Source organism: Sphingomonas sp. BL-S-05 (assembly GCF_055521695.1).
The window spans coordinates 2,547,020-2,603,363 of record NZ_CM145499.1 but is presented as its reverse complement, the minus strand read 5'-3'; the positions used below and the strand labels follow the sequence as shown (position 1 = coordinate 2,603,363).

Genomic DNA, 56,344 nt, shown 5'->3' with positions numbered 1-56,344 from the left:
CCGGCCGAGCGGAATGTCGGCCAGCAGCTTGTCGCCACCGCGACTCGCCACATAATCCTCGGCCATGCCGGTCATGGTGAAGCCGGGACAGATGGCGAAGGCGAGAATGCCCTCCTGGGCATAGGCACGGGCGATGGTCTTGGTCATCGCGACCATGCCGGCCTTGGCCGCGGCATAATGCCAGTGCGCGGGCGAATCGCCCCGGTGCGCGGCGCGGCTGGCGATGTTGACGATGCGGCCGGGAATGCCCTGCTCTTGCCAGTGGCGCACCGCCAGCCGGCTGAGCTCGGCCGCGGCGGTCAGGTTGATGCGCAGCGTCCGCTCCCATGCCGCGACCCAGTCGTCGTCTGACTGGTCGATCGGGTTCGCCTCGAACACGCCGGCATTGTTGATCAGGATGTCGATCCGCCCGTCCAGCCGATCGAGCGCGCGGCCCCAAAGATCGGCGGGCGCGGCGGGATCGGCGAAATCGGCGGGCAGGTCGCCACCGGTCGACTGGACGGCAATGCTATGGGCATCGCGCAGCCGGTCGGCGATCGCCGCACCGATCCCGCGCGATCCGCCGGTCAGGAGAATATGAGCCATGCCCCGCCGTGTAGGCGGCGGCGGAGCAGGGGGCAACGGGGCGACGCGCCCCGGTCCGCCCGCACCGCTATTGTCCCTATGCGGCGACCTTGCCGATGAAATCGACCGTGCTGGTCTTCAGCGACCCCAGTTCGCCGTCGAGCGCGGTGAAGCCGTCGCCGACGCGGTCGATTTCCGACGCGACGGTTTCGGTATCCTCGCGGATCGTGGCGATGGTCGACGACATCGAATCGGCGGCCAATGCGGTTTCGTCTACCGCGGCGGTGATGGCGGTCACGGTCTGTGCCTGCACCTCCATCGCGCCGCGAATGCGGTTGGCGCTTTCCTGCACCTCGCTGACGGTCGCGCGGATCGATGCATTGGTTTCGACGGTCGAACGCGTCGCCGCCTGGATCGCCGCGATCTTGGCGGCGATGTCGTCGGTCGCGCGCGCGGTCTGGCTGGCGAGGCTCTTCACCTCCTGCGCCACCACCGCGAAGCCGCGACCGGCATCGCCCGCACGGGCCGCTTCGATCGTGGCGTTGAGCGCGAGCAGGTTCGTCTGTCCGGCGATGTCGCGGATCAGGCCGAGGATCGATTCGATCGACTTGGCATGATCCGACAGCGTTTCGGACATGCCGACCGCGGTACCCGCCTGAACGGATGCGCGCGTGGCGATCTCGGCAGCGGCCTCCACTTCGGTCCGGGCGTCCTCGATCGCGCGGATCAGCCCGGCGGCGGTGGCGGCCGCCTCGCGCATCGCGACGGCCGATTGTTCGGCGGCGGCGGCGACTTCGGACGCCTTGCCCAGCATCCCGCGCGCACTGGCCGAGGTGCGGGTGGCATGGACGCGCAGCGAATCGCTCTCGCGGCTCGCGCGTTCGACGGTCGCGCCGATATTGTCGCGGAATTCATGCGCCAGCCGGTCGCGCGAGCCCTGCAGGTCATATTGCGCATAGGCATTGTAGAGCGACACGAACACTTCGCATTCCAGCGAGCGCAGCCGGAACAGCAGTTCGGCGGCATCGCGGAAGCCGGTTTCGTCGTCGATCCCGCGACGCAACACCTCCAGCATCGTGCGGGCGCCGGCATCGCCCATCGACAGGATCGCGGTCAGCGGCACGTCGTTCGAAAACGCCCGGGCGATCGTCCGTTCGCACGACTCGACCCAGGCGAGCCCGGCGAGGTTGGTGAAGCGGTTGCGCAGATAATTCACGCCCAGTTCGATCATCCGCGCATAGTCGTTCGACATGCTGTTGCGCCCGCCGACCTTTTGCGACTGGTCGAAATGCGCGGCGGCGATCAGGTTCGCTTCGGGTTCGATGACCTTCCACAGCGCGCGCGCGGCGTCGACATCGGCCGACGAGATGTTGAACAGCCGAAGGCGCTCCTGCAAATCGATCGTCCGGCTGACGCTTTCGGCTGCAGGAAGTGTCTTGGTCGGCACGTTGCGAATCCCCTGTTCCCCTGCGCGACGTGGTCCGCTGGACCGATGCGCAGCGCCGTTGGTACCGGGCAGGCGTTAACAGTCCGTTGACCACCCGTATGCGGAATGCCGTTTCGCGGATGCGCACTTGCATCGGCGGGTGGGGTGCGTAGATAGGCGACAATCGCTGGAAGACCGCATTTGCGCGCGGTCGCACTGCCTGAGGAACGCCCGACTTGGCCATGGTCCGCCCGAAAGCCCGCCCGACATCGCCGCATCTTCAGATTTGGCGCTGGGGTCCCAATATGCTGGTGTCGATCCTGCACCGTGCGACCGGTGTCGCGATGGGCACGGTCGGCCTTGCGCTGTTCGTATGGTGGCTGGCGGCGCTGGCCGGCGGCGAGGACAGCTATGCGCGGTTCCTGTCGTGGTTCACCGGGCCGTTCGCGTTGGTCGGCTATGTCGTCGGCATCGGCCTCAGCTTCGCGCTGTTCCAGCATATCGGCAACGGTGTCCGCCACTTCTTCATGGATATCGGCGCCAATTTCGAACTGAACGGCAACCGCAATTCGGCGGTCGCGACGATCGTCTTCGCCGTCTGCGCCACTGCGGCGCTGTGGGCGTGGCTGCTGGTGGGGAAGCAGTAATGGGTAACGGAACCAGCATCGGCCGCGTCCGCGGCCTCGGATCGGCAAAGGCCGGCGCGCATCATTTCTGGCATCAACGGCTGACGGCGATCTCGAACCTCGTCCTGATGCTGTGGTTCGTCCTCTCGCTCGCGCTGCTGCCGTCCTATGATTACGACACCGTCTATGGCTGGGTGTCGTCGGCCTGGGGCGCGGTGCCGCTGCTGCTGCTCGCCACCTCGGTCTTCTACCATGCCAAGATGGGGTTGCAGACCGTGATCGAGGATTACCAGCATGACGAAACGCGCGTCGTCGCGCTGGTCGTGCTCAACCTCGTCTATGGCGCGGGCTGGCTGCTCGCCGCCTTCTCGATCCTCCGCATCGCTTTCACCGGGACGCCCGAATAATGGCCACCGACGCTTACAAGATCATCGACCACACCTATGACGTCGTCGTCGTGGGTGCAGGTGGTTCGGGCCTGCGCGCCACCATGGGCAGCGCCGAGGCAGGGTTGAAGACCGCCTGCATCACCAAGGTGTTCCCGACCCGCTCGCACACCGTCGCGGCGCAGGGTGGCATCGCCGCATCGCTCGGCAACAACACGCCCGATCACTGGACGTGGCACATGTACGACACGGTCAAGGGGTCGGACTGGCTCGGCGACCAGGACGCGATCGAATATATGGTCCGCGAAGCCCCGGCGGCGGTGATCGAGCTGGAACATGCCGGCGTGCCATTCAGCCGCAACGAGGACGGGACGATCTATCAGCGCCCGTTCGGCGGCCATATGCAGAATATGGGCGAAGGCCCGCCGGTACAGCGCACCTGCGCCGCCGCCGACCGTACCGGCCACGCCATGCTCCACGCGCTGTACCAGCAGTCGCTAAAGTATGACGCCGACTTCTTCATCGAATATTTCGCGCTCGACCTGATCATGGAGGACACGCCCGAGGGCAAGGTCTGCCGTGGCGTGATCGCGCTCTGCATGGAAGACGGGTCGATCCACCGTTTCCGCGCGCATTCGGTGGTGCTGGCGACCGGCGGCTATGGCCGCTGCTATTTCTCGGCGACCTCGGCGCATAGCTGCACCGGCGATGGCGGCGGCATGGTGCTGCGCGCCGGCCTGCCGCTCCAGGACATGGAATTCGTCCAGTTCCACCCGACCGGCATCTACGGCGCGGGCGTGCTCATCACCGAGGGCGCACGCGGCGAGGGCGGCTATCTGACCAACAAGGACGGCGAGCGGTTCATGGAACGCTACGCCCCCTCGGCCAAGGACCTCGCCTCGCGCGACGTCGTCAGTCGGTCGATGGCGATGGAGATGCGCGAAGGGCGTGGCGTCGGCAAGGACGGCGACCATATCTTCCTGCACCTCGACCATATCGATCCGAAGGTGCTGGCCGAACGCCTGCCGGGCATCACCGAAACCGGCAAGATCTTCGCCGGTGTCGACCTGACCCGCCAGCCGCTGCCCGTGACCCCGACGGTCCATTACAACATGGGCGGCATTCCGTGTAACTATCACGGCGAAGTCGTCACCATCCGGGACGGCAACCCCGATGCGGTCGTGCCGGGCCTGTTCGCGGTCGGCGAAGCGGCCTGCGTGTCGGTGCACGGCGCCAACCGCCTCGGCTCCAACTCGCTGATCGATCTGGTCGTGTTCGGCCGCGCGACCGGCCTGCGGCTGAAGGAAACCTTGAAGCCCAACACCCCGCATAAGCCGCTGCCCAAGGATTCGGCCGACCTCGCGCTCGCGCGCCTCGACAAGTTCCGCAACGCCAGCGGCAGCAAGCCTACCGCGCAGATTCGCCTCGCCATGCAGAAGACGATGCAGAAGCATTGCGCCGTGTTCCGCGACGACGCGCTGCTGAACGAAGGCGTGACGATGATGGACGATATCTATCGTTCGTTCGCCGATGTGAACGTCACCGACAAGTCGCTGATCTGGAACACCGATCTGGTCGAGACGCTTGAACTCGACAATCTGCTGGCGCAGGCAATGGTGACGATCCGTTCGGCGCAGAACCGCAAGGAAAGCCGCGGCGCGCATGTGAACGAGGATTTCCCCGATCGCGACGACGCCAACTGGATGAAGCACACCATCGCGTCGTTCGACGGCTGGGGCGGCAATGGCGGCATGACCGCGATCGATTACCGGCCGGTGCACGACTACACGCTGACCGACGAGGTCGAGTATATCAAGCCGAAGAAGCGGGTTTACTGAACTCGGCTTCCTTGGTTCGGAAAGGGCGATCGGCTTGGTGGCCGGTCGCCCTTTTTCGTTTCGGAAGCCGTCGAAGATACAGGTAGAGGTTCGCGCCGAGACGCGGAGACGCAGAGGTGATGCGATCGCGGCGCCTTGCCAGGCGATCCCCCCGACCCGCACGTCACCCGGCGAAGGCGAGACCTCTGCGAAAGTCCGGGCGCTACGCCGCATACTTGCCGTACCCCCGCGCAGGCGGGGGGCCAATGCCAAGCAAAACAACCGCTTGCGCTTGGAACCCTGAGCCCCCGCCTGCGCGGGGGTACGTCAAAGGTTGACGATCGAGGCTTTCGCAAAGGTCTCGCGCAGGCCGGGGTCTCCCGCGGCTCCTGCCCCGACGGATCGGCAATGACCCCAGCCTGCGCTGGGGTGACGTAGTTGGTCGGAAGACCCGTTCTACGATCGACAATGTATTCCTACGTGCCGCGGCACGAACGGGTAGCTCCGGATGACCCCCTCCGCGCCTCCGCACGAATCCCTCTTCGCTTCGCGCCCTTTGCGCCTTTACGTGAATCAATTCCCGAAAACCCGGAACCAACCCCCGCTCCCCCGGTTACCGCCGCCGACCACAACAGGGGGACTCCCGCCATGCCCGACACCAACGTCAACGATTACCCGTTGCTCGCCCGCCCGCACGTCCATCTCGCCGGACCGGTCGACCATGCGATGTACGAGAATTTCCGCAACCAGGTGCAGAATGCGCCGACCGACGGTCCGCTGGTCGTGTCGATCTCGACACTTGGTGGCGATCCCGAAGTCGCCCGCGCGATGGGCGACGATATCCGCCTGCTGCGCGACTATACCGGGCGCGAGGCGCTGTTCCTCGGCAAGGTCGCGGTCTATTCCGCCGGCTCGACCTTCATGTCCGCCTTTCCGGTCGACAAGCGCTTCCTGACCAAGGGCACGCGCCTGATGCTGCACGAGCGGCAGATGACCAGCACCATCGAATTGTCCGGCCCGCTCAAGATGCTGGTCGCGACGCTGAAGGCCAAGCTGCACGAGATCGAGACCTCGGTCGAGATCGAGGAAGAGGGCTTCCGCGCAATCGTTGCCGGATCGCAGGTCCCGTTCGAGGAACTGGTCGAGAAGGCTCCGGCCAACTGGTATATCGGCGCGGAGGAAGCCAAGGCACGCGGACTGGTGCTTGACGTGATCTGATGCTGCGCTCCTTGAACTAACCGTCACCCCAGCGCAGGCTGGGGTCTTCCTCGGCTCCAGCGTTGCGCGACGCCACGGGGAGATCCCAGCCTTCGCTGGAATGACGACCGTGGCGGGGGAGCACATCCACCCACTGGTCACCACGCCGAAATTCCCCCATCATCGGAACATCATGGCCGATAACGACACTATCCTGACCGCTGCCCGCGACTGGGCCGGCGCCCCGCTCGCGCTGGCGACTGTCACCTCCACCTGGGGCTCCGCGCCCCGTCCGCGCGGCAGCCATATGCTCGTGCATCAGGACGGCCGCTTCGAAGGATCGGTGTCGGGCGGCTGCGTCGAAAGCGACATCCTTGCCACCGCTGCCGACGTGATCGCCGGCGCCCCCTTCGTCATCAAGCGTTACGGCGTGGCGGACGCCGCCGCATGGGAAGTCGGCCTGCCCTGTGGCGGGGAGATCGAGGTGATGGTCCAGCGTGTCGACCGGCAAGGCTTCGATCCCGAACTGTTCGACGCAATCGACGCGGCCGGGGCGGAGGGCCGGGCGATCACCCTGTCGACCGACCGCACCACCGGCCGCACCACGGTCGGTACGGTCGATGGTGCCTTCGCCAACCGCTATGATCCGCCGCGCCGGTTGCTGATCGTCGGTGCGGTGCAGATCGCGCAGGGGTTGGCCGGCATGGCGCGAGAACTGGGTATCGCCACGACCGTCATCGACCCGCGCGCGCGCTTCCTGACCGAGGAGCGTTTCCCCGGCGTCACCCTCGACGATCGCTGGCCGGACGAGGCGTTGCAGGCGCTGAAGCCCGATGCCGCTACCGCCGTCGTGACGCTCAGCCACGATATCAAGATCGACGATCCCGCCCTGATCGAGGCGCTGAAGACGCCCGCCGCCTATATCGGCGCGCTGGGATCGCGGCGCAGCCATGCCGCGCGGCTCGAACGCCTGTCCGCCGTTGGCGCGCAGGGGCTGGAGCGGATCGACGGCCCGGTCGGGTTGGACATCGGGGCGATCGGCCCGTCCGAAATCGCGCTGTCGATCGCGGCGGCGATGGTAAGGAGCTTTCATGCGCGCTGAAGATGCCGTCCTGATCCTGCTGGCGGCGGGGCGTTCGCGCCGCTTCGGCGATGCCGACAAGCTGGCGCAACCGTTCCTGCACAAACCGGTCGCCTATCATGTCGCGACCGCCTTGGAGGCGATCCCGTTCCTCGGCCGGGTCGCGGTGATCGACGGGACGACGCTCGACTTCGCCTCGCGCGGGTTCGATGTGATCGTCAACGAAGCCCCGGCGGACGGCATGTCGCGTTCGGTCCAGCTCGGCTTGCGCGCGGCGCGGGCCAAGGGGGCGAAGGGCGTGGTGATCGCCTTGGCTGACATGCCGCGCATCACCGCCGCCCATGTCTATCGCCTGCTCGACACCGCCCGCGACGATGCGGATGCGGTGGTGGCGTCGAGCGACGGGACCAAGCCCTGTCCCCCGGCCGTATTCGGTGCGGGCCGCTTCGACTTCCTCGAATCGCTGGAAGGGGACGCCGGCGCCCGCGACCTCGTCCGCGCCGGCCGCCATGTCGTGACCGCGCCTGCCGAACTGATCGACATCGACACGCCCGAAGACCTCGACCGCCTGCGCGCCATCGCCGAAGCGCCGGACGAGCATGACGCGATCACCTTGCCGCGTCCCGAACCCTGGTGGCATCCCAGGGCGGAATGATTTTCCTACATGGGGTCGGTTGGGTAATTCTGTAGAGATGGGTTCACGCGAAGGCGCGGAGGCACGAAGGCACGAAGGCACGAAGAAGATTGTTTTCGCGCAAAGGTGCAAAGGCGCAAAGGCGCAAAGGCGCAAAGGACACAAAGAGGGCGTGCTCGCCGCGCAGCGGCTCTCCGCCTACAAGGCAGAAAACGGGAGAAGGGCTTCGCCAGACAAGCCGCGGCCGCCTGCTCCACGACCCCTTTGCGCTCTTTGCGCCTTTGCGCGATCAAATCCTTTCTTGAACTCCGCGCCTTCGCGTAAAAACGATCTTTCTACTGTCCGCTCCAAACGTCGCCCCAGCGAAGGCTGGGGCCTCCAGCGGCTCCTGCCCCGCGCTATAACGGGGAGATGCCAGCCTCCGCTGGCATGACGTGCAACTCGAGAGAGGCTGCGCATCGCGACGAACACGCGGCAAGTGTGAACTTTGTGAACTTTGGCCTCACGCCATCGCCGCCGCCGCGCCCTTCAGATCCTCGACGAACCGCGCAAACTCTTCTTCTGCCTGCAGTTTATCCGGCAGTCGCAGCAGGAAGCTCGGATGTACCGTGATCCACGCCGCCCCGCCATCGGCCAGCGTCAGCACCCGCCCGCGCTCGCGCGATATCGTCACCGTCTTGCCGGTCAGCGACCGCGCCGCCGTCGCGCCGAGCGCCACCGTCATCCGCGGTCGCAATATGCCGCGCTCCTGCTCGATCCACCACCGGCACGCGTCGATCTCGCCGACGCCGGGCTTGGCATGGATGCGCCGTTTCCCGCGCGGTTCGAATTTGAAATGCTTGACCGCGTTGGTGACATAGACCCGCGACCGGTCGATGCCGGCCTGCGCCATCGCCCGGTCGAACACCTGTCCGGCCGGCCCCACGAACGGTCGCCCGGCCAGATCCTCCTGATCGCCCGGCTGCTCGCCGACGACCATCATCTCGGCATCGACCGGCCCCTCGCCGAACACCGTCTGCGTCGCTGGCTGCCATAGCGGGCAGCGCTGGCACCCCGCCGCTTCGTCGCGCAGCGCCGTCCATGCCGCTTCGCTGTTGCCGCCCGGTGTAGCTCGTGCCGTCTCGATCATCGCCGCCTCACGTGCCTGTGCCCCCGCGATCAGCGCCGGGACCAGCGCGGTTTCGGGCATGTTCTTCCAGTATTTGCGCGGCATTTCCTTGAGCATCGCGCCCTTCTTCAACCGCGCGGGATTGAAGATCGATGCGTAATAGGTCTTCCAGACTTCCTCGACCGGGTCGCCATCGGGTGCATCGGCCTTGGTCCCGCCCGGCCCTTCGTTCAGCGTCTCGCCATCCCAGTGCAGCGAAACCTCCGGCGTCAGGATCGACCAGCGCATCGCCGCGAACCGGTCGACGAAGAAGCGGGCGTTGTGCCGGACGATGTGATGCTCGGGTTCGAACCACGCGACGAAGCGGGTCGCCCCATCCTCCTCCACCTCACGGAAACGCAGGAACGCCCGCATCTTGTGGATGTCGCGCCGTACCGCCTTCGCCATCTCCTCCAGCCGCCGCATCGCCGGATCGGCCTTGTCGTCGATCAGCCGCGGCTCGGCGATCAGGCGGGTGAGCATTGCATAGAGCAGCGCGAACCGCTCGGGATCGGCATGCATCGCCACTGTCCGCGCCAGATCGATGAACGCCCGCGGCACGCGCGGGGCGGGGGCGTTGCTATCGACGATCGCCTCGTCGCCGAACAGGTCGGTGGGCAGGTCGCCGACCTGCCACACCACCTCCGACGGTGCGACGCGCTGCGCGGCGAGCGACCGGGCGGCATCGCGCCACCCGTCGAAATCGTCCGCCGCCGCCAGCGCCGCGACGCGCATCAGTCGCGATCGTCGCCTGCCTCGGACGACTCCGCGATCTCCAGTTCCTTCGGCTTGCGCTCCTCGAACACCTTGGCGATGCGTGCTTCCTCGGCATCGCTCAGTTCCTCGGCGGCGGCGGGGAACATTTCTTCCTCCTCCTCGTCGATATGATGTTCGTAACGGTGCCGCATCTCGGCGAAGCGCTGGTTCCACTCGTTGCTCGCCGGATCGAGCTTTGCGATTTCGCCCAGATAATCGTCGATTTCCTTATGCTCGGACACCGAATGCCGTGCGTCGTCGCGCAGGTCGGGATTGGCGAGCATGGTCGCGTACAGCGCCTCCTCCTCGGCGGCGGCATGGGCCGACACCTCGACGCGGAATTCCTCGAACAGTTCGGCACGCTCGTTGCCGTTCGCCGCGTCGATGCGCTTCAACAGGTCGCGGTGCCGGTCGTGATCGGCCTTCAGGTCGGCATAGATGCGGGCGTCGGCCATTGGAAATTCCTTTGCTGGTTCGGCCAGACCAACGGCGGCGATGGATGGAGGTTTCTCTTGCGAGCGGTTTTCACCGTCAGCCGAACAGCTCCATCTGGTCCGCCTTCTTCGGCGCCACCACCGGCCGTAATTCGGCGCGGTCGGACAGGACGACCGGCCGCCAGTCATCGGCGACGATGAACGGCCGGAGCTTGGCGATCGATACCGTCAGTCGCGCGACATCGGCCAGCGCCAACCGCCGCCAGCGCCGCGCGGTCAAGATCGCGTTGACCGCCTTCACCCCCAACCCCGGCACGCGCAACAGCATCTCGCGCGGCGCGCGGTTCACATCGACTGGAAAGCGATCGCGAAACTTCAGCGCCCAGGCAAGCTTGGGGTCGATATCGAGCGGCAGCATCCCGGTCGCGTCGTCCGCCGCCGCGCGCACTTCGTCGGGGCGATAGTCATAGAAGCGCATCAGCCAGTCCGACTGGTACAGCCGATGCTCGCGCATCAGCGGCGGGCGTTGCAGCGGCAGTACCGCTGACGCCTCCGGGATCGGGCTGAATGCCGAATAATAGACGCGTCGGAGCGAGAAGCGATCGTACAGCGTCGCCGCCTTGCCGACGATGTCGCTGTCGGTCGCGGCGTCGGCGCCGACGATCATCTGCGTCGACTGTCCCGCCGGCGCGAATTTCGGCGCGGACTTGTATCGTTTGCGCGCGTCGCGTCCGTCCTCGATCGCATGGGCGACGTCTTTCATCGCTCCTTCGATCTGCGTCCCCGACTTCTCCGGCGCCAACCGCTTCAGACCGCCGACAGTCGGCAGTTCGACGTTGATCGACACCCGGTCGGCATAGACGCCTGCGAGATGGACCAGTTCGGGGTCGGCGTCGGGAATGGTCTTAAGATGAATATAGCCGCGAAAGTCATGATCCTCGCGCAGCGACCGTGCGACCTCGACAATCTGCTCCATCGTGTAGTTGGACGATCCAATGATCCCCGACGACAGGAACAATCCCTCGATATAGTTGCGGCGATAGAAGCTGAGCGTCAGCGCCACGACTTCCTGTGCAGTGAATCGGGCGCGGCGGACGTTCGACGATTTGCGGTTGATGCAATAATGACAGTCGAAGATGCAGCTGTTCGTCAACAATATTTTCAGAAGCGAGATACAGCGGCCATCGGGCGCATAGGCGTGGCAGATACCCATGCCTTCGGTCGACCCGATCCCCTTGCCGTCGCGCGAATTGCGCTTGGCAGTGCCCGACGACGCGCACGATGCGTCATATTTGGCAGCATCGGCCAGGATCGCCAGCTTCTCACGAGTGTCGAGTTGCGCCATGCGTTCAATATATGTTCTGGCACCCGAGCGGCCAAGGGGTAATCAGGTCAATGCCTTGGCCAAAGCCGACCGTAGCGCGGTGACTTCGGCATTCAACGCGGCGAGCCGTTCGGGCGCCATGCCGCTGCGCGCGACGATCATCGGCGCGAGGCAGCCACTTTCGGCCCAGCGCGTCCGGCCCGCTTCGGTCAGGCATACCCGCACCTGTCGTTCATCGGCCGGATTACGCACCCTAGTGACCAACCCCGCTGCCTCCATCCGCTTGGCGAGCGGCGTGATCGTGCTCGGCTCCAGCGCCAGCCGATCCGCGATCGCGCCGATCGTCCGGCCCTCCTCGGCATCGCTCAGCGTCATCAGGACGAGGAACTGGGGGTAGGTGATGCCCAGTCGGTCGAGCATCGGCTTGTATGTGCGGTTGATCGCGATCGTCACGGCATAGAGCGAGAAGCAGAGCTGGTCGTCGAGGGGCAGGGGATCGGTCATGGCACCGGCATATCAGGTTTCATTGTCGCGATAAATATTTCTGGACAGAAAGCACGCGCATGCTTAGATAGTTATCGCGATAAATAATGGAGTGAGCAGAATGTCCGTCGACGTGAAGTACAGCACCACCGCGACCGCCACCGGCGGTCGCGAAGGCCATGCCCGCAGCGAGGACGGTCGCTTCGACGTCAAGCTGTCGACCCCGCGCGAACTGGGCGGTGCCGGCGGCGACGGCAGCAATCCGGAGCAGTTGTTCGCAGCCGGCTATGCCGCCTGCTTCATCGGCGCGCTGAAGGTCGCCGGACAGCAATTGGGGACCAAGGTACCCGCCGACGTCGCGGTGACTGCCACGGTCGGCATCGGCCCGCGTGCGGCGGGCGGGTTCGGTATCACCGCCGACCTGCAAGTCGCGCTGCCGGGTGTCGACCCCGCCGATGCGCAGAAACTGGTCGATACGGCGCACAGCATCTGCCCGTACTCGAACGCGACGCGCGGCAATGTCGATGTCGGACTGACCCTCGCCTGATCCCAATATTGGACTGTCCAATATTCGATATTGGCAAGGGGGGTTCGAATATCCTATCCCCGTCCGCGAAAACCGATCTCGGGTCGGTGCGGACGGGGAGGGTGGCCAGTTGCTGATGACACAGACGATGCGGTGGTTCGGCCCGTCCGACCCCGTGACGCTGGGCGCGATCCGGCAGGCGGGAGCGACCGAGGTCGTCACCGCGCTGCACGACATTCCCAACGGTAGCGTGTGGCCGCGCGAGACGATCGCCACGCGCAAGGCGATGATCGCCGAGGCGGGGCTTGGCTGGACGGTGGTCGAAAGCCTGCCCGTCCATGACGACCTGAAGACGCGCGGCCCGGGCTGGGACCGTTATATCGATGCCTATCGCCAAAGCCTGACCAATCTCGCGGCGGAAGGCATCACCGTCGTCACCTACAACTTCATGCCGCTGCTCGACTGGACGCGGACCGACCTTGCATGGTCGCTGCCCGACGGCGCGCGCGCGCTGCGCTTCGAATGGGAAGCGGTCGCCGCCTACGACATCCATATCCTGCAGCGTCCGGGTGCCGAGCGCGACTATCGCCCGGCGCTGGTCGAGGCGGCGGCGCGCCGGTTCGCGGCGATGGACGATGCGGCGCGTACGACGCTGGAGGCGACGATCCTCGCTGGCCTGCCCGGTGCGGAGGAGAGCTTCACCTCCGCGCAGTTCCGCGACGCCATCGCCAACTATGCCGGGATCGACGCCGATCGGTTGCGCGACAATCTGATCGCATTTCTGGATGCGGTCTGCCCGCATGCCGAGGCGCTCGGCATCCGCATGGTCGTGCATCCCGACGATCCCCCCTTTCCGATCTTCGGCCTGCCGCGCGTCGTCAGCACCGAAGCCGATGTCGCCGCGCTGTTCAATGCCGTCCCCAACCCCGCGAACGGGCTGTGCTTCTGCACCGGGTCGTTCGGGGTGCGCGCCGACAACGACCTGCCCGGCATGGTCCGCCGGCTGGGCAGCCGCATCGGCTTCCTCCACCTCCGCTCGGTCGACCGCGAAGGCGGCGACACGGCGTTCCACGAGGCGGAGCATCTGCGCGGCGATGCGAACATGGCGGCGGTGGTCGCGGCGGTTCATGATGTCTCGCGGGGGGAAGGGCGCAGCATCCCCATGCGGCCCGATCACGGGCACCAGATGCTCGACGATCTCGGCCGGCGGACCAACCCGGGCTATTCGTTGCTCGGGCGGATGCGCGGACTGGCCGAGTTGCGCGGGCTGGAACTGGGCATCGCCCATGCGGCGGCGGGTTGAGCGCTGCCCTATTGTAACCGCCGGACGGCTATGGGATCGGTCGGGGCGATGAAGCAGCGCACCGAAAAACTCTACCAGCGGGTCTCGACCGCCATCGCCGCCGCGATCGACGAGGGCCGCTATCCGGTCGGCACGCGGCTGCCGGGCGAACGCGACCTTGCCGAAACCTTCGCGGTCAGCCGCCCCACGGTGCGCGAGGCGATGATCGCGCTCGAAATTCGTGGTCTGGTCGAGGCGCGGCACGGCTCCGGCCTGTATGTCATCGCCACCTCCGCCGATGGGGCGTCGCCCGCCGAGCTGGACGTCGGTGCATTCGAACTGATCGAGGCGCGCATCCTGTTCGAAGGGGAGGCAGCGGCGGTCGCGGCGACAGTGATCGATGCCGAGGCGCTGGCCGATCTCGACGCGTCGCTGGCGGCGATGGCGGCGGTCGACCCGGCCGATCCGGCCGCGATCGAGGCCGATCGTCGCTTCCACCTGCGCATCGCCGAGGCGACCGGCAACACGGTGATCGCGGCGGTGGTGGAGATGTTGTGGAACCTGCGCGACCGTGCCCCGCTGAGTGCGCACATGTTCGCCGAGGCGCGACGCGAGGGCGTCCATCCCCGCGTCGAGGAACACCGGCTGATCGTCGACGCGCTGCGGGCGCAGGACCCGGCCCTGGCGCGGCAGACGATGCGCGACCATCTGCGCCGCGTGGTCGATGACCTGCTGGCCGCGACCGAGGTCGAGGTGCTGCGCCGCGCACGGTCGGAGATCGAGACGCAGCGGGGCATGGTCGCCCGGCGCCTGCGCGTCTGACGCCGGTGACGCGGCCGCTCGCCGGCACCACCATCGCCGATGTCGCCGCCCGCGCGGGCGTGTCGATCCGCACCGTGTCGCGCGTCCTCAACCGGTCGCCGCTGGTCAATGCCGCAACGCGCGAGGCGGTCGAGGCGGTGATCGCCGGGTTGAACTTCCGCCCCAGCGCCCGTGCGCGCGGCCTTGCCACCGGGCGTTCCTATCTGCTCGGGCTGGTCCATAACGATCGTAACGCGCTGGTACTCGACCCCCTGCAACGCGGCATGGTCGGGGCGGCGGCGGCGCGCGGCTATGAACTGGTCGTCCATCCGGTCGCGATGGTGGGCGATCCGGCGGCGGACGTGCGCGATTTCGTGCAGCGTTCGCGCGTCGACGGCGTGGTCGTCGTGCCGCCGGTATCGGGGCTGGCCGGTGTCGCCGACGGACTGGCGGGCGTGCCGGCGGTGGCGCTGTCGTCGGTCGCGCTGTCGGGTTATGACGCGGTGCTGGTGTCGGACGAACGCGGTGCGGCGCGCGCGGTCGCCGACCATCTGGTCGCGCTCGGCCATCGCCGCATCGCGCTGCTGTCCGGCCCCGCCGCCGCCCATTCCGCACGCGAGCGTCGGGCAGGCTTTGTCGAAGGCCTTGCTGCACATGGCTTGACGCTGTCGGCGGAGGCCGAGGGCGATTACGGTTTCGACGCCGGCGTGATCGCGGCGCAAACGCTGCTGACCCGCAATCCCGGCCCGACCGCGATCTTCGCCGCCAACGACGTGATGGCGGCGGCGGTGCTGAAGGTCGCGGCGGGCATGACGCTGTCGGTGCCCGGCGACCTGTCGGTTATCGGCTTCGACGGCAGCATCCTCGCGCAGATGCTAACCCCCGCGCTGACCACCGTCCACCGCCCGATCGCCGAGATGGCGGCGGCGGTGACCGAACGGCTGATCGACCGGATCGAGGGCACCGCCACCGACGCCTTGCTCACCGCCACCCTGTCGCTCAGGATCGGCGGTTCCTGCGGTCCGGTCAGCCGCTGATCAGTTCGAAGAACCGCACCGCCGCGCGATATTCGGCCGCTCGCGCCGCGCGGGTCTCGACGGCCAGCGCATCCTCGCCCCATTGCTCGGCCTGCCAGTCCTCGTCGACATGCGCCGCCGCCCAAGCCGCATCGGCGGTGATCGCCCCCTCGACCAGCGCCAGCCCCAGCAGCAGCGACCCGGTCAGCCCGACGATCGGCGACAACGGCGCCAGCACCCATGGCGACAGCGCCACCACCGCCTCGCGCAACCGCGCCAGCGTGCGCGGTGGCTGTTCGACCGGCATCACTCCGTCGGTGACGGTGAAGGTCACGTCGAACCGCGTACGCGCCCAGTCGAGCACCGGATCCCATGCCGCCGCCTGCCGATCCGCCAGCGGACCTTCACCGCGATAGCAGAGCAGGTCGCTGCCGCCATAGACCGCCAATCCCCCCGCAAATGCCGCCGGATCGGCCGCCACCCGTTCGATCGCGGCATTGGCAAGACCGGTCAGCGGCATCGAGCGCGGGTCGACCGTCTCGCCGACATCGCGCCATTCCTGCGCGATCGCCTCGGCCAATGCCGGATAGGGCACGACCAGCGGCAGCCGCCCGGGCGTGCGCACCGGCCGGGCGTCGAGCGCGATCTCGCCCGCGGGTGAAACCGTGACGTCTTTCCAGAACCGCTTCACCGGCTGCGCCACCTGGCGGTCAGCCCGCGCGGCACCACCGCCATCGCGTACAGCGCCGACAGCACGATCGCCACGCCCAGCACCCGCATGCCCGTGCCGGGCGCGCGCGCCAGCACGATCACGCCGAACACTGCCCCCATCGCGGTGACGATGCGGATCGCGACCAGTATCAGCCAGCGATTGCGCGCCAGATGGTCGGGCGTCATGGCATCTCCAGCAGGACGGGAAGCAGCGCGGCATCGGCGCACAGCCGGTCGGCGCCGGCGGCGGTCAGTTCGTGCGGCGGATGATAGCCCCATTCGACCCCGATCGCCCGCGCCCCCGCCGTCCGCGCCATCGCCATGTCGAAACCGGTGTCGCCGATCATCACGGTCTTGTCCGGCGCGCCGCCAACCTCTGCGATCGCCGCGTGCAGCATCGCCGGATGCGGTTTGGACGGGTGCCGATCGGCGGTCTGTAGCGTGACGAAATGATGCGCGATCCGGTGATGGTCGAGCAGCAGCCGCAATCCGCGATCCGACTTGCCGGTCGCCACGCCCAGCCGCCATCCCCGGTCGAGCAACGCCACCAGCGCATCGCCGATACCGGGAAACAGCGGCTCCTCGCGCAACCGGCCATCGACGCGCATTGCCCGGAAATGCTGCTTATACCCTTCCGCGACCGCCTCATGCAGGTCGGGGGTGCTGTACGGCACCAGTTGCGCCACCGCCTGTGGCAGGCTCAGCCCGACGATCCGGCGCACCTGACGCGCATCGGGCGCAGGCAGGCCGGCATCGGCAAAGGCCAGCGCCATTGCGGTACAGATATTCGCCTGCCCATCGGCCAGCGTCCCGTCGCAATCGAATACGGCCAGCCGGGTCATGCCGCCCGCATCCATGGTGCCAGCGTATGCCCGCCCAACGCCGCCGCGACGCGCGCACGCACCTCGACGGGTTTGTTCTGGTTCAGCTTGGCCGTGCCGCGCCACGCGGTCGGCACCAGTTCGAACCCGGCGATCGCATCGAGCATCGCCTCGGCCTTGCGCGGATCGATCTGGTCGACCGCCCATCGCGGCTCGGCTTCATAGGTCGCGGCGAGCGCGTCGATCTGGTCGCGCAGGGCCGCCCGATCGATCGCGCGCACCACGCCCTCGACCTCGACCGACAGATAGTTCCATGTCGGTACCTCGTCCGGGCCGGCGCGGTACCAGCGTGGCGAGATATAGGCATGGGGCCCCTGCGCGACGAACAGCGCGGTCGCGCCGTCCAGATGCGGCGTCACCATGTTGGCGCGCGCGACATGGAATCGCAGCGTGCCGTCGTCGGTCGTCACCACCGGCACCTGCGCCGCACGCGGTCCGTCGGGCGTCGACACGAACAACACCCCGAACCCTTCACCGCGCACGAACGCGCGCGCGGCATCGTCATCCATTCGAAAGGCACGATTGGGATGCATCAGTCGCGGGACCCTCGGGAGCGCCGCTCGCCACGCCGTTCCTTGCGATAGGTCTTGGCATGCGCCTTCGCCTTGGCCTTCAGGTCGGCCTTGGTCACCGGCGGCGGCGTGTCGTCGATCATCGCATTGCCGAGGCTTAGGTCGAAGCCCAGCAGGTCGATGCTCTCGGCGAAATGATTGGGCAGTTCGGCCGTGACGTCCACCTTTCCGCCATCGGGATGATCGATGCGGATGCGCCGTGCGTGCAGGTGCATCTTGCGGCTGACCCCGCCGGTCAGGAACGCGGCCTGCCCGCCATATTTGCCGTCGCCGACGATCGGATGGCCGATCGCCGACATATGGACGCGCAACTGGTGCGTGCGCCCGGTAAAGGGTTGCAGTTCGACCCATGCCGCGCGGTTGCCGACGCGTTCGATCACGCGGTAGCGCGAACGGGCCGGCTGGCCTTCCGCTTCGTCGACATGCATCTTCTCGCCGCCGGTGCCCGGCTGCTTGGCCAGGGGCAGATCGACGATGCCGTCGGCGATCTCCGGCACGCCGACGACCAGCGCCCAATAGACCTTCTTGGCGGTCCGTCCCGAAAAGGATTTGGCGAAGAACGCCGCCGCCCGCGCCGTCCGCGCGATCAGCAGCGCGCCCGACGTATCCTTGTCGAGCCGGTGGACCAGTTTCGGCCGGCTCTCGCCGTCGAACTGCAACGCGTCGAGCAGCCCGTCGACATGGTCGTGGGTCTTGGTCCCGCCCTGCGTCGCGAGGCCCGGCGGCTTGTTCAGCACGATCGCCTGGCGGTCCTGATGGATCACCAGCGAGCGGGCGAATTCGGTCTGTTCGTCCGACAGCGGCGGGCGGGGGGCCTTCGCCTTGGGCTGTGCGACGATCGCCGATTCGGGCGGCGGCACGCGCAGCACCTGTCCAGCCGCGAGGCGCGCGCCGGGCTGTGCTCGACCGCCATCGATGCGCAACTGCCCGGTCCGCGCCCAGCGCGACACGGTATTGAAGCTGGTATCGGGAAGGTGCCGCTTGAACCAGCGGTCCAGCCGGATGCCGTCGTCATCGGCACCGACCGTGAACTGCCGGACGTCATTGTCGCTCATGCCGCTGCCCCCCGCGTCAGTTGGAGTCCGACAAACAGCGCCGCGCCCGCACCGATGACCGACAGCAATGCATAGCCGAGCGCACTCACCATCGCTCCGCGCTCCAGCATCGTCACCATGTCGAGTGAAAAGGCCGAAAAGGTGGTGAACCCGCCGAGCAGCCCGACACCGATCGCGAGTCGCACCGCCTCGCTTCCGCCGCCGCTACGCGACAGCGCGCCCATCAACAGCCCCATCGCGAGTCCGCCGAGCAGATTGACCCCCAGCGTCCCCCACGGATAGTCGGCGCCGAACGCAGCCGCGGCGATGCGGCCGAACAGATAGCGCAGGGCTGACCCGAGCGCTCCGCCGGCCATCACGATCAATATGTTTCCCATTATTGCTTTGCGCCTAGCCGATCGCGGCGCGCAATAAAACCGGTCGCAATGATACTAAGGTATCGGTCGGGTCCCCAAAATGCATTAATTTTCGCTGAATTGCCCAATAGTTAACGCGTCGCATGCGCGCCGACCGCTTGAGCCGGTTCCGTACCGGCCGGGCCGACTCCAGGGCTGAATGGCATGCCGTCGTTCGGATGAAGCCTTGCCCCTTGCTGGCGACGGTCACGATCGTTACAATATGCTGCGATGCACAACGAAGCCGTATCCGAGTCTCCGGCCGCTACCGCAGCCGACCGCGCAAGCGAGGAACAGCGCGCGACGCTGAGTGATATCATCCGCTTCGCCCTGATGCAGCGTATCTGCCTGTCGGTGCGCTACAATAATATGGACATGCTGCTTGCGCCGCACATGCTGTGGACAAAGCATGGCGACCTCCATGTCGACGCGGTGACCGTCGAACGTGCGGGCAGCGCGCCGAAAATGTTCAAGATTGGCACGTTCAAGCTGGCGGGCCTCGGCAATGTCGCGCTCACCTCGCGCACCTTCGTGCCGCAGCCCGATTTCGACGCCGCCGATCCCAAATATGCCGAGGCTCCGGTCGCGTCGGTCCAGCGCTGAACCGGGACGTTCGCGCGCACGCAATCGCTTGCGCATCCCCTGCCGCCGGGCCATGGACCGCGGGAACCGGGCCGCGATCGGGCGCCCGCGGACGATAGCGGGCGAGGATCAGTGACCAGCATCGGTATCTTCGGTTGGCAGGGCCGGATGGGGCGGGCGATCACCTTGGAGATCGAACGGTTGGGCGAAACGCTGGCCGGCGGCATCGATCAGGGTGGCGATCCGGCCGGGCTGGCGGCGCGCGCCGATGTGCTGGTCGATTTCTCTGCGCCGGTCGCGCTGGAGGGCAATCTCGCCGCCGCGCGTGCGGCCGGGACGCCGATCGTGATCGGCACCACCGGCCTGTCCGACCGGCATCATGCGATGATCGACGATGCCGCGCGCGAGATCGCGGTGCTTCAGACCGGCAATACCTCGCTCGGCATCGCGCTTCTTTCGCGACTGGTGCGCGACGCGGCCAGCCGCCTCGGCCCCGACTGGGATATCGAGATTGTCGAGAGCCATCACCGGCTGAAGGTCGATGCGCCCTCGGGCACCGCGCTGATGCTGGGTGACGCCGCGGCGGAAGGTCTGGGGACGACGCTCGCCGATAGCGGCGTGATCGGGCGTGCCGGGCTGGTCGGTGCGCGCGCGGCGGGCACGATCGGCTTTGCCGCGCTGCGCGGCGGTACCATCGTCGGCGATCATCAGGTGGTATTCGCGGGCGAGGGTGAGCGGATCGAACTCGGCCACCGCGCCGACGACCGCGCCCTGTTCGCCCGTGGGGCGGTCCGTGCCGCGTTGTGGCTGGCGGGCGCATCGGCCGGCCGCTACACGATGGATGCGGTGCTCGGCGTTTGAAGCGGGCCGACATCTTCGAATTCTTCCGCCGGCTGGCGGAAACCAACCCGCATCCCGAAACCGAACTCGAATCGGTCAACGACTATACGCTGCTGGTGGCAGTGGCGCTGTCCGCACAGGCGACCGACGTCGGCGTGAACAAGGCGACCCGCGCCCTGTTCGCCACGGTCGATACCCCCGAAAAGATGGTCGCGCTGGGGCTGGACGGCCTGAAACAGCATATCCGCACCATCGGCCTGTTCAATACCAAGGCCAAGAACGTGATCGCGCTCAGCGAAGCGCTGATCGCCGACCATGGCGGGCAGGTCCCCGAGGACCGCGACGCGTTGGAAAAGCTTCCCGGTGTCGGGCGCAAGACCGCCAACGTCGTCATGAACACCGCCTTCGGGCACGAGACCTTCGCGGTCGACACCCATATCTTCCGCGTCGGCAACCGCACCGGCCTCGCGCGTGGCAAGACCCCGAACGCGGTCGAATCGGTGCTGGAACGGGTCGTCCCGCAGCCGTTCCGGCTGCACGCGCATCACTGGCTGATCCTGCACGGCCGCTATATCTGCAAGGCGCGCCGCCCCGAATGCTGGCGCTGTCCGGTCGCCGACCTGTGCGCCTTCCGCCCCAAGACTCCGCCGCCCGTGCAAAAGACGGCGAGCGCCTGAAAACGGCTGGTCATGCCGCGAAAGCTTTGCTAGTCGCGTGCCTCCACGGCCAAGCACCCGTAGCTCAGCTGGATAGAGCGCTGCCCTCCGAAGGCAGAGGCCAGGGGTTCGAATCCCTTCGGGTGCGCCATTCTTCAGATAAATGGTGACGATCGCGGCGGGCATCCGCCCGGTTCAGCCGCGCGCGAAGCCCTCGACGAACGGATCGCTGCTTGTGGCGCGGCCCGCGCGGTCGTGGCGTCCGGCCAGGCGGCGGTGCCAGTGAGGCACAACGCTGCTCGACAGCGTCACGTCATACCAGCCGAGCGCGCCATCGAGCGACCAGCGATGCCGTCCCGTCGGCAGAATCTCTTCCGACGCGCCGCCGCCCGGCGTCAGGCGGCGTACGCGCAGCCCCGGTGCGGTGCCGACCCGCAACGCCAGCCCGGCATCGGACAGGCTCCATGCGATCGCCATGGTCGGGTCGTCGCGCTGCCCGACGAAATGGCGGTGGAAGCCGTTCGGCCCCAGCACCCACAGGTCATAGCGACCATCGGTGGCGTAGGGCCAATGGCCGTCGATCCGGTTGCCGGCCGCCACGCTGTAGCGGCGCGGTGGCTGGTCGAGCGCGTGGCGGTCATAGACGTGGAACACCGCGCCCGCCCCATCGGCGGCGAACCGCAGGTGCAGCCCCGTGTCGTCGCCACGCTCGATCACCTCCAGCCGATAGGGCAGGGCGCGCGACCGGCGGATGCCGCTTTCCTGCCATGGCGCGGAGGCGGGCGGTGCTTGCGGATCGACCTGCCCCTTGATCGCCGCCGCCCGCCGCGCATCGGCGGCGGGGTCGGGCAGGGACGGGGTTGCCACATCGGTCGCGGCGAAGTCGAAGGCCGAGGTCAGGTCGCCACAGATCGCCCGCCGCCAGGCGGAGATATTGGGTTCGTGAATGCCGAAGCGCGCCTCCAGAAACCGGATCACCGATGTATGGTCGAAGGTCTGCGAATTGACCCAGCCGCCCCGGCTCCAGGGTGATACGACATAAAGCGGCACGCGCGGGCCGAGGCCATAGGGGCGTCCGCGATAATCGGGCAGGTCGATCGCCGCATCGCCGCTGCTCGGCATGTCATGATATTCGCCGGTCAAGTCGATGGTCGACCCGCCGAACATCACGCCGTCCGCGCCCCGCGATGGCGGGGCAGGCGGCGGCACATGGTCGAAAAATCCGTCATTCTCGTCGAACATCACCAGCAATACGGTCCGCGCCCACACCTTCGGATCGGCGGTCAGCGCATCGAGCACCCGCGCGGTATAGTCCGCTCCCTGTGCCGGGCTGGACGGGCCGGGATGTTCGGAGCCGGCGGCGGTGGCGATGACGTAGGACACTTGCGGCAGGCGGCCAGCGAGCACATCGGCCTTGAGCATGTCCGGCCCACGCGTGGTGAGTGCCCGGTCCTTCAACACCGCATCGCCGCGCCCGGCATGGGCGTCGCGAAACGCGGCGAAGCCGGCCAGCGGGTTGTCGGTGAAATTATCGGCCATGTCCTGATAGATGCGCCAGTCGACGCCCGCCGCCTGCAACCGTTCGACCGTCGTCGTCCAGCGATAGGGATCGGCCGCACCGCCATTTTCGACGAAATCGTCATGGGAATTGCCAATCGCCGGGCCGCCATGGGTACCTTGCGGATCGTTGGTGCCGCTCCACAGGAACAGCCGGTTGGTGTTGGTCCCGGTCTGTACCGCGCAGTGATAGGCGTCGCAGATCGTGAACGCCTCGGCCAGCGCGAACTGGAACGGGATGTCGGTGCGACGGTAATGGCCCATGGCGCGCGGGTGCTTCGCCTCGGGCCAATGCGCCATCCGCCCCTCATCCCATGCGCGCTGGGCATCGGGCCAGCTATGCGGCGTGCCCTCCATCCGCATCAGCGCGAATTGCCGTGCGGTGTCGAGGTGGAAGGGGGAGACGATGCGCGGGGTGCCGGTGCGATCGGTCTGTTGCCAGACATTGCCCGCCGGGGTCGGGATGGGGAAGCGGTCGGCAAAACCGCGCACCCCGCGCAGCGTGCCGAAATAATGGTCGAAGCCGCGATTTTCCTGGCACAGGATGACGACGTGCTGGACGTCGGCGATGGTACCGCTGCGCCGGTCGGGCGCGATCGCCGCCGCGCGGGCGATCGACGCGGGCAACGCCGCCGCGCCGGCCAGCGCGGCGCCGGTGGACAGAAGGGAGCGGCGCGACAGGTCGACCATGGAATGTCCCGGAAAGATTACGTTCCCCCCCCTTGTCAGGGAGGGGAGGTAAAGTCAGAAATCGAACGTCAATGCTGCCGTGACGGTGCGCGGCGTGCCGAGGAACGCCGAACCGCCGTCCGCGCCGGCAAGGTAGCGGCGATCGGCGAGGTTGGTCGCCTGTACCGTCAGCGCCATGCCCTTCAACAGCGGCGTTACCTCGCCCAGATCGACGCCGGCATAGGCGTCGACGGTGGTGAAGCTGGGCGCGGTCGCGTCGCCGTCGCTGCCGATGAAGCGGTCGCCGACGAACTTGGCGGCGCCGCCGATCTTGAACACCCCGCGCGCATAGTCGGCCGCCGCGACCCACATGTTGCGGGGCGAGTTGATGACCTGCCGCCCCGGCGTCACGCCGATATCGGCGTCCTGCGCGGCATTGCCGGTGCCGATATAGGTCGCGTGGTTGTAGGTATAGTTGCCCGACAGGGTCAGCCCCTGCGTCACGCGATAGGCAAGTGCGGCCTCGATCCCACGGCTCTTGATGCCGCCCACGTTCAGATAGACGCTGTCCTGCTCCTCCAGATAATCGATGCCCGTGACGAGGTTGGCCGAGATCGACTGGATGCGGTTGTTGAACTTGATGTCGTATGCGGTCAGCGACGCCTTGACCCGCGGTGTCGAGTAACGCGCGCCGATTTCGATATTGTTGGCGGTTTCGGGGCGGATCCGGTCGATCACCTCGCGCGGTTCGCCGAGCGGTCCGTTGCCGATCGCCGCGAAATTCTGCGAATAGCCGGCGAACGCCTCCAGCCCGTCGATCGGCGCGTGATAGACGATGCCGGTCGAGATCAGCGGGCGGCTGTTCGAACGAAGCTCGGTCACCGCGCGGTCGTTGAGCAGTTCGGCGCGGCGCTGGTCGAGGAAGAACTGCTTGACGCCGAACCGCGCAGTCAGCGGGCCATAGGTTACTGCGTCCTCGACATAATACATGATCTCGTCGAGGCCGTAGTCGGTGCTGAACTGCTGGTAATAGGGCTTGCCGTCGAACGCCGGGCCGACCAGCGCGTTGGTGACCTTGTGCCAGTCGCGCGTCTGGTTGGCGCGACCGCGTTCCCACCACAGGCCGCCGCGCAGCACATTCTCGAATCCGCCGAAATCATGCGTCCATGCCGCGTCGGCGGTCAGGCCGCCCCGGTCGTTTTCATAATGGGTGTGGCGGTACGACATGACCGGGGTCGAATTCGCCGCATAGCAGGCCGGCGCATAAAGTGCCGGTATCGCGGCCGTGCCGGTGCAGCCGGTGAGGAACGTCGCCTTCGCCCCGGTCGGGGTGACGAAGTAATAGCGGCCGAGATTGCCGCCGCCGATCACGGTCGGCCGGCTGCCGGTAAATTCGCTTTCCGGGTTGCCGGTGCCGTCGTCGCGGACGTCGACCAGATAGGGCGGCGCGAAATCGCCGCGCCCACGCATCCGGTGATAATAGCCGGCGCCCGACAGCTTTACCTCACCGAGATCGGTCTCGCCGCGCAGATAGGTGAAGAAATTGCGGCGCAGCGCGCGCGAGGTCGAGCGATAGCCCTGGTCGATATAGGGAATGCCGGTCCAGTCGTCGGTATAGGCATCGTGATTGGGATCGTTGGCGAACATCTCGGGGCTGACCGACCCGAATTCGGCTTCGTCGGCATCGTCATAGCTGACCCAGCCGGTCAGGCGGACCCGGTCGATATTGCTGACCAGCTTGGCATCGACATGGTCGCGGCGGGTCTCGCCCGAGCCACCGATCCAGTCCTTCACCCGGCTGGTCGAGGCGCTGACGAAGGCACGGGTGTCTCCCGCGAACTGGCCGGTATCGACGCGGCCATAAAGCTTGCGCGCGCCGAAATCGCCGCCCGCCAGCGTGAAGCGATAGCGGGTGTCGCGCGTCGGATCGGTCGAGACATAGTCGAGCGTCGCGCCCAGTGCCTCGTTCGAGCGCGACGAAATGTCGGCGGTGCCCTGCGACACGATCACCGTCTTCAGGTTCAACACGTCGAGATAGCGGTTGGCGCGCGATCCGCCGCCATAGCCCGAGCCGCCATTGGGCAGTCCGTCGATCGTCGATCCGATCTGTTGGCCGCCACCGCCGCCCGAGCTGAAACCACGGATGCTGATTGAGGTCGCCCAGTCGGAAGATCCGAAGGCGTCGCCCTCCGCCACGAACACGCCGGGCAGTTCCTTGATGACGTCGTTGACGCTGGTCAGCGCCGATTGCCGGTCGAGCATCGGCTCGGTCACCTGCGTGTTGGCGAAGGTCGTGGCGCGGCCGGTGACGACGATCTCGCCGCCGCTGCGTGCCTCGTCCTGCGCGCCCCCCGACACATCGGTCACCGTCGCATCGGCCGGCGCCGTCTGCGCATGGGCGTGCGTCGTCCCCGCCGCGATCGCAAGGATCGCCGCACCCGTGATGAACTTCATGATGTCTCCCCGCGGCCGCGCCGCTTATGCCCCGGCCGGTCGTCCGACCCTCGACGCGCCTTTGGCGGTTGTTGATGACGGGTGTGTGACGGATGATGAAAGTGAAGCTAAATTTGTGGGCCTTAGAGCGAGATCATCATGATTCTGTCGCAAACCGCCGCCGGAACCACAACGCCGCGCCCGCGCCCCCGTCGCAGGTCCGGCAACGACCTTCACCCCCGGCATCTTCGACAGGGCATGGCCGACCGCCTGCGCGACGATCGGCGTCGCCTTACAGTCCAGGGCGAAGCCGACCGCCATGCCTGCTGCGAACAGGCCGAAACGGGGTGGGGCGGGGGTCGGCAAAGGCTGGCAATGTCACGAACGGCTTCAGCGCTATCACCTTGATATGTCGGTTCGACGGCCTTGGCAGGGTCGACCGGGCGCCCCATCTGTCCATCATGGCCCTTGCTCGCTGGATCACGCCGCATCCGACCGGCATCCATATTCCGGCGATCGACATGTGGATCGACCCATCCGAACCGGTCGAACGCGCGCTGGTGACGCACGGCCATGCCGATCATGCGCGCGGCGGTCATCGGACGGTCTGGGCCACGCCGGAAACGCTGGCGATCATGGACACGCGCTACGGCGCACAGAACGGCGTGGCGGTCGCCTATGGCGAAAGCATCCGCATGGGCGAGGTCGACATCTCCTTCGTCCCCGCCGGCCATGTGCTGGGATCGGCGCAGATCGTGCTGGACCATCAGGGCGAACGCGTGGTGGTGTCGGGCGATTACAAGCGCCGCGCCGACCCGACCTGTGTCCCGTTCCAGCCGGTGCCGTGCGACGTGTTCGTGACCGAGGCGACGTTCGGCCTGCCGGTCTTTCGCCATCCCGAGACCCGCGACGAGATCGACAAGCTGCTGGCGGCGCTGCGCACCGAACCCGAACGCTGCGTGCTGGTCGGCGCCTATGCGCTGGGCAAGGCGCAGCGGGTGATCGCCGAGGCGCGGGCGATGGGGTTCGACGATCCGATCTACCTCCACGGCGCGATGCAGCGTTTGTGCGACCTCTATGTCGATCTGGGCGTCGACCTGGGCGAGTTACGACCCGTGGCGGGCGCGACCAAGGCGGAGTTGCAGGGCCGGATCATCGTCGCGCCGCCCTCGGCGCTGGGCGATCGCTGGTCGCGGCGGCTGCCCGACCCGATCACCGCGATGGCCAGCGGCTGGATGCGCGTCCGCCAGCGCGCCCGCCAGCGCGGCGTCGAACTGCCGCTGATCCTGTCCGACCATGCCGACTGGGACGAACTGACCCAGACCCTGACCGAAATCGCGCCGAAGGAAGTATGGGTCACCCATGGCCGCGAGGATGCGCTGGTCCATTGGTGCATGACCCGCCAGATCAAGGCGCGCGCGCTCGATCTGGTCGGGTTCGAGGACGAGGACGATTAAAGTCTGATCCGGCGGAGCCGGATCAGGGCCGGTCCCGTTTCCACGCAAGTCGATCAGAGTCTGATCCGTGGCCGACGCCCGTGCCGCCGTCAGGCGGGCAGGCGATAGGGCGCGCGATAGCGGGGCGTGATGAGCGCATTGGCATCGGCGTCGCCGGTGAACTGTCCCGCCGTCGCGTCCCAGTGCACCTTTCGCCCGGTCCGCCAGCCGATATTGCCCATCTGGCACACGATCGCGGTATTGGCGGCGGACTCGATCGGGCAGGCGGGGGTGCGCGTGCGGTCCTTCACGCAGGCGACGAAGTCGGCGGTATGGCGCTCGATCCCGTTGTCGCTCGACTTGGTCACCGGTATCTCGCGCGTCAGCGGCTTGCCGTCGCTAACCTCCGGAAACACTTGCCACTGGCCGCGATCGACGACCAGCGTTCCCGTTTCGCCGACGAACGCCACACCATGGTCGCGCCCGCCATAGGGACCGTGGCCGATGCCGACGGCATGTTCCCATTCGACCGAATAGTCGCCGAAATCGAAGATCGCGGTCTGGGTATCGGGCGTCTCCATCGCCGAATCTGGATAGCCATAGGCTCCGCCCAGCGAACTGACCGATTTCGGCACCGATGCCTTCATCCCCAGCAGCGCGATGTCCATCAGGTGCACGCCCCAATCGGTCATCAGCCCGCCGGCATAGTCCCAATACCATCGCCAGCTGAAATGAAAGCGGTTGGGATTGAACGCGCGCGCCGGTGCCGGGCCGAGCCAGCGATCATAATCGACGCCCGCCGGCGCGGACTGATCGGGTTGCGGCGCGACCCGCTTCATCCAGCCCATATAGGCCCATGCCTTGACCTTGCGCACCCGGCCGATGCCCCCGCCCTGGACCAGCGCGATCGCATCGGCCCAATGCTGGTTGCTGCGCTGCCACTGGCCGACCTGCACCACGCGGTTGTGGCGTTGCTTGGCGGCGACCATCGCCCGGCATTCCGCGATCGAATTGCCCAGCGGCTTTTCGCAATAGGCATCCTTACCCGCCGACATCGCATCGGTCAGTTGCAGCGCGTGCCAATGATCGGGGGTGGCGATGATGACCGCGTCGACCGACCGGTCGTCGAGCATCCGGCGATAATCGTCGTACAGCCGCGGCGCACGCCCCGACGCCTTCTTCAGCTCCGCCCCGCGCTCGGCCAGTACCCGGGCGTCGACGTCGCACAGCGCGACCGGCACCACGTCCGATCCCTTCAGCATCGCGCTCAGATTGGTCCAGCCCATCCCCTTGCAGCCGATCAGGCCGACCTGAAGCTTGTCGTTGGCCGCGCTTCGGCGACGCTGGGCAAAGACCTCACCCATTGGCAGGACGCCGGCGGTGGAGGCGGCAATGCCGCCGGCCAACAGGGTACGGCGGTCGAAGCGCGCGGTCATTGCCATCTCTCCCAACATGTTATCGTCGGGATCGTACCGTGAAACGAACGCGTCGCAACCCGGTAAGGCGTTGTCGACCCGTTCGGGTCTACGAACGGAGCAGCCGTTCGATCTCGCGCGCACGGATCAGCAACATGGTCGGATCGAACGCCTCGTGGCGCGGCGTCCGGTCGGCGATGCACAGCGCGCCCAATGCGAAGCCGTTGCGATCGAGCACGGGAACCCCGGCATAGAAGCGCACGAAGGGCTGGCCGGTGACCGTGCGGAAGGTGGCGAAGCGCGGGTCGCGCGTGGCGTCGGGCACGATCAGCGGTTCGTCGGGGCGCTGGACCGCAACGGCGCAGAAGGAGTCTTCCAGCGACGTTTCATAGACATCGGTCCCGATCGCGCCGAGCAGGATCTGCCGCCGACCGGTGACGATCGACAGGCCGGCAATCGCCGTCTTGTACTCCGCTGCGGTGAAACCGACGATCGTCGCCAGTTCGGGGTCGCGCATCCGCCCCAATACGCCGCTGCGATCGATGGCCAGATCGCGCACGGCGCGGTCGCCGTCGAGATACAGCTTGTTGATGCCGGCGTGCGGCCAATCCCGGAAGCCACCGAGCGTCGAAGTATGAACTCCCATGCGCTTTCTGCCTCTGTCTCTGCCTGAATACTGGATACACGGTACGTCGACCGGACAGGGACCGGTGCTGTCTACCGATGCTTAAAATGTGTGAACACTGGTTAACAAACAGTAAATCGCTTTGCCATGGCATCGATTGTAGAAGCAAAAAGCAAAGTAAAATCGATATTTACAAGTAGAGGAATGGATAACGACATTAATGCGCGGTTCATTTTGCGACATGTCGACTGATGCAGGATAAGGATCGACCGATGGCGTCCGGCAACGGGTCTCGGACATGGGCGGTCCGCCGCGATCGCCCGCCAGCGATGGCGGGAGATCGTTCGCAGGCGTACGCTCGTACCAAAGTGTGATCCGAGGAAAGCGAGCGAATTCAGCCGCTTGGCGGATCGGCTGTCAGGATCGGCGGTTTGGCGCCGCGTTGCATTAATGCTTCGTTCGCTAATGGCGCACACGGTGCCGGCCATTACGTCGTTCAGGAGAAGTATCGCGTGGTTCGCTGGTTCAAGGCCGACGCGCCCATCCGGGTCAAGTTCGTGGCGCTAGCGATCCTGAACGGATCGCTGGCGTCGCTTCCGCTCGCGGTGGCGTTGCTGTCGCCGCCCGCTGCCGGTTCGGCGCTGCCCTATATCGCGGCGGCGGCGGCGAGCATGGTGGCGATCGTGCTGGTCTCATTGGTCGCGCGCAAACTGATCTGCGACCCCTATGTCACGACGGTCGTGCGCATGGAGGCGCTGGCGGCGGGCGAGTTCGACGCGCCGATCGCGTTTTCCGACTATCGCGACTGTGTCGGCCGGATGGCGCGGGCGATGGCGACGTTCCGCGACAATGGCGTTCGCCTTGCTTCGGCGTCGGGCATTCAGCAGCAGGTGGTCGCGTCGCTTGGCGCGGGATTGACCCGCCTTGCCGGCAACGATCTCAGTCACCGCATCGACAGCGCGTTTCCCGATGAGACCGAGCAGCTGCGGCACGACTATAACCGGGCGATGGGCGCCGTGGCCGACGCGTTGCAGGCGGTCGCGTCCGCCAGCGACAGCATCAACGAGGGCGCGCTCGACATCAGCCGCGCTTCCGACGCGCTGTCGCAGCGCACCGAGCAGCAGGCGGCGAGCCTCGAGGAAACGGCGGCGGCGATGGATCAGATCACCAGCACCGTTCGCCAGACCGCCAGCGGCGCGGCGCAGGCCAAGCTGGTCGTCGATCAGGCGCGCGAGGAGGCGGACCAGTCCGGGGCGGTGGTCGATCGCGCCATCGACGCGATGGGGTCGATCGAACGCGCCTCCAACGAAATCAGCGACATCATCAGCGTGATCGACGGCATCGCCTTCCAGACCAACCTGCTGGCGCTCAATGCCGGCGTGGAGGCGGCACGGGCCGGCGATGCGGGCAAGGGGTTCGCGGTCGTCGCCAGCGAAGTCCGCGCGCTGGCGCAGCGCTCGGCCGATGCGGCGCGCGATGTCAAACTCCGGATCACCGCGTCGAGCGAGCAGGTCGACACCGGCGTCGCGCTGGTCAACGAAACCGGCAACGCGCTGCGGCGGATCGTCGATCGCATCGGCGAGGTCAGCGCGCTGGTCCACCGCATTGCCGAATCGTCCGAACATCAGTCGATCGGACTGCAACAGGTCAATACCGCCGTATGCGAGATGGACGCCGTGACCCAGCGCAACGCGGCGATGGTCGAACAGGCGACCGCCGCCGCGCGGACGCTCGCCGATCATGCCGACCAGCTTGCCGGACAGGTCGGCCGCTTCACCCTCCCGCGTGACGCCGGCAGCGCCGAACCCGGCCGGACCGCCGGGGTCGTGGTCCATGGCGACTTCCGCGCCGACCGCGCCGCCTGATCCGAATTGCCGGGATTAAGTACCGCAGCGACGCCTCAACCGGTAACGGGAAAACGATAATTCCGCTGTAGCCGTTACAAAAAGGCGGAGTAACGTCTGCGGTGCCCTCGCGGGTGTCGGCAGCGAACCGATCGACCCTCGGCGCAGCGGGCCGATCGGCGCGCCATGGTGGTTCGGGCAGCGGCGCGATACCGGCAACTATCTGAGGGAGCGTGTCTCCTGTCGCCGCGGCAGGATGCGATTCCCTCACGGCTTTCGCGACCGTCGCCCATCGTTCATCGTGTCGCAAAAACGGTACGTCGTATCCACGCGGCTATTATTGAACAATATAAAAGTAATAAAACTGCACGTCAGTCCGAGTAATCGGCCTGTCGTGCGGCTTAGCTATTGATCTGGAAGGCAAAGGCGGGCCGGGCCAGTCGCAGGCGACAGCGTACGCTTCCGTTCTTTGCATTGCCGGAAATTTCGCCTTAACCATTCCCATCGGTCGCGAACCTCGCGGCCGGAACGACCAAAGCCTTGCTTTCGAGCATTCATCTTGGGAGTGCCCTGACCCCGCATCGCCCATTCGTCGCCCGATCTTGCGAAGACGCGATGCCGGCCCGTCATGCCCTCCCGCAGTCGATGGGGATTTGACGCATGCATCATCGTGAATATCTTGCCGACGGCGCCACCACGTTGACGTCGGCACTGCTGGTGCTCGAACCCGATATCGCCGACGATACGTCGACCACTGCGACGCTGACCGTGGGGGCGCCCGCGACCGTGTCGACGCTCGGCACGATCGGCGACCAGGATCTCTTCAAGGTGCAATTGGTCGCTGGAAAGACCTATGAAATCGGCATGTTCGCCAAGGCCGGTGGCCCGACCGGCGTGCCGCTCGCTGACAGCTATCTCGAACTCTATGATGCGTCGGGCAACATTATTACCGCGGCCGATGGCGGGGCCAGCACGACGATCAACACCGTCAATAGCGGGTTCGATGCGATCCTGACCTATACCCCGACCACTAGCGGGACCTATTTCGTCAATGCCCGTGCCTATGACAACACGCCTGCCGACGGCACCACCGGCGACCTGATCGGCGACTATTCGGTGTCGGTCAGCGACGTGACCGGCCAGCCGCGCTACGTCCCCTATTACAGCACCGACAACCCGCTCTATTCGATCGACTGGGGCACGCAGGTCGACGGTACCGTCCGCAACCCCGATGGCAAGGAAACCGGCTATATCACCGGCAATCCGCAGGAGACCGCGGATGCCAAGGGCACCGGCATCACCGGCAAGAATGTCATCACCATCTATTTCGCCAAGGCCGGCGACGTCTATGTCACCGAAGACCCGACCTCGCCCAGCCTGCCGCCGGCGACGGTCGCGGTCGGCGCGAAGGATTTCGAGCTGAAGGCGATCTGGACCGCGCTCAAGGAGTTCGAGAAGGTCGCCGACGTCGTCTATGTCGAGACGCAGGATCGTGCCGCGGCAGATTTCGAATATTTCACCTATCAGGGCACGCCCGGACCGGGCGTATCGCTGCTGGGATCGATGAGCCCGCCGCAGGAGAAGGACGAGGGTACGGCGCTGTTCAACTCCGGCGACAATCGCTGGAACGCCAAGAATCTGGCGCAGGGCGGCTTCTCCTTCGTCACGCTGATCCATGAATTCGGCCATGGCCATGGCCTTGCCCATCCGCACGACAATGGCGGCCATTCGGGCATCATGCGCGGCGTCGAGTCCGAAGGGGCGGGGGTCGCCGACTATACGACCGGCGATTTCGCGCTGAACCAGGGCGTCTTCACGATGATGTCGTACGAGGATGGCTGGCAGGATTCGCCCTATGGCAATGCGCCGACCGATGCGGGCTATGGCTATCTCGGCGGGTTGATGGCGTTCGACATCGCCGCGATCCAGGACAAATACGGCGTCAACGAAGATACCGCGACCGGCAACGACACCTATACGCTCAAGGACGTCAACGCGGCGGGCACCTATTATTCGTCGATCTGGGATGCCGGGGGCACCGACCAGATCGTCTATGACGGCGCGCGCGACGCGCTGATCGATCTGCGCGCCGCGACGCTGCGCTACGAAACCGGCGGCGGCGGGCGCGTATCCTATGCCGAGGGCATCTATGGCGGCTTCACCATCGCCAATGGCGTCGTCATCGAAAACGCGCGCGGCGGATCAGGCAACGACAAGCTGTACGGCAACGCCGTCGCCAACACCCTGCTCGGCAATGCCGGCAAGGATCTGTTGCAGGGCGGTGCGGGCAATGACCGGCTGGAGGGCGGCGCGGGCGACGACTGGCTCGACGGCGGCGCCGGCGCGGACAGGCTGATCGGTGGCAAGGGCGGCTCCGACGTCTTCTTCTTCGGCAGCGACATCGGGGCGTCGCGCGACTCGATCCTCGACTTCGGCAGCGGCGACCTGTTGGTCACCACCCGCAAGATCGCCGATAGCGACAATGACAATGTCATCCTCTTCGGTCGCAACAAGGTCCTCGACCTCGGCAACGGTGCCTCCGTCGCGATGAAGAACGAGGCCGGAAAGACGATCACCACGCTCTACTATAACGGTTCGTATAGCGAGGATGGCGTCGACTATTATCTCTACAGCCTGTCGAAGACGGCCGGCACCGCGGGCTTCGCCACCAAGCTCGCCGATTACGACCTCGCCTGACCTGTTGCTCCGGCCCGCCACGCGCGGGCCGGAGTTACGCTGTCGAAATGTGATTTATCGCAATCGAACCAGGCATCATCCCAGCGCAGGCTGGGATATCCTTCTGATGGCACGAGACAAAAGCCGCACGTGGCCCCAGCCACCGCTGCGGCGACGGTTCCGGTCAACTGGATCGGCCGCTGAACGGTGATACCGACCCGACAGACTCAATGCCGGTTCAGGACGGACGGGTTGGGCTTGGTCATCACGTTCTACGCCCTGCATTCGAACGCCGCTGCCCGCTCGGTATCGCCCGCCCCGGCGATCGGGCGGGCGACCAGCGGATAGGGGCAGAGCGGGCGGGTGCGGCCCGGCCACGGCGTCGTCGCTCCCGCCGTCGCCTCGATCCGGTCGGGGGCGCTGCCCGCTTCGACCCAGCGGACCAGCGCGGCGAAGCCGTCGAACTGGTCGGTCGCCGGCCCGCCCGCGCAATGCGCCATGCCCGGCACCGGGAAGACACGGACGAACGACGCCGCGCGGCCGTTGCTGCGCCGGTCGACATCCTTCCACCAGTCGATCGTGTCGTTGATCGAGAAGACCGGGTCCGACACGCCGTGCGGCACGATCATCCGCCCGCCGCGCGCGCGGAACCGTGTCAGGTCGCTCGACCGTGCCGCGATATCCACCCATGCCGACCGGGGGAAACCGGGCGCGGTCGCATCGATCGCCGCCGGATCGCGATCGAAATCATAGCCGAGCTGATAGTCCATCCCCGCCTGCGGCGTCGGCCCCAAGGCACGCGGCGGCGTCGAGAAGATCGTCGCCAGCGCCGGTGCGCCCATCGCCGCGTTGATCGCCGGGATGGCGGGGGTGGCCAGACCCAGTTTCCAGATCCGCCAGCCATTGTCGCTGAGCCCCGCATCCCATGGGAAGCTGGCATAAAGGGCGTTGCCCCGGCTGTCGCGCGGTCCGCCGAACCCCTTGACCAGCGCGTCGATCTGACCGGGGGCGAGGCAGCTTTGCTGCTTCTGCCCGCTGCATTGCCGCGCGCGCATTTCGCGCACCACCTCGGCCGTTCCGCACTGCGCGAAATTGCCGACCAGCCCGTCGGTCAGCCCGTCCTTCGCATCGCACGCCGCCAGCACCGCGCTGCGCGCCAGCGACAGGTCGCCGTCCGAAAACGCCTGCGCCAGCCGCGCGATCGGCACGCTGGTCTCGCCCGGCGCGCGCACCAGTGCGGCATAGGTCTGCGTATCCCATGCCTCGGCGATCGCCGCCTTGGGCAGCGCGAAGCCGGGCGCGGCGGCGAGGATGCCGTCGAACGCTTCGGGATAGCGCTGGGCGAACGCCATGCCTTCCTGCCCGCCCTTCGAACAGCCGGCGAAATAGCTGTGGGCCGGATCGCCGTGATAATAGCGGCGCAGGATCGCGCGCGCCGTGTCGTAACTGGCCTTGAGCGACGCATGGCCATAATCCGCCCGCGCCTGCGCATCGAACCCGAACGACACCGCGCCGCCGCGCGCCGGATCGGCATTGGTCGCGTTCGAATGGCCCGAATCCTGGCTGATGACGGCATAGCCCTGTGCCAGCGCGACCGCGCCGCCGGTGGCGGGGCCGACCGCGTTGCCGATATCGCCATTGGTCCCGCCGCCGCCCTGGAACACGAACCGCCGGTTCCACGCATCGGGCAACCGCATGCGGAACCGGATCGCATAACGCTGTCCGTCCTGCCCGGTGCGTTCGTGCAGCACCCCGGTCACCTCGCAATGGGCGGGCAAAGGCGGAGTCTTCGCTCCCTGTCCGGCGTCGATCGTCAGCCCGGCGGCGCGTTCCTCGGCGGTCAGGATGCGCAGCGTCGGGTCGCTCCATCCGCCTGCGTTCAGCAGCGCGGCACAGCCCTGCGCCTTGGCCAGCGTCGTCGTTGCAGCGGGCGTCGTCGGCGTGGCGCAACCGGCCAGCGCCGATCCGGCCAGTATCGCGCCCAGCGTCATCGCGCGTCGCATCGCCTTCGCCTCCATCGTCATGCCACCTGATAGACGGTGATGCGGACTGCTGCGCCGTCCGCCGGGTCGGCCGCGCCGACCGTGCCGAGGAAGATCGCCTCGTTCAGCCATTGATGCTTGCCCAGCGGCACCTCGAATTCCGGCGTCGTGCGGATATAGGTGCCGCGGACCAGCCCGCGATTGCGGATATGGATCAGCGTCCCGTCGCGCTCGCGCATCAGATAGCTCGCCTCCAGCACCGTGGTTCCGTCGGCGCGGACCAGTTGCCAGTCCATTCCTTCGGGCAGGATCGTGCCGGAAATACGCGGACCGCTGAACCGGCCGCCGGTGATCGGGATGCGGATCCGCTTGCCCAGCGGCGTCGCGCCGACCTCCTCGGTCTTGCCCAGCGTCACGATCGCTTCATAGGCGAAGGTCAGGCCGATGCTGGTCAGCCGTTCGGGTGCCGCCTGTGCCGATCCCGGCAGCGACGCCGCCCCTGCCAGTGCCGCCGACGCGCCGAGCAGGCCGCGCCGCGTCCAGCCGTCCATCTCCGAACCCTGCATCGTGTCGGCCATGTCGCATCCTCCGCCCGGTCGCCGCCGGATTGCTATGATGCATATCTAAGCGGTCGGTGATTGCAAGCCGGCAAATCACTTGGCTGGCGGCGGCGCCTTGGCAAAGGTGCGTTGCAGCCAGCGATCGAACATCTCGACCCAATGGCCGGCGGGCAGGGTGGCCGGACCGACGCCGAAACCATGGCCCCCTTCGGTCAGGAAATGCGCCTCGACCGGGCGTCCGGCCGTGCGCAGCGCCGCCATCATCAGCAGGCTGTTGTCGGGCACCACCGCGCCGTCGTCCATCGCGTGCAGCAGGAAGGTCGGCGGCGTCGCTCCGGTGACATGCTGCGCTGGCGATCGCCGCGCGATCGCCGCCGCATCGGGGTTCGGACCCAGCAGCTTCTCGGCCGATTGCGCATGGGTGAAGGGCGGCGCGGCGGCGATCACCGGATAGATCAGCGCGGCGGCATCGGGCCGGGCGTCGATCCGGTCGGTCGCATCGCGCGGCGGGTAGACCGCCTGCGCGAAATCGGTTTCGAGCGTCGCCGCCAGATGCCCGCCCGCCGAAAAACCGACTACCGCGATCCTGTGCGGGTCCAGCCCGTCGCGGGTCGCGGCGGCGCGGACCATGCGCAGCGCGCGCTGCGCATCCTGCAACGGCACATCGGCGCGATTGGCCCAGCCCTCGCCCGGCAGGCGATAGGTCAGGACATGGACGGTATAGCCGAGCGCGGTCAGCCGCCCGGCGATGTCGACGCCCTCATTGCCGATCGACAAAAAGGTATAGGCGCCGCCCGGGATGACCAGCACCGACGCCCCGTTCGCCCGCGCCGGCTTGAACATCCGCAACCCCGGCCGGTCGATGTTACGCAAAAACGTCGCCGGATCGTTCGGCGGCACCGCGCCTGCCCTGAACCCGCCGCCCGGCGGCGTGCCGGTCCAAAGCGGCACGAACGGCGCCGACGTCCATGCGGCGGGCGGGGCGGGGCGTTCAGCCACGGCCGATGGCGGCGTCTGTGCCGATGCACCGGGCGACAACAGCGCCAGCGCGACCAGCGACGCGACACGTAGCGGAAACGAACGGACGGTCATCGGGCAATTCCTGTCGAGAAATCATGCGGCTGCGCCGAACGCACGGCGAAGCGCGGCGATCTTGGCGGCGGTGAAGCGCTTCGCCAAGCCGGTTTCGGGCGCGACCGCGTCGAAGCCGTGGAACGCGCCGGGCGTCACGACCAACTCGGTCGGCACCCCGCTCGCGATCAGCCGCCGCGCATATTCGATATCTTCGTCGACGAACAGATCGACCGATCCCACCCCGATAAAGGTCGGCGGCAGGCCCGACAGGTCGGCGACCCGGGCCGGGACCGCGGCGGCGGGCACGTCGCGGCCACCCGGCTTGCGACCGAGGAACGACTGCCAGCCGAAGATATTGGCCGGCGCGTCCCAGCCGATTCTGCCGATGAACGGCGGGACCGTCCGCGTGCTGCCGGTGCGATCGTCGAGCATCGGGTAGATCAGCACCTGCGCACATAGCGGCACGCTGCGCCGGTCGCGCGCCATCAGCGCCAGCAGCGCGGCATGGCCGCCGCCCGCACTCTCGCCCAGCAGGGCGATCCGCGCGGGATCGACGCCCAGTTCGGCCGCCTGCCTATGCAGCCACAGCAGCGCGGCATGATTGTCCGCCACCGATCCGGTATAGTTCGTCTCCGGCGCGAGGCGGTAGTCGACCGTCACGACCACGCAGTCGAGCTGCCGGGCGATCTCCTGACACGGCGCGATCGAGGCTTGCGCCGATCCGACGATATAGCCGCCGCCATGGGTGTGCAGGATCGCCGGACGGCGCGCACCGGGCCGGGCGTTGATGACATAGGCGGTGACCGGCGGTTGGCCGTCCCCGCCTGGTATGCGTTGCTCGCGATAGGGGATATCGGTCGCCGGCGGCGGGATCGGCCCGCTGCGCATCGTGCGATAGGCGGTGGTGATCGGCGGCATCGCCGCGACCATCGCCAGTATCTGCTTCGCACCGGCCCGCAGCTCGGGTGCCACCGCCGCCAGCGCGTCGGGCATCGCCTCTGCCGCCAGCGCCGCGCCCGGCAGCATCGCGCCAAGTCCCGCCATCGCCGCGCCGCGCAGCACGTCCCGTCTCGGCAGCGTCATCGCCATCCTCTCCCACGATCCTGCGCCGATGATAGGCGCGGAATTTGGCTATGTTCAATAGCGACCGAAGCCAGAAGGATCCGCAACAAATTCATTTGCAACCGTTTGTAGGTTTAGTTATGTCTCATCGCAGTTGGAGGATACCAACCGAGGAGAGGTGCCATGACGGAAACGTCGCTGGCCGGGGGTCGCATGCGCGATCTGCCGGACCCCGTGTCGCACGTGCCCCCTTTCGCTCGCATCGCAACGACGACCGATATCGGGGAGGATCACCATGCGTAGATTGACGTTGCTGTTGTCCGGAACCGCGCTGCTGTCCGGTGCCCCCGCCGCCTTCGCGCAGGACGCCGCCGCCCCCGAACCGCAGGCGACCGCCACCGCCGCCAGCGACGACAGCGCGGTGGGCGAAATCATCGTCACCGGGCAGAAGACGTCCGAACGCCTGTCGCGCGCGCCGATCGCGATCAGCGTCGTGTCGCAGGATTCGCTGACCCGCCAGGGCATCGATTCCGCCACCTCGCTCGCCACCACCGTCCCCAATCTGCAACTCAGCGCCAATGGCTTCGCGGTGCGCGGCATCGGCAGCAACAACAGCTTCAGCGGCTATTCGACCGTCGCGACGCAGATCGACGGCATCTACGAACCCTCGGCGCAAATCCTCTCGCTCGGCCTCTACGATCTCGGCGCGGTCGAGGTGCTGCGCGGGCCGCAGGGCACCGTCTATGGCCGCAACGCGACCGCGGGCGTCGTCAACATCAACACGGCCGACCCGCGCAAGACCCGCGGCGTCACCGCCGACCTGCAGCTCGGCCGCTTCAACGAAGTCCGCGCCCGTGCCGCGATCGACCTGCCGGTCAGCGACGCATGGCGGCTGCGCTTCGCCGCCTATCGTCAGGTCGATGACGGCGTCGACGACCCTTATGGCGCGCGCCACGGCTATGGGAAGACCGACCAGTCGGGCCTGCGCGTCACCTCGCTGCTCGATGTGGGACCGGTGACGTGGCGGCTGTCGCTGAACTATGGCCGCAACGAAGGCACGATCCCGGCCAGCTATCTGACCAGCATCAACTACTATCCGCAGGGGAATCTTGCCGCCGGCACCTTCGGCCCGCGCGAGGTGATCGAGACCGACGCGCTGAACGTCGGACAGGCGGCCGTCACCGACAACCGCATCGACCTCGAATATTATTCCGCCCGCTCGCGGCTGGCATGGCAGGTCGCCGACGGCCTCTCGCTCACCTATCTGTCGGGCTATACCCTGCTCAAGAACGACGGCATCGACGCCGCGACCGGCGTGTTCTCGCAGGAATCGATCGATCGCCGCACCGAAAGCTGGTCGCACGAGGTCGACGTCAATTACGATCGCGGCATCCTGAACCTCGTGCTCGGCGGCTTTCTCTATCAGGACCGCCAGCCCTCGGGCACGCGCCTGCTCCATGCCGGCGACACCGCGCCCGCGCCGTTCAACACCGTCTACAACCTGATCGGCGCCAAGATCGCCGGCACCGGCACCGGCATCTCGACGATCAGCGGCGTCGACGTCGTCACCAGCTATCGCGGGCAGGGCACGAAGTCGCAGGCGGTGTTCGGGCAGGGCACGCTCGAAATCCTGCCCGGCCTCAAACTGATCGGCGGCATCCGCTCGACCTGGGAACAGGTGAACGCGCGCAACATCGAACTGGTCTGCCCCGGCGACACCATCACCCGGCAGAACATCACGCCCACCACCTGCCCCGGCATCCCGTTCGTCTTCGCGCTGTCGAACGACACCGACCGGCCCGAGGCGAAGTTCGACAATATCAGCTGGAAGGTCGGCGCGAATTACGAGGTCAGCCCGACGACGCTGGTCTACGCCACCGTCAGCACCGGCTTCCGCGGCGGCGGTCTCGAAGCCAGCGGCAACGCCCCGCAATATCGCCAGTATCGCCCCGAAACCGTCACCAACTACGAAGCGGGCATCCGCACCACGCTGATGGACGGCAAGCTGTATCTCAGCGCCACCGGCTTCAACATGGATTACAAGGACCTGCAGGTCTCCAGCATCGTCCTCAACCCGCTGACCAACCAGGTATCGGCCGTCACCACCAACGCCGCCACCGCCCGGCTGCGCGGTGTCGAGCTGGAGGCGAGCCTGCGCCCGACGCCCAACGACCGGATCGGCGGCTATGTCTCGTGGCTCGACGCGCGGATCAAATCCTTCCCGACCGCGTCGGACAATCTGAATTCGGCCAGCGGCAACTATAACGCGTTCGCCCCCGCCTTCGGCTTCCGGCCCTTGCCCGCGAGCTTCAGCCTCGACGCGTCGGGCAATCGCCTCGCCAACGCTCCCGAATGGAGCGGGCGGATCAGCTACGCCCATATCTTCGACCTGGGCAGCGGCGGGCGGGTAACCCCCAGCGTCGATTTCTACGCCCAGTCGCGCACCTATAGCGACGTGCAGAATTACGCGCAGAGCCTGCGCGATGCGTACACCAAGACCGATCTGAACCTGCGGTTCGAGGATGCCGACGATCGTTACTCGATCACCGCCTTCGTCAACAATGTCGAGGACAGCCGCTTCCCCAATACGCTGGTGACGGTGTGGAGTTCGACGACTGCCAATTACGATCCGCCGCGCACCTATGGCGTGCGGCTCGGCATGAATCTACGCTGATCGGCGGGAGAGTGAGATGACGACAGCAATGCAAGCCACCGCGCCGCGCGCCATCTGGCCGCTCGATGCCTGGTATGTCGCGGCGAGCGCAGGCGAGATCGGCGACAAGCCGCTCGCCCGCCAGATCACCGGACAGCGCATGGTGTTCTTCCGCCCCGAAAGCGGCGGCGTCGTCGCGCTGGAGGATTTCTGCCCGCATCGCGGCGCGCCGCTCTCGCTCGGCTTCGTGCGCGGCGAAACGCTGGTGTGCGGCTATCACGGCCTCGCCGTCGATTGCCGGGGCCGCGCAGACAACATGCCGGGGCAGCAGGTCGGCAAGTTTCCCTCGGCCCGCGCCTTTCCGGTCATCGAACGCTATGGCTTCGTCTGGGTCTGGCCCGGCGATCCCGAACGGGCGTCGGCGGACAAGCTGCACCCGCTTCCCTGGGCGGAAAGCCCCGATTGGGCCTATGGCGGCGGGCTGTTCCATATCGGCTGCGATTACCGGCTGATGATCGACAATCTGATGGACCTGACCCACGAAACCTATGTCCATGCCAGCAGCATCGGCCAGAAGGAGATCGACGAAGCCCCGGTGAAGACCGAGGCGACCGGCGACGAGGTCGTCACCAGCCGCCACATGGAAAACATCTCCGCGCCGCCTTTCTGGCGGATGGCGCTGCGCGGCGCCGGCCTGCCCGAGGATGCGCCGGTCGACCGCTGGCAGGTCTGCCGCTTCTCGTTGCCCAGCCATGTGATGATCGAGGTCGGCGTCGCGCTGGCCGGGCAGGGCGGCTATCACGCCGATCCGTCCAAGAAGGCGGCGAGCATCGTCGTCGATTTCATTACGCCGGAGACCGAAACCTCGCACTGGTATTTCTGGGGCATGGCCCGGCAATTCGCGGTCGACGATGCCGCGCTGACCGATACGATCCGCGAAGGCCAGGGCAAGATCTTCTCCGAGGATCTGGAGATGCTGGAGCGGCAACAGGCCAATCTGTCGCGCTATCCCGACCGCAAGCTGCTCAAGCTCAACATCGATGCCGGCGGGGTGCGCTCGCGCCTGATGATCGATCGCGCCATCGCCCGCGAAACGGCGGCGACCGCGTGAGCCACCCGCGCTACGACGTGCTGATCGTCGGTGGCGGTCATGGCGGGGCACAGGCGGCGATCGCGCTGCGCCAGCGCAACTTCGCCGGCACCATCGCCATCGTCGGCGACGAACCCGATCCGCCATACGAACGGCCGCCGCTGTCGAAGGACTATCTGGCGCGCGACAAGCCGTTCGATCGCATCCTGATCCGCCCGCTTGCCTTCTGGACCGAACGACAGGTCGATCTGCTGCTCGGACGGCGCGTGGTCCGCGTCGACGCCGACGCGCACGTGGTCGAAACGGCCGACGGTGCGACCATCGGCTATGGCGTGCTGATCTGGGCGACCGGCGGCGCGCCGCGCCGGTTGACCTGCAGCGGCCACGACCTGCCCGGCGTCCATGCCGTCCGCACGCGCGCCGATGCCGATGCGATCATGGCCGAACTGGGCGCGGTCCGCCGCGTCTGCATCATCGGCGGCGGCTATATCGGGCTGGAGGCGGCGGCGGTCCTCATCAAGGCGGGCAAGCAGGTGACGTTGCTGGAGGCGCAGGACCGGCTGCTCGCGCGCGTCGCCGGTGCGCCGCTCTCCGCCTTCTACGCAGCCGAACATCGCGCTGCCGGGGTCGATCTGCGCCTGAACGTCGTCGTGGATTGTATCGAACCGGCCGATCGCGGCCTGTCGGTGCGCACCGCCGATGGTGCGGCCATTGCCTGCGACATGGTGATCGTCGGCATCGGCATCGTGCCTGCCGTCGAGCCGTTGCTGACGGCCGGTGCCGCCGGCGGCAACGGCGTCGATGTCGATGGCCAGTGCCGCACGTCGCTGCCCGATATCCATGCGATCGGCGATTGCGCCGCGCACGAGAACGCCTTTGCCGACGGTGCGCGCCTGCGCGTCGAAAGCGTGCAGAATGCCAATGACCAGGCGACGACCGTCGCGACGCTTCTGACCGAAGGCACCGCGCCGCCCTATGCGGCCCTCCCCTGGTTCTGGTCGAACCAATATGACCTGCGCCTGCAGACGGTCGGCCTGTCGATCGGTCATGACGATCTGGTCGTGCGTGGCGACCGGGCGGCGCGGTCCTTCTCGATCGTCTATCTGCGCGCCGGCCAGGTGATCGCGCTCGACTGCGTCAACGCGACCAAGGACTATGTGCAGGGCCGCAAGCTGGTCGAACGCGGCGCGACGCCGCCCCGCGACGCGCTCGCCGATACCGGCGTCGCGCTGAAGGATCTGGCGTGACGCCCGACCATCTCCCCTCTCTGGCGGGGACATCGCTGCGCAGGCGGGGATCCATGTCTGTACCCGCAAACCGTTGTCTTACTTGGCGCTGGCCCCCGCCTGCGCGGGGTACGGCTAATGTGCGGCGAAGCGTACGACCCTCGAACAGCTATCCTTGTTAACGAGGCCCGCGCCCCACACCCCGAAGGATCCCCATGCCGACCCTGACCGTCATCACCCGCAGCGGCGACTCCCGCACCATCGCCGCCGACCCCGACACCAGCGTCATGACCGCGATCCGCGACGCCGGCATCGACGAGATGTTGGCATCGTGCGGCGGCTGTTGCTCCTGCGCCACCTGCCACGTCTTTGTCGAAGAATCGCAGATCGATAGCCTGCCGCCGATGAGCGCGGACGAGGACGATCTGCTCGACATATCCGAACATCGCACCGCGCGCTCGCGGCTGTCGTGTCAACTTCCGACACTGGACGGCCTGCGCGTCACCATTGCCCCGGAGGATTAAGCGACGCCATGACCGCCGATGCAGCAGCCGGGATGAACGATCCCCGAACCATCCTCGACCGCGCGGAAATGTCGCGGTTTCAATGGGGTATCGTCGCGACGATGGTCGGGCTGAACGCGCTCGACGGGTTCGACGTGCTCTCGATCAGCTTTGCCTCGCCCGGCATCGCCGCCGATTGGGGGATCGATCGCGCCGCGCTCGGCATCGTGTTGTCGATGGAACTGGTCGGCATGGCGATCGGGTCGCTGCTGTTGGGCGGCGTCGCCGACCGGATCGGGCGGCGCGCGACGATCCTCGTCTGTCTCGGCGTGATGACGGCGGGGATGATCGGCGCGGCAAGCTCGGGCGGGATCGCGCAGCTCTGTCTGTGGCGCGTCCTCACCGGCCTCGGCATCGGCGGCATGCTCGCGGCGACCAACGCGGCGGTGGCGGAGGCGGCCAATGCCCGGCATCGCTCGCTCGCGGTGGTGTTGATGGCGGCGGGCTATCCGGTCGGCACGATCATCGGCGGTTCGGCATCGGCGCTGCTGCTCGGCTGGTATGACTGGCGCGCGGTATTCGTGTTCGGCGCGATCTGCAGCATGGCGTTCGTGCCGCTGGTGCTGTGGCGTGCACCCGAATCGGTCGCGTTCCTGATGCACCGCCGCCCGCCCGACGCGCTGGCGCGGATCAACGCCACGCTCGCGCGCATGGGCCATCCGCCGGTCGCCGCACTGCCGCCGGTCGAGGCGCGGGCGGCGAAGGTGCCGGTCATGGCGCTGTTCACGCCCGGCCTGCTGCGCACCACGCTGCTGCTCACGCTCGCCTATCTCACGCATATCATGACCTTTTATTTCATCCTGAAATGGATTCCGAAGATCGTGGTCGAAATGGGCTTCCCCGCGCCACAGGCGGCGGGGGTGCTGGTCTGGGCCAGTATCGGCGGTGCGACCGGCTCGCTGATCCTCGGGCTGTTGACCGGGCGGGTGCGGCTGCTCGGCCTGACCATCGCCGCGATGCTGCTGTCGACCGCGCTGGTGGTCGTGTTCGGGCGGACGCAAAGCGACCTTGCCACGCTGTCGGTCGTTGCCGCCGCCGCCGGCTTCGCCACCAATGCCGGCGTCGTCGGCCTCTATGCGCTGATCGCAGGCAGCTTCCCGACCGGCGTGCGCGCCTCGGCGAGCGGCTTCGTCATCGGCGTCGGACGCGGCGGATCGGCGCTCGCCCCCGCCCTGGCCGGGCTGTTGTTCAATGTCGGCTACGGCCTGCAATTCGTCGCGGTGCTGATGAGCCTCGGCTCGCTGATCGCCGCCGCCGCACTGTTCGCGCTGCGCGATCGACAAGGCGGTTGACTGCCCGCTACTCTCCACATATGCTATGAAGCATAACAAAAAGGAGAGGCATTGTGTCCGTGGCAACTTCGCCAACTTTCACCCGCCTGAACCCGGTTACCGGCGACGTCGCGACCACCGCGCCTGCCTTCGGTCCGGAACAGGCGATCGCCGCTGCGGATGCTGCCGCCGCCGCCTTCCCGGCATGGTCGGCGCTCGGCCCCAATGCCCGCCGCGCCGCGCTGGCCAAGGCCGCCGACGCCCTTGCTGCCCGCGCCGACCAGTTCGTCGCTGCGATGATGGGCGAAATCGGCGCGACCGAGGGGTGGGCCCGCTTCAACCTGATGCTCGCCGTGTCGATGGTTCGCGAAGCCGCGGCGCTCACCACCCAGATCGGGGGCGAGGTGATTCCCTCCGACAAGCCCGGCTGCATCGCCATGGCCCTGCGCGAACCGGTCGGCGTCCTGCTCGGCATCGCGCCGTGGAACGCCCCGATCATCCTCGGCGTCCGTGCGATCGCCGTACCGCTCGCCTGCGGCAACACTGTCGTGCTGAAGGCCAGCGAGCAATGCCCGCGCACCCACAGCCTGATTGCCGCAGCCTTTGGCGAAGCCCTGCCCGCCGGTGCCGTATCGATCGTGACCAACGCGCCCGAGGATGCCGGCGACGTCGTCGGCGCGCTGATCGACCACCCGCAGGTCCGCCGCATCAATTTCACCGGCTCCACGCATGTCGGCCGGATCATTGCCAAGCGCGCGGCCGAACATCTCAAGCCCGTCCTGCTCGAACTCGGCGGAAAAGCGCCGTTGATCGTCCTCGACGACGCCGATCTCGACGAAGCGGTGAAGGCCGCGGCGTTCGGCGCCTTCATGAACCAGGGCCAGATTTGCATGTCGACCGAACGGATCATCGTCGTCGATGCGGTCGCCGACGCCTTTGTCGAGAAATTCGCGGCAAAGGTCGGGACGATGGCGGTCGGTGACCCGCGACAGGGCACCGCGCCACTCGGCGCCGTCGTCGATCGCAAGACCGTCGATCACGTCCGCGCGCTGGTCGACGACGCGGTCGCCGCCGGCGCGGTACAGGTCACCGGCGGCGATGCCGACGGCGTGCTGATGCCCGCCCATGTCGTCGACCGCGTGACGCCCGACATGAAGCTGTTCCGCGACGAAAGCTTCGGCCCGGTCGTCGGCATCATCCGCGCCCGCGACGAAGAGCACGCCATCGCCCTCGCCAACGACACCGACTATGGCCTGTCCGCCGCGGTCTTCACCCGCGACACCGCGCGCGGCCTCTCGGTTGCGCGGCGCATCCAGTCGGGCATCTGCCACGTCAACGGTCCGACCGTGCATGACGAGGCGCAGATGCCGTTCGGCGGGGTCAAGGCGTCGGGATATGGCCGTTTCGGCGGCAAGGCCGGCATCGACGCCTTCACCGAACTGCGCTGGATCACGATCGAGACCCAGCCCGGCCATTATCCGATCTGATGAACAGCGGCGCAGGTGCGCCTGACCAAGGACTATAATCATGACCGAAACGAGCAGTAACGGCGTCGTTGCCTATGACGTCGAGGGCGGGATCGCCTGGGTACGGTTCAACCGTCCCGAGAAGCGCAACGCGATGAGCCCGACGCTCAACCGCGACATGATGGAGGTACTCGACGCGCTGGAACATCGCGACGATGTCGGCGTGCTGGTCCTGTCGGGCGAGGGGGCGGCGTGGACCGCCGGCATGGACCTGAAGGAATATTTCCGCGAGACCGAATCGCAGGGGCTGGCAGGCACGCGCAAGGCGCAGCGCGAGAGCTATGGCTGGTGGCGGCGGCTGCGCTGGTACCAGAAACCCACCATTGCCATGGTCAATGGCTGGTGCTTCGGCGGCGGCTATGGCCCGCTCTTCGCCTGCGACCTCGCTTTCGCCGCGCAGGAGGCAAAGTTCGGCCTGTCGGAGATCAACTGGGGCATTCTGCCCGGCGGCGGCGCGACCAAGGTGGCGCAGGAACTGATGCCGTTCCGCAAGGCCATGTACCATGCCATGACCGGCGAACCGATCGACGGCCAAACCGCCGCCGAATGGGGCCTGGTCAACGAGGCGCTGCCGCTCGCCGCGCTGAAGTATCGGGTGACCGAGGTGGCAAAGGTGCTGCTGGGGAAGAACCGGGTGGCGCTGAAGGCGACCAAGGACGCGATGCGCCGCGTCGTCATGATGAGCTATGACGATGCCGAGGACTATCTGGTCCGCGCGCAGGAAGCGGCCAATTCCTACGACAATGACGGTCGCAAGGAAGGCATCCGCCAGTTCATCGACGAGAAGAGCTACAAGCCCGGCCTCGGCGCCTACGACAAGGACCGCGCCTGACCGCCTGTTCCTCCCCGACACGGGGAGGGAAACCATGCGCGGCATGATGGGGGGGTGTCGGCACACGGAACCGCCGTGTTGCGTGGCGAACCCCCTCCGTCGGTGCTCGCGCGCTGCACCTCCCCATATCGGGGAGGAAGGGGACACATTCCATGCCCGACCTTTCCCGTCTGCTCACGCCGCGTTCGGTCGCGATTGTCGGTGCCTCGCCAACCCCGGGCGCGCTCGGCAATGCCGTGCTGCGCAATCTCGAACGCCATGGCTATGCCGGGCCGATCCACCTCATCAATCCCCGGCGCGACACGATCGACGGCAGGCCCTGCCTGGCATCGATCGCCGACCTGCCCGATGGGGTCGACGCGGCGGTGCTCGCCATTCCCGGCCCGGCGGTGCTCGACGCGGTGCGATCGCTGGCGGCGCGCGGTGTCGGCGCCGCGATCGTGTTCTCCGCCGGCTTCGCCGAAGGAGGAGAGGCCGGGCTGGCGGCGCAGGCGGAGGTGGCGCGCATCGCTGCCGCGCACGACATGGTCGTGCTGGGGCCGAATTGCCTCGGCCTCGTGAACCATGCGGCGGGCGTTCCGCTGACCTTCGTCGAGACGGCGGTCATCGATCCGCTCGACAAGCCGATGGTCGGCATCGTCAGCCAGTCGGGCGCGATGGCGGTGGTGCTCGGCACGACGCTGGCTGCCAAGGAGCTGGGCATCACCCTGTCGGTATCGACCGGCAACGAAGCCGCTTCGGGTGTCGAGGACTATGTCGCGCATCTGATCGACGACCCGGCGACGCCCGTGATCGCGATGATCGTCGAGCAATTCCGCCAGCCCGCCCGCTTTCTTGCGCTTGCCGAACGCGCGGCGGCGGCGGGCAAGCGGATCGTCCTGCTCCACCCGGGCACGTCGAGCGCGGCGCGCGACAGTGCCGCGACGCATACCGGGGCGATGGCCGGCGACTGGCAGTTGATGCGGACCAAGGTCGAGCGCGCCGGAGTCGTTCTGGTCGACAGTCTCGAAGCGCTGGGCGATGTTGTCGAGCTTGCGGTACGGGCGCGACCGCTGCGGCGCGGCGGTACTGCCGTCCTGACCGAAAGTGGCGCGTTCAAGGCGCTCGTGCTCGATCTTGCCGAGCGGATCGGGCTCGACCTGCCGGCGATCGACGGCACGACGAAGGCGGAGCTGTGCGCGGCGATCCCGGATTTCATCCCGGTCTCCAACCCGATGGACCTGACCGCGCAGGCACTGGTCGATCCCGATCTGTACCGGCGCACGATGGCGCCGCTGCTGGCCGACGATCGCTACGCCGCATTGGTGCTGGGCATCATCCAGACCGACCCCGCCACCGCCGCGCGCAAATTTCCGGCGATCATCGACGCGATCGCCACGCTCGCCCCCGACAAGCCGGTTCTCTTCGCCGGAATCGACGATGGCGCGGAGGTGCCCGCCGACTATGTCGCCGGTCTGCGGGCCCTGGGTGTTCCTTATTTCCCGACTGCCGATCGTGCCTTCCGCGCGCTACAACATCTGGCGCAGGCGGTCGCGCGGGACGCGGTGCGCGCGGAATGCCGGCCGATCGCACTGGACCTGCCGGGTGGCGTCATCCCCGAATATCAGGCGAAGCAGGCGCTGGCGCCGGTCGGTATCCCGTTTCCCGACGGCGGCTTCGCTGCGACCTTGGCCGAGGCGCAGGCTATCGCCGACCGCATCGGCTATCCGGTCGTGCTGAAGGCGCAATCGGCGGCGCTCAGCCACAAAAGCGATGCCGGCGGGGTGTTGTTGAACGTGACCGATCCGGTCGCGCTCGCCAAGGCATGGGAGCAACTCTTCGCGAACGTCGCGGCCTATGATGCGACGATCGCGCTGGACGGCGCGCAGGTCGAGGCGATGGGCCGGCGCGGCGTCGAACTGATCGTCGGCGCGCGCAATGATCCCGAATGGGGACCGGTCCTGCTGGTCGGCTTTGGCGGAGTGACCGCCGAACTCCTCCACGACGTCCGCCTGCTGCCGGTCGACCTGACCCGCAGCGCGATCGTCGCCGAGTTGCGCGCGCTCAAACAGGGCGCGCTGTTCGACGGCTATCGCGGCAGTCCCGCGCTGGACATCGATGCGCTGGCCGCACTGGTCGAGACGCTTGGCCGCATCCTTGCCGGTACCCCGGCGATTCGCGAAATCGACCTCAATCCGGTGATCGTCCATCCGGTCGGGCAGGGGGTCGTGGCGCTCGACGCGCTGATCCTGACCGATCACCGCTAATCGGCCACCACCGCCCGCTGCTCGATCCGCTCCAGCAGGTCGAGCAGCATCGCCTTCTCCGCCTTTGTGAAACCGGTGAGCAGCCGTTCCTCATGCGCCTCGATCCGGCGGATGCAGTCGTCGAGCATCGCCGATCCGGCAGGCGACATCGCCAGGGTGAAGGCGCGGCGGTCGGCCGGATCGGTCTCGCGAACGATCAGGCCGCTTTCGATCAGCTCGTTGATGAGCGGCACCATATTGGCGCGTTTGATGCCGAGCAGCCGACCGACCGTCCCCTGGTTGATCCCCGGATTGTCCGCCACCACCGACAGGATGCCCATCGGGATCTGGCGGATGCCGGTCCCCTCCAGCGTGACCGCAAAATCGGTCGCGAAAACGGCCGAGGCACGGCGCAGCCGATAGCCGACCAGTTGGCCGAGGGTCCGGGTATGGGGCGTGGGTTCGCTCATCCGGGTGCGAAGCCATGTTCCACCGGCCACGTCAAACCGGAATCGTACGCGGTCGCACCGGCAGGCCGGAATCGCCCGCGCCTATCGCGGTTCGCTTCCCGCAAGGCGGAAACGGCGCGGCGAAACGCCGGCATGGCGCGTGAAGAAGCGCGTGAAATAGGCAGGATCGGCGAAACCGGCATTATAGCCGACCTCCGCCACCGACAAATTGGTGTAGAGCAGGGCACGTTTGGCATCGAGCATCGCCCGTTCGTCGAGCATCGCCGCGGGCGACATGCCGGCGATGCGGGTGCAGGCGACGCGCAGGCGGCTTTCGCTGGTGCCGAGCGCTGCGGCATGCACCGCGATCGGCTCGCGCAGCCGGAAGCGTTCGTCGATCCGCGCGCGATACCGCGCTACCAATGCGCCATGCTGGCCGGGCGGCGGCTGCGCTTCGCCCTGCGCCGGGCCGGCGGCACGCCCCGCCTCGACCAGAAAGGTCAGCAGTGCGGCATCGACGGCGGCGCGGTGTCCCGGTGCCGACCAGCCCAGTTCGCGCATCAGCATCCCCGCCGCCCCGTGTAACGTGGTCAGCGCTTCGCTGCCGAGCGGCACGACCTGTACCTGTGCGAACACGCCGGCCAGCCCGGGATACCGACCGTCAAGCAGTGCGAGGTGGCGGACCGACAGCGTGATCACCGATCCGACCGACGCCGGATCCCAGGCAAAGCCATGAACGATCCCCGCCGGGATCAGCAGCAGCGCCGGTGCCGTGACGTCGAACCGGACGTCTTCCGCGCGCATCGTGCCGCCACCCCGATCGAGTACGAATGCCTGAACCAGATCGGCATGGGCATGCGGTAGGATCGTCCATTCGCTCGGCCGCGACCGGTCGTCGAGCCGTTCGGCATGGACGAAGCTTTCCGCGACCGATCGATGCGGTTCGCCGTAGAGATAGAAGCGCGGAATCGAAGCGGCGGTCATCCGTCGAGCCTATCGATCGTCGAGCGGATCGTCCAATTTTTCGATCACGCCGTCCATCGCCATGGCGACGGCGGGGCGGCACCATTGGCGGCGAAGAGGCGGATAGGCCTATGGGAGAGGATAGGATGCGGCACCGCACGCAGGTGGCGATTATCGGCGCAGGGCCGGCGGGCATGTTTCTCGCGCATCTGCTTCGTGCCGAAGGCATTGCTGCGACCGTCTTTGAACGTCGCGACCGGGCGTATGTCGAGGGGCGCGTGCGCGCCGGGGTACTCGAACAGGGTACCGTCGACCTGATGCGGCGGCTTGGCATTGCGGGTCGGCTGGAGCGCGAGGGGCTGGTCCATGGCGGGACCAACGTGTCGCTCGACGGGCGGATGTTTCGCATCGACATGGCGGCGTTGACCGGCGGCGCGACCGTCACCGTCTATGGTCAGCAGGAAGTGATGCGTGACCTGTTCGATGCGGGCGAGCAGCGCGGGCTCGACATCCGCTGGAACGCGGCCGACCTGACGCTGTCCGACCTCGACGGCGCTCGCCCGAAGGTGACATGGCGTGACGCTGCGGGGGCGCAGTGGCTCGACTGCGATTTCGTGGTCGGTTGCGACGGCTATCATGGCGTCAGCCGCGCGGCAATTCCGGCCAGCGTGCTGCGTATCTTCGAACGTGTCTATCCATTCGGCTGGCTCGGGGTTCTGGCCGACGTGCCGCCCGCCGAGCATGAACTGGTCTACGCCAATCACGAACGCGGCTTCGCGCTCGCTTCGATGCGATCGGCGACGCGCAGCCGCTATTATATCCAGTGCGGTCTGGACGAGGATATCGCGGACTGGTCCGACGATCGTTTCTGGGACGAACTTTGCGTCCGGCTGGGCCCGGAGACGGCAGCGAAGGTCACCCGGGGGCCGTCGTTCGAGAAGTCGATCGCCCCGCTGCGCTCGTTCGTGGCCGAACCGATGCGCTGGGGGCGCCTGTTCCTTGCCGGCGACGCGGCGCATATCGTCCCACCGACCGGGGCCAAGGGCATGAACCTTGCCGTATCCGACGTGACGATGCTGGGAGAGGCGCTGACCGAACATTATCGCGATCGCAGCGACGCCGGCATCGACGGCTATTCGGCGCGGGCGCTGGCGCGGGTGTGGAAGGCGGAGCGGTTTTCGTGGTGGTTCACCTCGGTCACCCACCGTTTTCCGACGATGGATGGCTTCGATCGCCGTATCCAGATGGCGGAACTCGATTATCTGCGCGGCTCGCCGGCCGCGCAACATACCCTGGCCGAGAATTATGTCGGCTTACCGTTGGAGGCGGCATGAAGCGCAAGATCTACGACAGTCCTGCGGCGGCGCTGGACGGTCTGTTGTTCGACGGGATGACGATCATGTCGGGCGGCTTCGGACTGTCGGGCAATCCCGAAAGCCTGATCCCCGAGATCCGCAGCAGCGGCGTGAAGCGACTGACCGTCATCTCGAACAATGCCGGGGCCGATGGCTTCGGCCTGTGGATGCTGCTGGAAAGCCGGCAGGTCGCGAAGATGATCTCGTCCTATGTCGGTGAGAACAAGCTGTTCGAACAGCAATATCTGTCGGGCGAATTGCAGCTGGAACTGAACCCGCAGGGCACGCTCGCCGAACGCATCCGCGCAGGGGGTGCGGGCATACCCGCCTTCTACACCAAGACCGGCGTCGGCACGGTGGTCGCCGAGGGCAAGCCGGTCGAGACGTTCGAGGGCCAGGAATATGTCCGCGAGACATGGCTGCGCGCCGACCTGTCGATCGTGAAGGCGTGGAAGGCCGATCCGGCCGGCAATCTGATGTTCCGCAAGACCGCGCGCAACTTCAACCCGAACATGGCGACGGCGGGCAAGGTGACGGTGGCGGAGGTCGAGGAGATCGTACCCGAGGGCAGCTTCGACCCCGACTGCATCCACACGCCCGGCATCTATGTCGACCGCATCGTCAAGAGCACGATCAACGAGAAGCGGATCGAGAAGCTGACGACCCGCAGCCGGGAGAATGGATGATGGCCTGGACCCGCGACGAAATGGCGGCGCGTGCCGCACGCGAATTGCAGGACGGTTTCTACGTCAATCTCGGCATCGGCATCCCGACCCTCGTCGCCAATTACGTGCCGGAAGGGATTGAGGTCACGCTCCAGTCGGAAAACGGCATGCTCGGCATCGGGCCGTTCCCCTATGAGGGCGAAGCGGACCCCGACCTCATCAACGCCGGCAAGCAGACGATTACCGCGCTGCCGACCTCCAGCTTCTTTTCCAGCGCCGACAGTTTCGCGATGATCCGCGGCGGCCATATCGACATGGCGATCCTCGGCGCCATGGAAGTCTCGGCCAATGGCGACCTCGCCAACTGGACGATTCCGGGCAAGATGGTGAAGGGCATGGGCGGGGCGATGGACCTCGTCGCCGGCGTCCGTCGCGTTGTCGTGGTGATGGACCATGTGTCGAAGCATGGCGATCCGAAGATCCTGCCCGAATGCACGCTGCCGTTGACCGGCAAGGCGTGCGTCGACCTGATCATCACCGATCTCGCCGTCATCGCCTGCGACAAGCCGGGGTTGCGCCTGATCGAATGCGCGCCCGGCGTCACCGCCGACGAAGTGCGGGCGAAGACCGGTACGGAGCTTGCGGCATGAGCTATCGTCGCGACGATGCCGGCGCCCCCCCGTCGCTGTTCCCCGATTACGGATCGACCCGTGCCCGCGCGCCGTTGCAGGCGCCGTTGCGCGTGCCGCAGACCCGGACCGAGACGACCGGCCCGGCGGGCTGGGATCGGCTGATGGGGCCGTCGCTCGCCGATCTGACGACCCAGCATGGCGGCGTGCCGCAGGGCCAGCGGATCATCGTCACCGGCCGTGTGCTCGACGAGGATGGGCGCGCGGTGCCCGATACGGTCATGGAAATCTGGCAGGCCAATGCCGCCGGACGCTATATCCATGGCAAGGACCAGTGGGACGCGCCGCACGATCCGAACTTCACCGGCGCAGGACGCGTCGTGACCGATGCAGAGGGACGCTATCGCTTCGTCACCGTCCGCCCGGGGGCCTATCCATGGGGTAACCACCGCAATGCGTGGCGGCCCGCCCATATTCATCTGTCGCTGCTGGGACCCGCTTTCGCGACGCGGCTGGTGACGCAGCTCTATTTCCCCGACGATCCGCTGATCGAGATCGACCCGATCGCGAATGCGGTACCGATGCCGTACCGGCAGCGCATGGTCGCGCGGTTCGACATGGACGTGACCGAGCCGAACTGGGCGCTCGGCTATCGCTTCGACGTGGTGTTGAAAGGGCGCGAGCAGACGCCGTTCGAGGAGGACGACCATGACCATTGACGTCGCCGACCGCCGCCCGGAACCGCGCGTCGACAATCAGGACCCGGCGCTGTTCGGACAGACGCCCAGCCAGACGGTGGGACCGTTTTTCCACTACGGCCTGCCGTGGAAGGGGGGCGCCGATCTGGTCGGGCAATCCGACATGGGCGCGCGCCCCGAACTGTTTCCCGAGGCGCATTATGTCCTGAACCTGTCGTCCCCGACCGGCACCCCTGTGGGGGAGGTGATCGAACTGACTGGCCGGGTGCTGGACGGGCAGGGCGCACCCGTTCCCGATGCGATGATCGAGATCTGGCAGGCCGATGCCGCCGGTCGTTATGCGGGGGAGCCGGGCAGCGACCCGCATTTCGTCGGCTTCGGCCGGGCGGCGACCGCCGAGGATGGTAGGTACCGGTTCCGTACGATTCAGCCCGGATCGATCGGACCGGGTCACGCGCCCCATATCGCACTGTCGGTTTTCGGACGCGGCCTCATCAAACGGTTGGCGACGCGGCTGTATTTCGACGGGCAGGCGGGCAACGAAGCCGACCCGGTCCTGTCGGCGGTTCCGGTGGAACGCCGCGCGACGCTGATCGCGACCGCATCGGACGATGACGTCTGGACGCTCGACATCGCGTTGCAGGGAGAGCGGGAAACCGTGTTCTTCGACCTGTGAGCGACCTGTTGCGGCTGCGTCCGGCTGCCACGGCGGCAATGATCGCGGTGTTCGACGATGCAGCGACGATCGCGCATGGCTGCGCCTTCGAGGTCGCGCTGGCACGAGCGCAGGCGGCGTGCGGCGTGATCGCGCCCGATCTTGCCGAGGCGATCGCGACAGGCGTCGACCCGGCGCGGATCGACCCCGCCGCGTTGGCGGAGGAAGCGGCGCTCGCCGGTACCTTGGCGATCCCGTTGGTCGCGCGGTTGCGGGCGATGGTCGGCGGTGAAGCGGGGCAGGCGCTGCACCGGGGTGCGACCAGCCAGGATGTCGCCGACACGGTGCTGATGCTGCAGGTGCGGCAGGCGCATCGCCTGTTGGTCGTCGACGCCCGGCGCGTCATCGATGCGCTGGCGATGCACGCGCGGGCGCATGCCGCCCGGCGGGCGATCGGACGCACGCTGTTGCAGGACGCGATGCCGCTCGCCTTCGGCCTGCGGCTGGCGCAGGCCGCGCGGGGAATTGGGGATGCGCTGGCGATGCTCGACGCGGCGGTCGCGGCGCATGCGGTCGTGCAACTGGGCGGCGCGGCAGGCACGCGCGCGGGGATGGACGGCAAGGGTGTGGCGGTCGCCGCGCACCTCGCCGACGCGCTCGAACTGGGGTGCTCGTCGCCATGGCATGCCCGGCGGACCGGCATCGCCGCGATCGGCGCGGCGCTCGGGACGCTGATCGGCGCACTCGGCAAGTTTGCGCGCGACGTCGCCTTGCTGGCGCAGAACGGGGTCGGCGAGGCGCGCGAGCCGTTGATCGCCGGGCGCGGCGGATCGTCGGCGATGGCGCACAAGCGCAATCCCACCGGCTGTCAGGTCGCACTGTCGGCGGCGGCGCGCGCGCCGGGCCTCGTCGCGTCGCTGATTGGTGGATTGCCGCAGGAATTGGAACGCGGCCTTGGCGGCTGGCAGGCGGAAGGTCCGGTGCTTGCCGATCTGTTCCTGCTCGCCAGCGGCGCCGCC

52 protein-coding genes and 1 tRNA gene (2 of these 53 cut by a window edge) are annotated in these 56,344 nt (G+C 67.3%); 31 read left to right on the top strand and 22 right to left on the bottom strand.

What is annotated here, in order from left to right; all coding sequences use genetic code 11:
• Both ACZ1JS_RS12210 and ACZ1JS_RS12205 read right to left on the bottom strand, forming a co-directional pair.
• Positions 1–585: the 5' portion of an SDR family NAD(P)-dependent oxidoreductase gene (locus tag ACZ1JS_RS12210; protein ID WP_465166295.1), read on the bottom strand. 111 nt of this gene lie to the left of the window's left edge; only the first 585 of its 696 coding nucleotides appear in the window; the start codon lies at positions 583–585; the stop codon falls past the left edge of the window.
• Positions 586–661: 76 nt separating this feature from the next.
• The gene (locus ACZ1JS_RS12205; RefSeq protein WP_465166294.1) at positions 662–2,011 is read right to left on the bottom strand and encodes a methyl-accepting chemotaxis protein; all 1,350 of its coding nucleotides are present in this window, start codon (positions 2,009–2,011) and stop codon (positions 662–664) included.
• Positions 2,012–2,232: 221 nt separating this feature from the next.
• Here ACZ1JS_RS12205 and sdhC point away from each other — a divergent pair, with 221 nt between their 5' ends.
• The 6 genes from sdhC (at position 2,233) to ACZ1JS_RS12175 (ending at position 7,752) form a co-directional block, all read left to right on the top strand.
• Positions 2,233–2,637 carry a succinate dehydrogenase, cytochrome b556 subunit gene (gene sdhC / locus ACZ1JS_RS12200; protein ID WP_465166293.1) on the top strand — a complete coding sequence of 135 codons (405 nt, stop codon included), beginning with the start codon at positions 2,233–2,235 and terminating at the stop codon, positions 2,635–2,637.
• A complete protein-coding gene (gene sdhD / locus ACZ1JS_RS12195) occupies positions 2,637–3,023 on the top strand; it encodes a succinate dehydrogenase, hydrophobic membrane anchor protein (RefSeq protein ID WP_345876981.1) in 387 nt (128 codons plus the stop codon). Before sdhC ends, sdhD begins: the two co-directional genes overlap by 1 nt.
• Positions 3,023–4,840 (top strand): succinate dehydrogenase flavoprotein subunit, encoded by a 1,818-nt coding sequence (gene sdhA / locus ACZ1JS_RS12190; protein ID WP_465166292.1) that lies wholly within the window; start codon positions 3,023–3,025, stop codon positions 4,838–4,840. The genes sdhD and sdhA overlap by 1 nt, the downstream gene beginning before the upstream one ends.
• A 627-nt stretch (positions 4,841–5,467) precedes the next feature.
• Positions 5,468–6,037, top strand: a complete 570-nt coding sequence (locus ACZ1JS_RS12185) for an ATP-dependent Clp protease proteolytic subunit (protein WP_242120588.1) — start codon at positions 5,468–5,470, stop codon at positions 6,035–6,037.
• A gap of 172 nt (positions 6,038–6,209) precedes the next feature.
• Positions 6,210–7,118 (top strand): XdhC family protein, encoded by a 909-nt coding sequence (locus tag ACZ1JS_RS12180; protein WP_465166291.1) that lies wholly within the window; start codon positions 6,210–6,212, stop codon positions 7,116–7,118.
• Positions 7,108–7,752 (top strand): nucleotidyltransferase family protein, encoded by a 645-nt coding sequence (locus ACZ1JS_RS12175; protein ID WP_465166290.1) that lies wholly within the window; start codon positions 7,108–7,110, stop codon positions 7,750–7,752. Before ACZ1JS_RS12180 ends, ACZ1JS_RS12175 begins: the two co-directional genes overlap by 11 nt.
• A gap of 481 nt (positions 7,753–8,233) precedes the next feature.
• Here ACZ1JS_RS12175 and ACZ1JS_RS12170 read toward each other — a convergent pair whose 3' ends face one another.
• The 4 genes from ACZ1JS_RS12170 to ACZ1JS_RS12155 all read right to left on the bottom strand — a co-directional run bounded on the left by ACZ1JS_RS12170 (position 8,234) and on the right by ACZ1JS_RS12155 (position 11,896).
• Positions 8,234–9,613 (bottom strand): UdgX family uracil-DNA binding protein, encoded by a 1,380-nt coding sequence (locus tag ACZ1JS_RS12170; RefSeq protein WP_465166289.1) that lies wholly within the window; start codon positions 9,611–9,613, stop codon positions 8,234–8,236.
• Positions 9,613–10,089, bottom strand: coding sequence for a hemerythrin domain-containing protein (locus ACZ1JS_RS12165; RefSeq protein WP_465166288.1), 477 nt, complete (start codon positions 10,087–10,089; stop codon positions 9,613–9,615). Before ACZ1JS_RS12165 ends, ACZ1JS_RS12170 begins: the two co-directional genes overlap by 1 nt.
• A 76-nt stretch (positions 10,090–10,165) precedes the next feature.
• The gene (locus tag ACZ1JS_RS12160) at positions 10,166–11,413 is read right to left on the bottom strand and encodes a putative DNA modification/repair radical SAM protein (protein WP_465166287.1); all 1,248 of its coding nucleotides are present in this window, start codon (positions 11,411–11,413) and stop codon (positions 10,166–10,168) included.
• A 42-nt stretch (positions 11,414–11,455) separates the two neighbouring features.
• The gene (locus tag ACZ1JS_RS12155) at positions 11,456–11,896 is read right to left on the bottom strand and encodes a MarR family winged helix-turn-helix transcriptional regulator (RefSeq protein WP_465166286.1); all 441 of its coding nucleotides are present in this window, start codon (positions 11,894–11,896) and stop codon (positions 11,456–11,458) included.
• Between the two features lie 100 nt (positions 11,897–11,996).
• On the opposite strand from ACZ1JS_RS12155, the gene ACZ1JS_RS12150 reads away from it, so the two are divergent.
• The 4 genes from ACZ1JS_RS12150 to ACZ1JS_RS12135 all read left to right on the top strand — a co-directional run bounded on the left by ACZ1JS_RS12150 (position 11,997) and on the right by ACZ1JS_RS12135 (position 15,521).
• A complete protein-coding gene (locus ACZ1JS_RS12150) occupies positions 11,997–12,422 on the top strand; it encodes an organic hydroperoxide resistance protein (protein WP_465166285.1) in 426 nt (141 codons plus the stop codon).
• Between the two features lie 115 nt (positions 12,423–12,537).
• Positions 12,538–13,704, top strand: coding sequence for a mannonate dehydratase (gene uxuA, locus ACZ1JS_RS12145; RefSeq protein WP_465166284.1), 1,167 nt, complete (start codon positions 12,538–12,540; stop codon positions 13,702–13,704).
• 48 nt (positions 13,705–13,752) lie between these two features.
• The gene (locus tag ACZ1JS_RS12140; RefSeq protein WP_465166283.1) at positions 13,753–14,505 is read left to right on the top strand and encodes a FadR/GntR family transcriptional regulator; all 753 of its coding nucleotides are present in this window, start codon (positions 13,753–13,755) and stop codon (positions 14,503–14,505) included.
• A 5-nt stretch (positions 14,506–14,510) separates the two neighbouring features.
• On the top strand, positions 14,511–15,521 hold the full coding sequence (locus ACZ1JS_RS12135) for a LacI family DNA-binding transcriptional regulator (protein ID WP_465166282.1): 1,011 nt from the start codon (positions 14,511–14,513) through the stop codon (positions 15,519–15,521).
• Here ACZ1JS_RS12135 and ACZ1JS_RS12130 read toward each other — a convergent pair.
• From ACZ1JS_RS12130 to crcB, 6 genes are read right to left on the bottom strand one after another with little or no spacing between them, the layout of a single operon-like run.
• Positions 15,511–16,191, bottom strand: coding sequence for an ATP12 family chaperone protein (locus ACZ1JS_RS12130; protein ID WP_465166281.1), 681 nt, complete (start codon positions 16,189–16,191; stop codon positions 15,511–15,513). The two genes, ACZ1JS_RS12135 and ACZ1JS_RS12130, sit on opposite strands and share 11 nt — an antisense overlap.
• Entirely contained in the window at positions 16,188–16,397 is a 210-nt protein-coding gene (locus ACZ1JS_RS12125; RefSeq protein WP_465166280.1) for a hypothetical protein, read from the bottom strand. The genes ACZ1JS_RS12130 and ACZ1JS_RS12125 overlap by 4 nt, the downstream gene beginning before the upstream one ends.
• Positions 16,394–17,053: an HAD-IA family hydrolase gene (locus tag ACZ1JS_RS12120; protein ID WP_465166279.1), complete on the bottom strand. Its 660-nt coding sequence runs from the start codon at positions 17,051–17,053 to the stop codon at positions 16,394–16,396. The genes ACZ1JS_RS12125 and ACZ1JS_RS12120 overlap by 4 nt, the downstream gene beginning before the upstream one ends.
• Positions 17,050–17,601, bottom strand: coding sequence for an FMN-binding negative transcriptional regulator (locus ACZ1JS_RS12115; protein ID WP_465166278.1), 552 nt, complete (start codon positions 17,599–17,601; stop codon positions 17,050–17,052). Before ACZ1JS_RS12115 ends, ACZ1JS_RS12120 begins: the two co-directional genes overlap by 4 nt.
• A 23-nt stretch (positions 17,602–17,624) precedes the next feature.
• Entirely contained in the window at positions 17,625–18,719 is a 1,095-nt protein-coding gene (locus ACZ1JS_RS12110; protein WP_465166277.1) for an RluA family pseudouridine synthase, read from the bottom strand.
• Positions 18,716–19,096, bottom strand: coding sequence for a fluoride efflux transporter CrcB (gene crcB, locus ACZ1JS_RS12105; RefSeq protein WP_465166276.1), 381 nt, complete (start codon positions 19,094–19,096; stop codon positions 18,716–18,718). Before crcB ends, ACZ1JS_RS12110 begins: the two co-directional genes overlap by 4 nt.
• A gap of 249 nt (positions 19,097–19,345) precedes the next feature.
• Between crcB and ACZ1JS_RS12100 the strand changes: the two genes are divergently transcribed.
• The 4 genes from ACZ1JS_RS12100 to ACZ1JS_RS12085 all read left to right on the top strand — a co-directional run bounded on the left by ACZ1JS_RS12100 (position 19,346) and on the right by ACZ1JS_RS12085 (position 21,343).
• A complete protein-coding gene (locus tag ACZ1JS_RS12100; RefSeq protein WP_465166275.1) occupies positions 19,346–19,717 on the top strand; it encodes a hypothetical protein in 372 nt (123 codons plus the stop codon).
• A gap of 111 nt (positions 19,718–19,828) precedes the next feature.
• Positions 19,829–20,557 (top strand): 4-hydroxy-tetrahydrodipicolinate reductase, encoded by a 729-nt coding sequence (dapB, locus tag ACZ1JS_RS12095; RefSeq protein ID WP_465166274.1) that lies wholly within the window; start codon positions 19,829–19,831, stop codon positions 20,555–20,557.
• Complete coding sequence (gene nth / locus ACZ1JS_RS12090; protein WP_465166273.1) at positions 20,554–21,213, top strand: endonuclease III; 660 nt, start codon at positions 20,554–20,556, stop codon at positions 21,211–21,213. The genes dapB and nth overlap by 4 nt, the downstream gene beginning before the upstream one ends.
• A 53-nt stretch (positions 21,214–21,266) precedes the next feature.
• Positions 21,267–21,343 (top strand) — tRNA-Arg (locus tag ACZ1JS_RS12085).
• Between the two features lie 44 nt (positions 21,344–21,387).
• On the opposite strand, the gene ACZ1JS_RS12080 is transcribed toward ACZ1JS_RS12085, so the two are convergent.
• Both ACZ1JS_RS12080 and ACZ1JS_RS12075 read right to left on the bottom strand, forming a co-directional pair.
• Positions 21,388–23,439, bottom strand: a complete 2,052-nt coding sequence (locus ACZ1JS_RS12080; RefSeq protein WP_465166272.1) for a phosphocholine-specific phospholipase C — start codon at positions 23,437–23,439, stop codon at positions 21,388–21,390.
• Positions 23,440–23,493: 54 nt separating this feature from the next.
• Positions 23,494–25,872 carry a TonB-dependent receptor domain-containing protein gene (locus ACZ1JS_RS12075; RefSeq protein WP_465166271.1) on the bottom strand — a complete coding sequence of 793 codons (2,379 nt, stop codon included), beginning with the start codon at positions 25,870–25,872 and terminating at the stop codon, positions 23,494–23,496.
• A gap of 440 nt (positions 25,873–26,312) precedes the next feature.
• Here ACZ1JS_RS12075 and ACZ1JS_RS12070 point away from each other — a divergent pair, with 440 nt between their 5' ends.
• Complete coding sequence (locus ACZ1JS_RS12070) at positions 26,313–27,308, top strand: ligase-associated DNA damage response exonuclease (protein WP_465166270.1); 996 nt, start codon at positions 26,313–26,315, stop codon at positions 27,306–27,308.
• Positions 27,309–27,397: 89 nt separating this feature from the next.
• On the opposite strand, the gene ACZ1JS_RS12065 is transcribed toward ACZ1JS_RS12070, so the two are convergent.
• Together ACZ1JS_RS12065 and ACZ1JS_RS12060 are read right to left on the bottom strand one after the other, a co-directional pair.
• The gene (locus tag ACZ1JS_RS12065; RefSeq protein ID WP_465166269.1) at positions 27,398–28,723 is read right to left on the bottom strand and encodes a Gfo/Idh/MocA family protein; all 1,326 of its coding nucleotides are present in this window, start codon (positions 28,721–28,723) and stop codon (positions 27,398–27,400) included.
• Positions 28,724–28,811: 88 nt separating this feature from the next.
• Complete coding sequence (locus ACZ1JS_RS12060; protein WP_465166268.1) at positions 28,812–29,348, bottom strand: GAF domain-containing protein; 537 nt, start codon at positions 29,346–29,348, stop codon at positions 28,812–28,814.
• A 491-nt stretch (positions 29,349–29,839) separates the two neighbouring features.
• Between ACZ1JS_RS12060 and ACZ1JS_RS12055 the strand changes: the two genes are divergently transcribed.
• Entirely contained in the window at positions 29,840–31,192 is a 1,353-nt protein-coding gene (locus ACZ1JS_RS12055) for a methyl-accepting chemotaxis protein (protein WP_465166267.1), read from the top strand.
• Positions 31,193–31,831: 639 nt separating this feature from the next.
• Positions 31,832–33,868 carry a M10 family metallopeptidase C-terminal domain-containing protein gene (locus tag ACZ1JS_RS12050; protein ID WP_465166266.1) on the top strand — a complete coding sequence of 679 codons (2,037 nt, stop codon included), beginning with the start codon at positions 31,832–31,834 and terminating at the stop codon, positions 33,866–33,868.
• A gap of 251 nt (positions 33,869–34,119) precedes the next feature.
• Here ACZ1JS_RS12050 and ACZ1JS_RS12045 read toward each other — a convergent pair whose 3' ends face one another.
• From ACZ1JS_RS12045 to ACZ1JS_RS12030, 4 genes are all read right to left on the bottom strand, one after another.
• A complete protein-coding gene (locus ACZ1JS_RS12045; protein ID WP_465166265.1) occupies positions 34,120–35,871 on the bottom strand; it encodes a tannase/feruloyl esterase family alpha/beta hydrolase in 1,752 nt (583 codons plus the stop codon).
• Complete coding sequence (locus ACZ1JS_RS12040; RefSeq protein ID WP_465166264.1) at positions 35,868–36,407, bottom strand: DUF3237 family protein; 540 nt, start codon at positions 36,405–36,407, stop codon at positions 35,868–35,870. The genes ACZ1JS_RS12045 and ACZ1JS_RS12040 overlap by 4 nt, the downstream gene beginning before the upstream one ends.
• Before the next feature lie 75 nt (positions 36,408–36,482).
• Complete coding sequence (locus ACZ1JS_RS12035; RefSeq protein WP_465166263.1) at positions 36,483–37,481, bottom strand: alpha/beta hydrolase; 999 nt, start codon at positions 37,479–37,481, stop codon at positions 36,483–36,485.
• A gap of 21 nt (positions 37,482–37,502) precedes the next feature.
• The gene (locus ACZ1JS_RS12030; protein WP_465166262.1) at positions 37,503–38,552 is read right to left on the bottom strand and encodes an alpha/beta hydrolase; all 1,050 of its coding nucleotides are present in this window, start codon (positions 38,550–38,552) and stop codon (positions 37,503–37,505) included.
• Positions 38,553–38,820: 268 nt separating this feature from the next.
• Between ACZ1JS_RS12030 and ACZ1JS_RS12025 the strand changes: the two genes are divergently transcribed.
• From ACZ1JS_RS12025 to ACZ1JS_RS11990, 8 genes are all read left to right on the top strand, one after another.
• Positions 38,821–41,199, top strand: a complete 2,379-nt coding sequence (locus ACZ1JS_RS12025; protein WP_465166261.1) for a TonB-dependent receptor — start codon at positions 38,821–38,823, stop codon at positions 41,197–41,199.
• A gap of 16 nt (positions 41,200–41,215) precedes the next feature.
• Complete coding sequence (locus tag ACZ1JS_RS12020) at positions 41,216–42,289, top strand: Rieske 2Fe-2S domain-containing protein (RefSeq protein WP_465166260.1); 1,074 nt, start codon at positions 41,216–41,218, stop codon at positions 42,287–42,289.
• Positions 42,286–43,515 (top strand): NAD(P)/FAD-dependent oxidoreductase, encoded by a 1,230-nt coding sequence (locus ACZ1JS_RS12015; RefSeq protein ID WP_465166259.1) that lies wholly within the window; start codon positions 42,286–42,288, stop codon positions 43,513–43,515. The genes ACZ1JS_RS12020 and ACZ1JS_RS12015 overlap by 4 nt, the downstream gene beginning before the upstream one ends.
• Positions 43,516–43,709: 194 nt before the next feature.
• Entirely contained in the window at positions 43,710–44,018 is a 309-nt protein-coding gene (locus tag ACZ1JS_RS12010) for a 2Fe-2S iron-sulfur cluster-binding protein (protein WP_465166258.1), read from the top strand.
• A gap of 8 nt (positions 44,019–44,026) precedes the next feature.
• Positions 44,027–45,349, top strand: a complete 1,323-nt coding sequence (locus ACZ1JS_RS12005) for an MFS transporter (protein WP_465166257.1) — start codon at positions 44,027–44,029, stop codon at positions 45,347–45,349.
• Positions 45,350–45,402: 53 nt separating this feature from the next.
• Positions 45,403–46,815 carry an aldehyde dehydrogenase gene (locus ACZ1JS_RS12000; RefSeq protein ID WP_465166256.1) on the top strand — a complete coding sequence of 471 codons (1,413 nt, stop codon included), beginning with the start codon at positions 45,403–45,405 and terminating at the stop codon, positions 46,813–46,815.
• Positions 46,816–46,855: 40 nt separating this feature from the next.
• The gene (locus tag ACZ1JS_RS11995) at positions 46,856–47,686 is read left to right on the top strand and encodes a p-hydroxycinnamoyl CoA hydratase/lyase (RefSeq protein ID WP_465166255.1); all 831 of its coding nucleotides are present in this window, start codon (positions 46,856–46,858) and stop codon (positions 47,684–47,686) included.
• A 152-nt stretch (positions 47,687–47,838) separates the two neighbouring features.
• Positions 47,839–49,932: an acetate--CoA ligase family protein gene (locus tag ACZ1JS_RS11990; RefSeq protein ID WP_465166254.1), complete on the top strand. Its 2,094-nt coding sequence runs from the start codon at positions 47,839–47,841 to the stop codon at positions 49,930–49,932.
• Here the strand turns inward: ACZ1JS_RS11990 and ACZ1JS_RS11985 are convergent.
• Together ACZ1JS_RS11985 and ACZ1JS_RS11980 are read right to left on the bottom strand one after the other, a co-directional pair.
• The gene (locus tag ACZ1JS_RS11985; RefSeq protein WP_465166253.1) at positions 49,929–50,381 is read right to left on the bottom strand and encodes a MarR family winged helix-turn-helix transcriptional regulator; all 453 of its coding nucleotides are present in this window, start codon (positions 50,379–50,381) and stop codon (positions 49,929–49,931) included. The two genes, ACZ1JS_RS11990 and ACZ1JS_RS11985, sit on opposite strands and share 4 nt — an antisense overlap.
• Before the next feature lie 81 nt (positions 50,382–50,462).
• Positions 50,463–51,344: a helix-turn-helix domain-containing protein gene (locus tag ACZ1JS_RS11980; protein ID WP_465166252.1), complete on the bottom strand. Its 882-nt coding sequence runs from the start codon at positions 51,342–51,344 to the stop codon at positions 50,463–50,465.
• A gap of 125 nt (positions 51,345–51,469) precedes the next feature.
• Between ACZ1JS_RS11980 and pobA the strand changes: the two genes are divergently transcribed.
• The 6 genes in view from pobA to ACZ1JS_RS11950 are tightly spaced (each overlapping or abutting the next) and all read left to right on the top strand, a layout consistent with a single transcriptional unit that may run on beyond the window.
• Positions 51,470–52,657, top strand: a complete 1,188-nt coding sequence (gene pobA, locus ACZ1JS_RS11975; protein WP_465166251.1) for a 4-hydroxybenzoate 3-monooxygenase — start codon at positions 51,470–51,472, stop codon at positions 52,655–52,657.
• Positions 52,654–53,364: a CoA transferase subunit A gene (locus tag ACZ1JS_RS11970; RefSeq protein WP_465166250.1), complete on the top strand. Its 711-nt coding sequence runs from the start codon at positions 52,654–52,656 to the stop codon at positions 53,362–53,364. Before pobA ends, ACZ1JS_RS11970 begins: the two co-directional genes overlap by 4 nt.
• Positions 53,364–53,993 (top strand): 3-oxoacid CoA-transferase subunit B, encoded by a 630-nt coding sequence (locus ACZ1JS_RS11965; protein ID WP_465168685.1) that lies wholly within the window; start codon positions 53,364–53,366, stop codon positions 53,991–53,993. The genes ACZ1JS_RS11970 and ACZ1JS_RS11965 overlap by 1 nt, the downstream gene beginning before the upstream one ends.
• Complete coding sequence (gene pcaH, locus ACZ1JS_RS11960; RefSeq protein WP_465166249.1) at positions 53,990–54,691, top strand: protocatechuate 3,4-dioxygenase subunit beta; 702 nt, start codon at positions 53,990–53,992, stop codon at positions 54,689–54,691. Before ACZ1JS_RS11965 ends, pcaH begins: the two co-directional genes overlap by 4 nt.
• Positions 54,681–55,346, top strand: a complete 666-nt coding sequence (gene pcaG, locus ACZ1JS_RS11955; protein WP_465166248.1) for a protocatechuate 3,4-dioxygenase subunit alpha — start codon at positions 54,681–54,683, stop codon at positions 55,344–55,346. Before pcaH ends, pcaG begins: the two co-directional genes overlap by 11 nt.
• Positions 55,343–56,344, top strand: the 5' portion of a protein-coding gene (locus tag ACZ1JS_RS11950; protein ID WP_465166247.1) for a lyase family protein. 141 nt of this gene lie beyond the right edge of the window; only the first 1,002 of its 1,143 coding nucleotides appear in the window; its start codon is at positions 55,343–55,345; its stop codon lies beyond the right edge, outside the window. The genes pcaG and ACZ1JS_RS11950 overlap by 4 nt, the downstream gene beginning before the upstream one ends.

Bases quoted from the DNA above. Each gene is read 5' to 3' on its own strand.
- sdhC (WP_465166293.1), top strand. From the start codon at position 2,233: ATGGTCCGCCCGAAAGCCCGCCCGACATCGCCGCATCTTCAGATTTGG.
- sdhD (WP_345876981.1), top strand. From the start codon at position 2,637: ATGGGTAACGGAACCAGCATCGGCCGCGTCCGCGGCCTCGGATCGGCA.
- sdhA (WP_465166292.1), top strand. From the start codon at position 3,023: ATGGCCACCGACGCTTACAAGATCATCGACCACACCTATGACGTCGTC.
- ACZ1JS_RS12185 (WP_242120588.1), top strand. From the start codon at position 5,468: ATGCCCGACACCAACGTCAACGATTACCCGTTGCTCGCCCGCCCGCAC.
- ACZ1JS_RS12180 (WP_465166291.1), top strand. From the start codon at position 6,210: ATGGCCGATAACGACACTATCCTGACCGCTGCCCGCGACTGGGCCGGC.
- ACZ1JS_RS12175 (WP_465166290.1), top strand. From the start codon at position 7,108: ATGCGCGCTGAAGATGCCGTCCTGATCCTGCTGGCGGCGGGGCGTTCG.
- ACZ1JS_RS12170 (WP_465166289.1), bottom strand. From the start codon at position 9,613: ATGCGCGTCGCGGCGCTGGCGGCGGCGGACGATTTCGACGGGTGGCGC.
- ACZ1JS_RS12165 (WP_465166288.1), bottom strand. From the start codon at position 10,089: ATGGCCGACGCCCGCATCTATGCCGACCTGAAGGCCGATCACGACCGG.
- ACZ1JS_RS12160 (WP_465166287.1), bottom strand. From the start codon at position 11,413: ATGGCGCAACTCGACACTCGTGAGAAGCTGGCGATCCTGGCCGATGCT.
- ACZ1JS_RS12155 (WP_465166286.1), bottom strand. From the start codon at position 11,896: ATGACCGATCCCCTGCCCCTCGACGACCAGCTCTGCTTCTCGCTCTAT.
- ACZ1JS_RS12150 (WP_465166285.1), top strand. From the start codon at position 11,997: ATGTCCGTCGACGTGAAGTACAGCACCACCGCGACCGCCACCGGCGGT.
- uxuA (WP_465166284.1), top strand. From the start codon at position 12,538: ATGACACAGACGATGCGGTGGTTCGGCCCGTCCGACCCCGTGACGCTG.
- ACZ1JS_RS12140 (WP_465166283.1), top strand. From the start codon at position 13,753: ATGAAGCAGCGCACCGAAAAACTCTACCAGCGGGTCTCGACCGCCATC.
- ACZ1JS_RS12125 (WP_465166280.1), bottom strand. From the start codon at position 16,397: ATGACGCCCGACCATCTGGCGCGCAATCGCTGGCTGATACTGGTCGCG.
- ACZ1JS_RS12120 (WP_465166279.1), bottom strand. From the start codon at position 17,053: ATGACCCGGCTGGCCGTATTCGATTGCGACGGGACGCTGGCCGATGGG.
- ACZ1JS_RS12115 (WP_465166278.1), bottom strand. From the start codon at position 17,601: ATGGATGACGATGCCGCGCGCGCGTTCGTGCGCGGTGAAGGGTTCGGG.
- ACZ1JS_RS12110 (WP_465166277.1), bottom strand. From the start codon at position 18,719: ATGAGCGACAATGACGTCCGGCAGTTCACGGTCGGTGCCGATGACGAC.
- crcB (WP_465166276.1), bottom strand. From the start codon at position 19,096: ATGGGAAACATATTGATCGTGATGGCCGGCGGAGCGCTCGGGTCAGCC.
- ACZ1JS_RS12100 (WP_465166275.1), top strand. From the start codon at position 19,346: ATGCACAACGAAGCCGTATCCGAGTCTCCGGCCGCTACCGCAGCCGAC.
- ACZ1JS_RS12080 (WP_465166272.1), bottom strand. From the start codon at position 23,439: ATGGTCGACCTGTCGCGCCGCTCCCTTCTGTCCACCGGCGCCGCGCTG.
- ACZ1JS_RS12075 (WP_465166271.1), bottom strand. From the start codon at position 25,872: ATGAAGTTCATCACGGGTGCGGCGATCCTTGCGATCGCGGCGGGGACG.
- ACZ1JS_RS12070 (WP_465166270.1), top strand. From the start codon at position 26,313: ATGGCCCTTGCTCGCTGGATCACGCCGCATCCGACCGGCATCCATATT.
- ACZ1JS_RS12065 (WP_465166269.1), bottom strand. From the start codon at position 28,723: ATGACCGCGCGCTTCGACCGCCGTACCCTGTTGGCCGGCGGCATTGCC.
- ACZ1JS_RS12060 (WP_465166268.1), bottom strand. From the start codon at position 29,348: ATGGGAGTTCATACTTCGACGCTCGGTGGCTTCCGGGATTGGCCGCAC.
- ACZ1JS_RS12050 (WP_465166266.1), top strand. From the start codon at position 31,832: ATGCATCATCGTGAATATCTTGCCGACGGCGCCACCACGTTGACGTCG.
- ACZ1JS_RS12045 (WP_465166265.1), bottom strand. From the start codon at position 35,871: ATGACGATGGAGGCGAAGGCGATGCGACGCGCGATGACGCTGGGCGCG.
- ACZ1JS_RS12040 (WP_465166264.1), bottom strand. From the start codon at position 36,407: ATGGCCGACACGATGCAGGGTTCGGAGATGGACGGCTGGACGCGGCGC.
- ACZ1JS_RS12035 (WP_465166263.1), bottom strand. From the start codon at position 37,481: ATGACCGTCCGTTCGTTTCCGCTACGTGTCGCGTCGCTGGTCGCGCTG.
- ACZ1JS_RS12030 (WP_465166262.1), bottom strand. From the start codon at position 38,552: ATGGCGATGACGCTGCCGAGACGGGACGTGCTGCGCGGCGCGGCGATG.
- ACZ1JS_RS12025 (WP_465166261.1), top strand. From the start codon at position 38,821: ATGCGTAGATTGACGTTGCTGTTGTCCGGAACCGCGCTGCTGTCCGGT.
- ACZ1JS_RS12020 (WP_465166260.1), top strand. From the start codon at position 41,216: ATGACGACAGCAATGCAAGCCACCGCGCCGCGCGCCATCTGGCCGCTC.
- ACZ1JS_RS12010 (WP_465166258.1), top strand. From the start codon at position 43,710: ATGCCGACCCTGACCGTCATCACCCGCAGCGGCGACTCCCGCACCATC.
- ACZ1JS_RS12005 (WP_465166257.1), top strand. From the start codon at position 44,027: ATGACCGCCGATGCAGCAGCCGGGATGAACGATCCCCGAACCATCCTC.
- ACZ1JS_RS11995 (WP_465166255.1), top strand. From the start codon at position 46,856: ATGACCGAAACGAGCAGTAACGGCGTCGTTGCCTATGACGTCGAGGGC.
- ACZ1JS_RS11990 (WP_465166254.1), top strand. From the start codon at position 47,839: ATGCCCGACCTTTCCCGTCTGCTCACGCCGCGTTCGGTCGCGATTGTC.
- ACZ1JS_RS11985 (WP_465166253.1), bottom strand. From the start codon at position 50,381: ATGAGCGAACCCACGCCCCATACCCGGACCCTCGGCCAACTGGTCGGC.
- ACZ1JS_RS11980 (WP_465166252.1), bottom strand. From the start codon at position 51,344: ATGACCGCCGCTTCGATTCCGCGCTTCTATCTCTACGGCGAACCGCAT.
- pobA (WP_465166251.1), top strand. From the start codon at position 51,470: ATGCGGCACCGCACGCAGGTGGCGATTATCGGCGCAGGGCCGGCGGGC.
- ACZ1JS_RS11970 (WP_465166250.1), top strand. From the start codon at position 52,654: ATGAAGCGCAAGATCTACGACAGTCCTGCGGCGGCGCTGGACGGTCTG.
- ACZ1JS_RS11965 (WP_465168685.1), top strand. From the start codon at position 53,364: ATGGCCTGGACCCGCGACGAAATGGCGGCGCGTGCCGCACGCGAATTG.
- pcaH (WP_465166249.1), top strand. From the start codon at position 53,990: ATGAGCTATCGTCGCGACGATGCCGGCGCCCCCCCGTCGCTGTTCCCC.
- pcaG (WP_465166248.1), top strand. From the start codon at position 54,681: ATGACCATTGACGTCGCCGACCGCCGCCCGGAACCGCGCGTCGACAAT.